This window comes from Granulicella sp. L56 (assembly GCF_009765835.1).
GTDB lineage: Bacteria > Acidobacteriota > Terriglobia > Terriglobales > Acidobacteriaceae > Edaphobacter.
The window spans coordinates 1,259,687-1,317,357 of the sequence record NZ_LMUS01000001.1 but is presented as its reverse complement, the minus strand read 5'-3'; the positions used below and the strand labels follow the sequence as shown (position 1 = coordinate 1,317,357).

47 protein-coding genes and 1 pseudogene (1 of these 48 cut by a window edge) are annotated in these 57,671 nt (G+C 60.5%); 30 read left to right on the top strand and 18 right to left on the bottom strand.

All coding sequences use genetic code 11. The annotated features are described in order from the left end of the window. From GSQ81_RS05510 to GSQ81_RS05500, 3 genes are all read right to left on the bottom strand, one after another. Positions 1–1,134 carry the 5' portion of a VWA domain-containing protein gene (locus GSQ81_RS05510; protein ID WP_158909651.1) on the bottom strand. It extends 1,047 nt beyond the left edge of the window, so only the first 1,134 of its 2,181 coding nucleotides appear in the window; its start codon is at positions 1,132–1,134; its stop codon lies off the left edge, out of view. A gap of 58 nt (positions 1,135–1,192) precedes the next feature. Beyond that, positions 1,193–4,681: a TonB-dependent receptor gene (locus GSQ81_RS05505; protein WP_254060009.1), complete on the bottom strand. Its 3,489-nt coding sequence runs from the start codon at positions 4,679–4,681 to the stop codon at positions 1,193–1,195. Between the two features lie 61 nt (positions 4,682–4,742). Continuing rightward, positions 4,743–5,519, bottom strand: coding sequence for a hypothetical protein (locus tag GSQ81_RS05500; protein WP_158909650.1), 777 nt, complete (start codon positions 5,517–5,519; stop codon positions 4,743–4,745). A gap of 142 nt (positions 5,520–5,661) precedes the next feature. On the opposite strand from GSQ81_RS05500, the gene GSQ81_RS05495 reads away from it, so the two are divergent. Both GSQ81_RS05495 and egtB read left to right on the top strand, forming a co-directional pair. Next, on the top strand, positions 5,662–6,387 hold the full coding sequence (locus GSQ81_RS05495; protein ID WP_158909649.1) for a VIT1/CCC1 transporter family protein: 726 nt from the start codon (positions 5,662–5,664) through the stop codon (positions 6,385–6,387). 92 nt (positions 6,388–6,479) lie between these two features. Continuing rightward, a complete protein-coding gene (egtB, locus tag GSQ81_RS05490; RefSeq protein ID WP_158909648.1) occupies positions 6,480–7,814 on the top strand; it encodes an ergothioneine biosynthesis protein EgtB in 1,335 nt (444 codons plus the stop codon). A gap of 88 nt (positions 7,815–7,902) precedes the next feature. Here egtB and GSQ81_RS05485 read toward each other — a convergent pair whose 3' ends face one another. Next, positions 7,903–8,589, bottom strand: a complete 687-nt coding sequence (locus GSQ81_RS05485; protein ID WP_254060008.1) for a thioredoxin domain-containing protein — start codon at positions 8,587–8,589, stop codon at positions 7,903–7,905. A gap of 278 nt (positions 8,590–8,867) precedes the next feature. Between GSQ81_RS05485 and egtD the strand changes: the two genes are divergently transcribed. Then, positions 8,868–9,884: an L-histidine N(alpha)-methyltransferase gene (egtD, locus tag GSQ81_RS05480; protein ID WP_254060007.1), complete on the top strand. Its 1,017-nt coding sequence runs from the start codon at positions 8,868–8,870 to the stop codon at positions 9,882–9,884. Positions 9,885–9,889: 5 nt separating this feature from the next. Here the strand turns inward: egtD and moaC are convergent, their stop codons facing one another. The 3 genes from moaC to GSQ81_RS05465 form a co-directional block, all read right to left on the bottom strand. After that, a complete protein-coding gene (moaC, locus tag GSQ81_RS05475; RefSeq protein WP_158909647.1) occupies positions 9,890–10,381 on the bottom strand; it encodes a cyclic pyranopterin monophosphate synthase MoaC in 492 nt (163 codons plus the stop codon). A 210-nt stretch (positions 10,382–10,591) separates the two neighbouring features. Further along, complete coding sequence (locus GSQ81_RS05470) at positions 10,592–11,080, bottom strand: GNAT family N-acetyltransferase (RefSeq protein WP_158909646.1); 489 nt, start codon at positions 11,078–11,080, stop codon at positions 10,592–10,594. Between the two features lie 125 nt (positions 11,081–11,205). Next, a complete protein-coding gene (locus tag GSQ81_RS05465) occupies positions 11,206–11,898 on the bottom strand; it encodes a hypothetical protein (protein ID WP_158909645.1) in 693 nt (230 codons plus the stop codon). A gap of 63 nt (positions 11,899–11,961) precedes the next feature. Here GSQ81_RS05465 and GSQ81_RS05460 point away from each other — a divergent pair, with 63 nt between their 5' ends. From GSQ81_RS05460 to GSQ81_RS05400, 13 genes are all read left to right on the top strand, one after another. Then, positions 11,962–13,257 (top strand): 3-deoxy-D-manno-octulosonic acid transferase, encoded by a 1,296-nt coding sequence (locus GSQ81_RS05460; RefSeq protein ID WP_158909644.1) that lies wholly within the window; start codon positions 11,962–11,964, stop codon positions 13,255–13,257. Next, the gene (gene lpxK / locus GSQ81_RS05455) at positions 13,254–14,288 is read left to right on the top strand and encodes a tetraacyldisaccharide 4'-kinase (RefSeq protein ID WP_158909643.1); all 1,035 of its coding nucleotides are present in this window, start codon (positions 13,254–13,256) and stop codon (positions 14,286–14,288) included. The genes GSQ81_RS05460 and lpxK overlap by 4 nt, the downstream gene beginning before the upstream one ends. An 81-nt stretch (positions 14,289–14,369) precedes the next feature. Further along, positions 14,370–15,410 (top strand): glycosyltransferase family 9 protein, encoded by a 1,041-nt coding sequence (locus tag GSQ81_RS05450; protein WP_254060006.1) that lies wholly within the window; start codon positions 14,370–14,372, stop codon positions 15,408–15,410. A 9-nt stretch (positions 15,411–15,419) separates the two neighbouring features. After that, positions 15,420–15,980 carry an isoprenylcysteine carboxylmethyltransferase family protein gene (locus GSQ81_RS05445; protein WP_158909642.1) on the top strand — a complete coding sequence of 187 codons (561 nt, stop codon included), beginning with the start codon at positions 15,420–15,422 and terminating at the stop codon, positions 15,978–15,980. A gap of 99 nt (positions 15,981–16,079) precedes the next feature. Further along, positions 16,080–16,802 carry a DUF3108 domain-containing protein gene (locus GSQ81_RS05440; RefSeq protein WP_254060005.1) on the top strand — a complete coding sequence of 241 codons (723 nt, stop codon included), beginning with the start codon at positions 16,080–16,082 and terminating at the stop codon, positions 16,800–16,802. A gap of 11 nt (positions 16,803–16,813) precedes the next feature. Then, complete coding sequence (locus GSQ81_RS05435; RefSeq protein ID WP_158909641.1) at positions 16,814–17,119, top strand: DUF2007 domain-containing protein; 306 nt, start codon at positions 16,814–16,816, stop codon at positions 17,117–17,119. Continuing rightward, positions 17,106–17,801 (top strand): 7-cyano-7-deazaguanine synthase QueC, encoded by a 696-nt coding sequence (gene queC, locus GSQ81_RS05430; protein WP_158909640.1) that lies wholly within the window; start codon positions 17,106–17,108, stop codon positions 17,799–17,801. The genes GSQ81_RS05435 and queC overlap by 14 nt, the downstream gene beginning before the upstream one ends. Positions 17,802–17,909: 108 nt before the next feature. Next, positions 17,910–19,088 carry a tetratricopeptide repeat protein gene (locus GSQ81_RS05425; protein ID WP_254060004.1) on the top strand — a complete coding sequence of 393 codons (1,179 nt, stop codon included), beginning with the start codon at positions 17,910–17,912 and terminating at the stop codon, positions 19,086–19,088. An 84-nt stretch (positions 19,089–19,172) separates the two neighbouring features. After that, positions 19,173–20,399: a gephyrin-like molybdotransferase Glp gene (gene glp / locus GSQ81_RS05420; protein ID WP_158909639.1), complete on the top strand. Its 1,227-nt coding sequence runs from the start codon at positions 19,173–19,175 to the stop codon at positions 20,397–20,399. 303 nt (positions 20,400–20,702) lie between these two features. Further along, positions 20,703–21,746 carry a PhoH family protein gene (locus tag GSQ81_RS05415; protein ID WP_158909638.1) on the top strand — a complete coding sequence of 348 codons (1,044 nt, stop codon included), beginning with the start codon at positions 20,703–20,705 and terminating at the stop codon, positions 21,744–21,746. Between the two features lie 73 nt (positions 21,747–21,819). Then, positions 21,820–22,743 carry a family 16 glycosylhydrolase gene (locus tag GSQ81_RS05410; RefSeq protein WP_216846382.1) on the top strand — a complete coding sequence of 308 codons (924 nt, stop codon included), beginning with the start codon at positions 21,820–21,822 and terminating at the stop codon, positions 22,741–22,743. Next, positions 22,740–23,207, top strand: coding sequence for an rRNA maturation RNase YbeY (gene ybeY, locus GSQ81_RS05405; RefSeq protein WP_158909637.1), 468 nt, complete (start codon positions 22,740–22,742; stop codon positions 23,205–23,207). Before GSQ81_RS05410 ends, ybeY begins: the two co-directional genes overlap by 4 nt. Continuing rightward, positions 23,204–24,595, top strand: a complete 1,392-nt coding sequence (locus tag GSQ81_RS05400; protein WP_158909636.1) for a hemolysin family protein — start codon at positions 23,204–23,206, stop codon at positions 24,593–24,595. The genes ybeY and GSQ81_RS05400 overlap by 4 nt, the downstream gene beginning before the upstream one ends. A gap of 118 nt (positions 24,596–24,713) precedes the next feature. Here GSQ81_RS05400 and GSQ81_RS05395 read toward each other — a convergent pair whose 3' ends face one another. Further along, positions 24,714–25,778 (bottom strand): rod shape-determining protein, encoded by a 1,065-nt coding sequence (locus GSQ81_RS05395; RefSeq protein ID WP_121471746.1) that lies wholly within the window; start codon positions 25,776–25,778, stop codon positions 24,714–24,716. A gap of 85 nt (positions 25,779–25,863) precedes the next feature. Continuing rightward, complete coding sequence (locus tag GSQ81_RS05390; protein WP_256369656.1) at positions 25,864–27,045, bottom strand: acyltransferase; 1,182 nt, start codon at positions 27,043–27,045, stop codon at positions 25,864–25,866. 105 nt (positions 27,046–27,150) lie between these two features. Here GSQ81_RS05390 and ald point away from each other — a divergent pair, with 105 nt between their 5' ends. The 5 genes from ald to GSQ81_RS05365 are packed head-to-tail and all read left to right on the top strand — an operon-like array spanning position 27,151 to position 32,732. After that, on the top strand, positions 27,151–28,266 hold the full coding sequence (gene ald / locus GSQ81_RS05385) for an alanine dehydrogenase (protein ID WP_158909634.1): 1,116 nt from the start codon (positions 27,151–27,153) through the stop codon (positions 28,264–28,266). Between the two features lie 59 nt (positions 28,267–28,325). Continuing rightward, positions 28,326–30,806, top strand: a complete 2,481-nt coding sequence (locus GSQ81_RS05380; RefSeq protein WP_158909633.1) for a PAS domain-containing sensor histidine kinase — start codon at positions 28,326–28,328, stop codon at positions 30,804–30,806. Beyond that, entirely contained in the window at positions 30,803–32,191 is a 1,389-nt protein-coding gene (locus GSQ81_RS05375) for a sigma-54 dependent transcriptional regulator (protein ID WP_158909632.1), read from the top strand. Before GSQ81_RS05380 ends, GSQ81_RS05375 begins: the two co-directional genes overlap by 4 nt. Positions 32,192–32,241: 50 nt before the next feature. Further along, positions 32,242–32,520 (top strand): hypothetical protein, encoded by a 279-nt coding sequence (locus tag GSQ81_RS05370; RefSeq protein ID WP_254060003.1) that lies wholly within the window; start codon positions 32,242–32,244, stop codon positions 32,518–32,520. Then, positions 32,517–32,732 carry a DUF2283 domain-containing protein gene (locus GSQ81_RS05365; RefSeq protein WP_158909631.1) on the top strand — a complete coding sequence of 72 codons (216 nt, stop codon included), beginning with the start codon at positions 32,517–32,519 and terminating at the stop codon, positions 32,730–32,732. Before GSQ81_RS05370 ends, GSQ81_RS05365 begins: the two co-directional genes overlap by 4 nt. A gap of 58 nt (positions 32,733–32,790) precedes the next feature. Here the strand turns inward: GSQ81_RS05365 and era are convergent, their stop codons facing one another. Beyond that, on the bottom strand, positions 32,791–33,831 hold the full coding sequence (gene era, locus GSQ81_RS05360; protein WP_158909630.1) for a GTPase Era: 1,041 nt from the start codon (positions 33,829–33,831) through the stop codon (positions 32,791–32,793). An 85-nt stretch (positions 33,832–33,916) separates the two neighbouring features. On the opposite strand from era, the gene GSQ81_RS05355 reads away from it, so the two are divergent. Beyond that, entirely contained in the window at positions 33,917–35,080 is a 1,164-nt protein-coding gene (locus GSQ81_RS05355; protein WP_158909629.1) for an esterase, read from the top strand. Between the two features lie 49 nt (positions 35,081–35,129). On the opposite strand, the gene GSQ81_RS05350 is transcribed toward GSQ81_RS05355, so the two are convergent. Further along, positions 35,130–36,149 (bottom strand): hypothetical protein, encoded by a 1,020-nt coding sequence (locus GSQ81_RS05350; RefSeq protein ID WP_158909628.1) that lies wholly within the window; start codon positions 36,147–36,149, stop codon positions 35,130–35,132. Between the two features lie 153 nt (positions 36,150–36,302). Between GSQ81_RS05350 and GSQ81_RS05345 the strand changes: the two genes are divergently transcribed. Then, complete coding sequence (locus GSQ81_RS05345) at positions 36,303–38,024, top strand: alpha/beta hydrolase-fold protein (RefSeq protein WP_158909627.1); 1,722 nt, start codon at positions 36,303–36,305, stop codon at positions 38,022–38,024. Between the two features lie 17 nt (positions 38,025–38,041). Here GSQ81_RS05345 and GSQ81_RS05340 read toward each other — a convergent pair whose 3' ends face one another. Further along, on the bottom strand, positions 38,042–38,671 hold the full coding sequence (locus GSQ81_RS05340) for a cytochrome P460 family protein (protein WP_158909626.1): 630 nt from the start codon (positions 38,669–38,671) through the stop codon (positions 38,042–38,044). Between the two features lie 145 nt (positions 38,672–38,816). Here GSQ81_RS05340 and mreC point away from each other — a divergent pair, with 145 nt between their 5' ends. The 6 genes from mreC (at position 38,817) to GSQ81_RS05310 (ending at position 50,007) form a co-directional block, all read left to right on the top strand. Then, positions 38,817–40,103, top strand: a complete 1,287-nt coding sequence (gene mreC / locus GSQ81_RS05335; protein ID WP_158909625.1) for a rod shape-determining protein MreC — start codon at positions 38,817–38,819, stop codon at positions 40,101–40,103. Positions 40,104–40,105: 2 nt separating this feature from the next. Continuing rightward, positions 40,106–40,630, top strand: a complete 525-nt coding sequence (gene mreD / locus GSQ81_RS05330; protein ID WP_158909624.1) for a rod shape-determining protein MreD — start codon at positions 40,106–40,108, stop codon at positions 40,628–40,630. A 50-nt stretch (positions 40,631–40,680) separates the two neighbouring features. Continuing rightward, positions 40,681–42,624: a penicillin-binding protein 2 gene (gene mrdA, locus GSQ81_RS05325; protein WP_158909623.1), complete on the top strand. Its 1,944-nt coding sequence runs from the start codon at positions 40,681–40,683 to the stop codon at positions 42,622–42,624. 81 nt (positions 42,625–42,705) lie between these two features. After that, positions 42,706–44,775, top strand: coding sequence for a glutaminase family protein (locus GSQ81_RS05320; protein ID WP_158909622.1), 2,070 nt, complete (start codon positions 42,706–42,708; stop codon positions 44,773–44,775). Between the two features lie 64 nt (positions 44,776–44,839). Then, entirely contained in the window at positions 44,840–45,940 is a 1,101-nt protein-coding gene (gene rodA / locus GSQ81_RS05315) for a rod shape-determining protein RodA (protein WP_158909621.1), read from the top strand. A gap of 584 nt (positions 45,941–46,524) precedes the next feature. Beyond that, a complete protein-coding gene (locus tag GSQ81_RS05310; protein WP_158909620.1) occupies positions 46,525–50,007 on the top strand; it encodes an Rne/Rng family ribonuclease in 3,483 nt (1,160 codons plus the stop codon). Between the two features lie 329 nt (positions 50,008–50,336). Here GSQ81_RS05310 and GSQ81_RS20330 read toward each other — a convergent pair. The 5 genes and pseudogenes from GSQ81_RS20330 to GSQ81_RS05285 all read right to left on the bottom strand — a co-directional run. Further along, positions 50,337–50,468 (bottom strand): annotated as a pseudogene (locus GSQ81_RS20330) (hypothetical protein); the annotation flags it as partial. Positions 50,469–51,533: 1,065 nt separating this feature from the next. Next, positions 51,534–53,159: a cellulose synthase family protein gene (locus tag GSQ81_RS05300; RefSeq protein ID WP_158909619.1), complete on the bottom strand. Its 1,626-nt coding sequence runs from the start codon at positions 53,157–53,159 to the stop codon at positions 51,534–51,536. A 108-nt stretch (positions 53,160–53,267) separates the two neighbouring features. Beyond that, positions 53,268–54,209, bottom strand: coding sequence for a radical SAM protein (locus GSQ81_RS05295; protein WP_158909618.1), 942 nt, complete (start codon positions 54,207–54,209; stop codon positions 53,268–53,270). 46 nt (positions 54,210–54,255) lie between these two features. After that, entirely contained in the window at positions 54,256–54,633 is a 378-nt protein-coding gene (locus GSQ81_RS05290) for a hypothetical protein (RefSeq protein ID WP_158909617.1), read from the bottom strand. 8 nt (positions 54,634–54,641) lie between these two features. Beyond that, the gene (locus GSQ81_RS05285) at positions 54,642–55,097 is read right to left on the bottom strand and encodes a vitamin K epoxide reductase family protein (RefSeq protein ID WP_158909616.1); all 456 of its coding nucleotides are present in this window, start codon (positions 55,095–55,097) and stop codon (positions 54,642–54,644) included. A gap of 224 nt (positions 55,098–55,321) precedes the next feature. Here GSQ81_RS05285 and GSQ81_RS05280 point away from each other — a divergent pair, with 224 nt between their 5' ends. Continuing rightward, positions 55,322–56,770 carry an alkaline phosphatase family protein gene (locus tag GSQ81_RS05280; protein ID WP_158909615.1) on the top strand — a complete coding sequence of 483 codons (1,449 nt, stop codon included), beginning with the start codon at positions 55,322–55,324 and terminating at the stop codon, positions 56,768–56,770. A 20-nt stretch (positions 56,771–56,790) separates the two neighbouring features. Here the strand turns inward: GSQ81_RS05280 and GSQ81_RS05275 are convergent, their stop codons facing one another. Then, on the bottom strand, positions 56,791–57,663 hold the full coding sequence (locus GSQ81_RS05275; RefSeq protein WP_158909614.1) for a site-specific DNA-methyltransferase: 873 nt from the start codon (positions 57,661–57,663) through the stop codon (positions 56,791–56,793). Between the last annotated feature and the right edge of the window lie 8 nt (positions 57,664–57,671).

Genomic DNA, 57,671 nt, shown 5'->3' with positions numbered 1-57,671 from the left:
ATCCCGTGCCGCATTGGTCGAATGGAACCCAACGATGTAATAGGCCTCCGTGTCATGCTGAATCTGCTGAAACGCCGGAGCAAAATCATTCGAATCAAGGAAGGCCTTCCCGCCCGTATCGCTGGACAAAGTACCCAGCGTCTCCTGCGAGCCGAAGTTCGCATCCAGATTGCTCTGCATCGCTCCGCCGCTATAAGCTGCCGTGCCGCGCAAGCTGCCCGTCGAAGCGTTTCCCACAGGCGGCAGCGCCTCCAGCCCGCGAGAATCCACGCTGTAGATGGCCATGTTCGCCTTCACCGCCTCGTTGGTAGCCGCGCGCATGCTCGCCTGATTTTCGATGCCCTGCCTCGTCACTCCACCGCTGAAGTACAGCAAGCTCTTGCGCTGGTCCACCCGCTCCAGCGACTTCGCGATGGAGCGAATCGCATACAACTCGCGGTCTGTGTTGAGCGAGTTGTACTCGCTGTCGTCCGCGGTAAAGCTCGACGCATCGTCCGCAGTCCCGCCAGACGAGCCGCCCTCATTGCCATTCGCGAATCCTGTGCCTTCCGTGCCGTTGTACTTGCCCACGCCCTTCAGTAGGGCGGCCTTGTCTGCCGTGAAATCCTGGTCCAGGTTCAACGAAGTATCCAGACTCGCCAGCGCAACCAGATCGGCAGGCTGCATCTTTTTATTGATGTAGTTCTGCGCCGCCTCCACCGCACGGTCAATGTCTTCCGGTTGCATGCTGCTCAGGTCGAAGAACATCACAATCAGCCGATGATCTTTTAAGGCAGCAGGTTCGGCAGAAAAATTACCATTCCCATTCAGCAAATCCGCAATCGAAGCCTTCCCGCTGACGGTCGTCTTCTCATGCAACACCGCTGCATCGTCGACATTCTGATAGTCGAAGCTGGCAATCTTCTGCGGCTTCCCGTTCTCCAGAATCGTGAAGTCGCTCGCCTTCAGTCCCTTCACTACTTCGCCGGTCTTCTTATCGCGCACGACGACATTCGTCAGCACGATGTCGCTCTGCACCTTCAGCGTAAAAGTTCCATCCGAACCCTGCTGTTGCGCGACCATCGGCGTTCCCGCCATCATCCCCGCCAGCACCGCAGCCAATACCCGCTCGGTCAGTACACCCTTCTTCACCATCGCAACTCTCTCCAGTTCCAAAGCGAACCAACCAGCAACGAACAACCAACAACCGCCGTTAGAACCGATACCGTGCAAATACGGTCAGTGTGCGCATCTGCGCTGCGCCCGTCACCTGTCCAAAGGTGGGTGAGTTCAGCGTGGTGTCGATGCCCGAGTACTGCACGATGTTCAACGCATTCCCTGCCGTCACCCTTGCCTCAAACGAGCGCGTATCGCCCAGTTGCACCGTACGCGACAGCGAAGCATCCACCCCCACCGTCCCCGGCCCTTCGATGGAGTTGCGCGACGCCGTGCCGAACTGCCCAGTTGCAGGAGTGGTAAAGGCCGCCGGGTTGAACCATTCGCCAATCTTTCCTTCACCACGGATCGGTACGCCGAAATCCCGGTCCGGGCGCAGCGAATTCGTGGTGCCGGTTGCCGCCTCCTGCACCGTCAACTGATAGCTCGGCGTGTAGTACGGTCCCGACGAAAACGTGAAGTCCCCCGAGAGTGAAAATCCATCCGTTATGGTGGACCACAATCCGCCCTTGGTAAAGAAGAGTCGGTTAGGCCCAAACGGCAGTTCTAGCACCCAGTTGCCGGTCAGCTTATGGCGAACGTCGAAGGAGCTGTTGCTCTCCTCCGCATTTAGATCGTTGTCGTTCTGCGCTACTGTCTGCGCTCCGCCACCGATCGACGAAGCATCGTCGATGGAGTGCCCATACTGATACGTCGCCTGCAACGAAACGCCCTTCTGCAGCCGCTTCCGCACATTGATGCGCAGCGCCTCCAACCGCGAATATCCCAGCGAGTCCTCATAGTTGAAGGCCTGCGCTCCCGGAATCAGCAGGCCCGTGGCCGTCCGGTTCGGTGCGCGCACCATGTCGAGATTGCCGCCCTTCGACCCGTCGTAGCCAATGTTCGCAACAATGCCTAACGGCAGCGTCCGCTGAATATCGAGGTCCCATATCTGCACATGTCCCAGCCGATAGTTCAGGTTGGCACTGAAGTTACTCTGCACCAGCGCATTCGAGCAGTTGAACGCGCCCGCCAGCGTAAACTGCCCCAGCGTGCCGCAGCCCTGTTGTCCCGCAATGTTGGTCTGCGTCACCGCAAAGGGCTGTTGGTTGGCCAGTTGCCGCGCAATCGTCGAATATTGGCCCGTGTTGTAGTTGATCCCATAGCCGCCGCGGATCACCGTCTCCTTCATCAGCTTCGACGGCACCCGATACGCAAATCCAAATCGTGGCGAATACATCGACCGGTCGGGATTCACCAGCGACCGCGGAAAGCTTCCGCTGTAAGTGCCTCTCTGGTCCGGCTGCACTGCTTCCACAGCAGTAAAGTTCTCATTGTGGTCCAGGTTCACCAGTCGGTTGTTCTTCTCCACGTAAGGAGAAAAATACTCATAACGCAGCCCATAGGTCAGCGTCAGATTCGCAAACGCTCGCCAGTCATCCTGCCCATACCAGTCATAGACATTCGCTCGCAGATAGGTCTTGTTCAAGCCCGCCTGTACCGAAGCCTGCTGCGGCATTCCCAGCAGGAAGTCCGCGAATCCCGATCCGCTCGCCGGGCAGGTCGTGGTCGCCGAAGCGGTGCAATCGCTGGCAGGATTCTGCGTCGCATACCCCGTAAAGCTGAATGATCCCAGCGGCGTTACCTGCGTCCCGCCAATCGAGTCGGCATGAACGCGCCGAATATCTCCGCCATAGCGCATGTTGTGTTTCCCATATCGATAGCTCACAAAGTCGCTGAACGAGATGGTCTGATTGATCGTGTCGTTCGGAGCGGTATTGGTCAGCCCGGTAAAGGCGTTCGAGCCGCCGAACGAGATCGTCGGCACGCCGTAATAGAACTGGTTCGATTGGATCGTGGAATTCCCCACCAGTACCCCCGCCTGCAGCCCGGGGTTGGTCAATCCATTAGTGAAGTAGTTCTCTGTCATAGCGTGCGAGCGGTTCCAGTTAATCGAGGCATTGTTGGTCAGCTTCCCATAACCGATGGTGTAGGCCGCCGTGAGTCCATATCCATCGGAGGCCGTTGTTCCGCCCAGCGGCAGAAAGATATTTCGGCTGTCAGTGGCGCTATGCGAATAGCTTCCGTTGAAGTTGATGTTCTGCCGCAGGGCCTTCGGAGCATTCGCAGCCTGCCGCCGCCCCATGCCGAACCCACCCTGCCCAAAGTTCCGCACATAGCGCAGCGCAGCCGACGTCGAATTCTGCCCCGCGTTGGTTACAGTCTGATAGTTGTTGCGTGGCCCCGCATTAGGAACGTTCGGCGCCGGATAGTAATTCAACAGCGCCAGCGCCTGCGGCGAGATCGGGACCGAAGCGTTCTTGAGATTGTTCCCCGGTATCGGCAATCCCGTCGTCGGGTCATACAATGTCTGCCCCAGCGCGGAAAAGTCTCCACTCCGTTCCGCCAGTGTCGGCACCGTCCCGTTGAAGATGTCCGGGTTGATGTTCCGCTGCCCGGTCACATTCAAAAACACAAACTGCTTCGAACTCGGCTTCACCAGTCCCGGTATAAACGGCGATCCCACAAAACTCACGCCAAACCGGTTCGACATCGACGACGGCTTCACCACCTGTGCTCCCGACTCGCCCAGCGCTGACGCCACCGAGAACGGCGCAGCATTCAATGCTCCATTACCGCCCTCATAGAAGATCGCCCCATGCGGCTGCGAGGGATTGAACCCGCGAAACCCGCCGCGCCCACCGCCACCGCCACCGCCACCACCGCCGCGTCCACCACGGCCTCCCCCACCACCGCCGCCGCCCGGCCCTCCCATCATGCCACCCAGCATTCCGACCACGGCATTCGCCATATCGCCCGCAACCCCACCCTGCGTCCTTGCTCGTGCAACCGCGTCCTCCACCCGCTGTCGAATCTCGTCTTCGTTATAGTTGGCGAGTCCATTCGTCTGTCCCATCTGCCCGCTCACCGCAACCGAATCCGCCGATGCCTGGTCCCCGCTCCCCAACCCGGAGAGCGTAGGCATCTGGGCTCCAGCGACGCCCGTCCCGGCGCTGGCATCGGCCAGATCGCTGTCTCCGGAGACACTCAGCGCCTGCGTCCCCCGCCCCTGTCCTACTCCTGATCTCGTCGAACTCGCCGCTCCTGCCTGCTGCGCCTCTTCGCGTGCCGCACGTGAGGCCAACTGCATCGCAAACGCCGCTACCTGCTCCGGCTTACCGCCGTCCAGCAGCACCTCTTTGGTCTCTAACGCAAAGGCCGCCAGCTCTGCCTTCACCACATACCGCCCATTGCGCGGTATCACCATCTCAAACGATCCCGTAATGTCGGTCGTCGTCGCATACTTCTTTCCCGTCAGCGTATTAGTGGCGGTCACCGCAACGCCCGGCAGCGGCACCGCCCCTGCCTTCACCGATCCCGTAATCGTTCCGCCGCTTGCAACAGGGGCCTGTGCCGGAGCAGTTTGAGCCGTCACCGTAGCCGGGGCCACAGCCTGTCCCGTTGCCGCCGTCTGTGCTCCGGCAGACAAGCCACTCCCGGCGAGTGTTACCAGGCCCAACATCGTCCATCGAGTCAATCTACGCACTCCAACCTCGCCTCAGCCCTAAAAAAGATCAATCCCAGTCAAAGGTTCAAACCCGCAATCCTTACTTAGGATTCTCTGAACCATCAATGTTCGGTGAAGAAGAGGGAGCAGCAGCCGAAGCTCCACTGCCAGCTCCACGCCTCCGTCCCTGTCCCCGGGCCGATGCATCCATGACCCTCAACTCTGTCGGTACGAAGAAGCCATTCTTCACGGCACCCCGTCCCATCACCATGTCGCCCACCTTCACGTCCGCCAGCGTGATGCTCTCCGCATTCGGTGGCGCGCCCGCCGCAGGAGCTTCCGTCACCGAAACCTGCTCCCTGCGCCCACCCCGCTTGAACGAAGTTCCTTCATCCGCCTGAATCACCTGGCTCACATGGTCCGGCCGCATCACCGTAATTTTGGCGTCGTCCATATCAATCGCGGTAATCTTCCCGGTGATGTAGACCTTGCCTAATTCTTCCCGCGCCTTCTTCACCTGCTCCGCATCGATGACAGCCACAAACACTGCATGAACCGTCTTCGTCGGGGCATCCATCACGCCCATTGCGCCGACGCCATCCCCAGCCTTGATATCTGCCACCTTCACCGGCTGCCTGTCCTTCATCACCCGCGTATTCGCCGAGATCGCCACCTGATAGACATCGCCTTCTTCCGTCTTCACCGTCAGCCGGTCGACGCCCACCGCCGTCACTGTTCCCCGGACCATCTGCCCACCGGCAAACGCACCGCGCTCAGTTCCCGGTCCCTCCTGGGCCCGAACCACTCCCGAACCTGCGAGCAATATCCCCAAAGCCAGCGAAATCTGACGCCGTCCAAATCTGCGACACCATCTCATCTCACACGTCCGATCTTCAAGTCTTCCACTACTCAGAAGCCGTGTTCATACAGACGTTGACCCCTCACGAAAGACTCGCCCCCCACACAAAAACGTCTGTCTTATCCCGAGCTAACCCACCCGTCTGCACTACACTACGGCCATGCACCAAGTCGCCCACGATTCCGACAGCGAACACATCGAAGGCCACTTCGAGTCCAGCGCCACCGTACGCGATATCGTGATCGGGCTCTCCGACGGACTCACCGTCCCCTTCGCCCTGGCCGCCGGTCTCTCCGGAGCCGTCGCGTCCTCTCGCATTGTGGTGCTCGCCGGCCTCGCCGAGATCGCTGCCGGCTCCATCGCCATGGGCCTCGGCGGCTACCTCGCCGCCCGCGGCGACGCCGAGCACTATATCTCCGAGCGTCACCGCGAAGAGCGCGAGATCGTCGAGCGCACCCAGGACGAAGAGGAAGAGATCTACGAGATCTTCGAGCAGTATGCGGTCGACCGCACCGCCGCCGCATCGGTCCTCGCCTCGCTCAAGCAGAACCCCAAACAATGGGTCAACTTCATGATGCGTTTCGAGCTTGGCCTCGAAGAGCCCGCCGCGAACCGCGCCCACCGCTCCGCCCTTACGATCGCCGGTTCTTACATCGCCGGGGGAATTATTCCGCTGCTCCCCTACATGCTGGTAAGCGACAATCTGGCAGCCCTCAAGCTCTCCATCGTCATCACCTTGATAGCTCTTGCTCTCTTTGGTGCGCTCAAAGGAAAGCTCGTAGGCACGGGATGGCTCCGCAGCGCCATCCAGACCATCACCATCGGCGGAGCCGCCGCCGCCGTAGCCTACACGTTGGCCCGCCTCCTCAACAGCTATCACCCATAGCGGCAAAACAGCCCGGGGCGTCAGAAAAAACCAACGCCGGGCCTGTCCAAAGCATCCAACCCTAGTCTGCACCTCTTCAAGCGAGAAACGCCATGCCCTCCTCTACCGCAACCCAGTCTGCCGCCACCACCCTTCTTGCGCGTTACCAGGCCATCCGCAAAGCGACCACCCGCCTCTGTACCCCGCTCTCGCCCGAAGACCTCATGGTCCAGTCCAGTCCCGAGGCCAGCCCGGTCAAATGGCATCTTGCCCACACCACCTGGTTCTTCGAGACCTTCGTCCTCCGCGAGCACGTCGCCGCCTACAAGCCCTTCCATCCCGACTTCCACTGGCTCTTCAACAGCTACTACAACTCGCTCGGCGACATGCCCGAGAAGAAGCTCCGCGCCTCCTTCTCCCGCCCCTCCGTTGACGTGATCCTCGCCTATCGCGCCCATGTCGACGCCGCCATCGAACGCTTCCTCCAGCAGCCTGTCGTCTCCGGGGCCATCCAGCGCATCACCCTCGGCCTCCATCACGAGCAGCAGCACCAGGAGCTGATCGCCACCGACATCAAGCACGCCTTCTTTACCAACCCGCTCCACCCCGCCTATCTGGCGGCTTCTGGGCAGAAGAACGAAGCCATCGCTCCTCCGCTTGAGTGGTCCCGCTTCTCCCCCGGCCTTACTGAGATCGGTTTCACCCCGAATCCCGCAGCCAACGATGTATTCGCCTTCGACAACGAGACCCCGCGCCACAGCGTCTACATCGCCCCCTTCGCTCTTGCGAACCGTCTCGTCACCTGCGCCGAATATCTCGCCTTCATCGACCAGAACGGCTACACCCGCCCCGAGTTGTGGCTCTCCGAAGGCTGGACCGCTTTGCACAGCGAAAACTGGCAGGCCCCGCTCTACTGGCAGCGCGACAGCGAGACCAAGTCCGGCTGGTGCGTCTATACCCTGCACGGCTTTCAGGCGCTCGAAGACCTCAGCGAAACCCCGGTCTGTCATCTCAGCTTCTTCGAGGCCGACGCCTACGCCCGCTGGGCAGGCTACCGTCTCCCCACCGAATACGAGTGGGAGTACGCCGCCACCCATTCCGTTCCAGCCGCTGGCACCGAGGCCAACCTGCTTGAATCCAACAACCTGCACCCTACCCCGGCCAGCCACGCCTCGGGCCTGCAACAGCTCTATGGGGATGTGTGGGAGTGGACGCAATCGGGTTATACCGGCTACCCCGGTTACAAGCCATTGCCCGGCGCGCTCGGCGAATACAACGGCAAGTTCATGTCCAGCCAGGTGGTCCTCCGTGGAGGCTCCTGCGTTACCCCGGCCACCCACATCCGTCCCACCTATCGCAACTTCTTCACGCCCGGCACCCGCTGGCAGTTCTCCGGCCTCCGGCTGGCCAAAGATACCCCCGAAAGAGCCAAAATAGTTGAACGGTAAATAGTTGAGGGAGTAAATAGTTGAGCAGCTCAACTATTTACTCCCTCAACTATTCAGAAGACTCTTCGGAGAAATCGTCGTCTCGACCCTACCTGTGCGCCACAGCATGAGCAGCCGGAGCACTCTTCGTCTGCGCGAGAGCGCCTTCCACAACCGCAGCGAGCTTGGTCGGATCGTTTGGTCCCTCAGCGGTTCCGCTCACGACCTGATAGTTATCGCGGGTCACCACCACCAAAGTCGGCGTCCACTCCGCATTGAGGCGTTTGCCCAGATCATAGTCCGCCTGTACCTTGGCGGCCAGCGCGCCACCGGGATCGACGGCGGACGGCACCTTCTGCCCATGTTGTTGCAACCAGTGCTCGGTAAACTGCTGCAGGTCGTCCTTGCTCGAGATCGACGTCTGCGCAAGGAACACGGCGCTGCGATACTCGTCCGCAAGCTTAGGGCTCACCTTGTCCTGCAGATAACGCGCATCGACCGCGGCCTGGAAGGTCCAGATGTGCTGTGCGAGCGGGAAATCGTAACGCAGCAGCGGCACATGGTACTGTTCGGCCACCTGCCTCTCGATCGGATGGGCGCGCGCGCAGGCCGGGCATCCCAGGTCCTCGAAGACGATGATGGCGACCTTGCTTCCGGCAGGGGGTCTCAGAACGGTGGTGTCGCGAAAGTTGTCGCGCGGACCCGTCCCGGCGAACTGGGCCTGCATCGCGGGTGTGGTCGAAACCAGCATCAATCCAGCGGCGGCCGCTACGATCATGTTGCGTATGGATAGCAAAGGACCTCCTGCACGCAGCGATCTTGTCGTGCCGGTGCAATTTGGAATTTATTCAGCAACTATAAAATACGTCATCTCGACCGAAGGCGGCGCACTTGCCGCCGCAGCGGAGAGACCCCTGTATTTCGTCGTTGTTTTATGATCCCCCCTCGACACGTCGCACAGGCTTCATAGTTCGAATACCGATAAAACCATCCTCGGCGAAAATCATCTGGCGTCCGAACTGCATCCAATCGACAAAGCGGCCAAGCCGCACCCCACGGAGAGGAACTCCCCAAGTGCCATCTATTGCCGCCGCTGTACCGGAAGCTGTCGATACCACGAACCATGCAGTCGCCACCGAGGTTCGGGCCGGACTGACCGCTTGTCCCAAAACTCTCTCTCCGTGGCTTTTCTACGATGAGGCAGGCTCACGGCTCTTCGAGGCGATCACCGAATTGCCCGAGTATTACCTGACCCGGACCGAGCGCGACATCTTCGCCGCCCACGCGGACGAAATTCTGCAGGAAGCTGCCAGCGGAGGCAAACAAAGGCTTACGCTGATCGAACTGGGCGCGGGAACAGCGACCAAGACCGGCATCCTGCTGGCTGCCGCGGTGCGCCAGCAGGGAAGCGTGGTCTATCAGCCGGTCGATGTTTCGGAGTCTGCGCTGGTGATGGCGAGCGAAAATATCAGCGCCAATATTCCCGGCGTCAGCGTGCGCTCGCAGGTGGCCGATTACACCACCCAGCCGCTGCCGCTCGACCGGCTGGCGGAGTTTCGGACGCTGGCCCTCTATATCGGTTCGAGCATCGGCAACTTCTCACCTGACGATGCAGTCGCTCTGCTCCGTAATGTGCGTGCGCAGCTTTTGCCGGGAGACAAACTGCTGGTCGGCACCGACCTGGGGCCGGGCAAGCATAAGAGCGCGGCTACGCTGCTGGCGGCCTATAACGATGCTGGGGGAACGACGGCGGCCTTCAACCGCAATGTGCTCGAGCGGCTGAACCGGGAGCTTGGAGCGGACTTCGACCTTGCCGGGTTTGAGCATAAAGCTATTTGGAATGAGAGCCATTCGCGGATCGAGATGCATCTGGAGTCGCGCAGGCGGCAGAAGGTCCATATCCCCGCCAACTCGGCTGGGGATGCTTTGCCGCTGGATTTTGCAGCGGGCGAGACCATCCACACGGAGAACAGCTATAAGTTCAATCCGGTCAGCGTGGAAAGGCTCCTGCGGTCGGCTGGCTTCGCCATCAGCCGGAGCTGGCAGGATGCTCAGGGCTTGTTTGCTGTGAGTTTAGCCACGGCGGTTTAGGAAAATTAAGTAGTTTTCGACGGCTCGCGGCGATAGTCGCCACTCTTTCCACCGCTCTTGCTCTGAAGCACGACCTCGCGGATGCGGATGCCCTTATCGAGCGCCTTGGTCATGTCGTAGACCGTAAGCGCGGCCACCGAGGCGGCGACCATCGCCTCCATCTCGACCCCGGTTCCGGCGACGGTGGCTGCCGTGGCCTCGATGGCGACTCCTCCTGTGACGACGGTGGCCTGCACCTCCACGAAGCTCAGTGCGAGAGGGTGGCACATGGGAATCAGCTCCGAAGTCCGCTTGGCGGCCTGGATTCCGGCAAAGCGTGCGACCTCCAGCGGATTGCCCTTGGGGTTCTGCGGCAGCGCGGCCAGCACTGCTTCCGAAAGCTCGACGAAGGCGGTGGCGACGGCCTCGCGGCGGGTCGCCGCCTTGACGCTTACGTCGACCATGTGGGCCTGCCCGGCTTCGTCGTAGTGGGAGAGCTTGTCGTTCTTTTCGTCCATGGGTCAAGCCTACCGCGAGTGGGCCCGGAGCCTGTCTAAAACCGCAGAGGCTTTCCCAAGATGGTCCATGGGGCTGCGCCCCATGCTGGTATAGACCGCGCCTTCAGCGCGGAGTAAGTATTGAGAGCTCGCACTCCTACATAGGTATTGAGAGCTCATCACTCCTGCATGAAATCAATTACTTGCCCCGAGGAATCGGTCGATACTTCCCTAAAGCTGTTTGCTTTGAGCGGCGAGCGCTGGCAGGCCTTCGTGGTTGACGCGCATGGTGCGCCACTCCTTCATCATGGTTGCGCCCATCTGCTCGTAGAAGCCGATGGCGGGGGTGTTCCACTCGAGCACGTCCCATTGCAGGCGGTGGCATCCTTCTTCTAGGGCGATGGCGGCGACGCAGGTGAGCAGCGCCTTGCCGATTCCCCTGCCGCGATGTTCGGGGAGCACGAAGAGGTCTTCGACGTGGATGCCGGAGTGACCGCGCCAGGTGGAGTAGTTGTGGAAGTAGAGGGCGAAGCCTGCCGGGGCGTTGTCCCAGTCGGCGATGAGGCAGTGGAAGCGTGGTGCGGGGCCGAAACCGTCGCGGTGCAGGTCGGCCTCGGTGGCGTGGACGGCGTCGGGGTCGCGCTCGTAGGTGGCGAGGTCGCGGATGAAGGCGAGGATCTGGGGAACGTCGGCGGGAGTGGCGGGGCGAATGTTGAGCATGGGCTTCTGTTGAGAATGAAGGACGTTGACATTCCGCGCAAACCGCAGGTCCTTCGACTACGCTACGCTTCGCTCAGGATGACAGTTTCTATTTAATCATCTTGTTATTGAATCGTCTTGATCCTTCAATTCTTCTGGCTTGTTGATTTGGCCGGTGGATTTGCGGCCAGCCACTTGTCGAAGGGGATGGTGAAGGGGAAGAGCTCGTGCTTGCGGTCGAGGGTGTAGATCATCTTGACGTAGATCTGCGCGCCTTTGAGCGGCGGATCGTCGAGACCGCGAACGTCATAGAAGAGATAGCCGCCGAGGCTGCTGTGCGCGTTGACGGTGGTGCTCTGGAAGCCGAAGTCGGCGTCGTCTTCGGTGATCTTTTTGTCGACCGCAGGGTGGTGGATGGTGATGGGGATCGGCAGCGGGAGATGCGTGCCCATGCTCTTCTTGAGGTTGAAGAGGCGGCGGTTGATCTCGTCGAGATCGGCGGCGGGGAGCTTGTCGTTGGCGGCGGAGATGAACTGGATGCGCACGTCGTTGAGCGTGAGTGCGGTGTCGCCGTCGTTGGTGATGATGACGCGGACAGGGACGAAGCCGTGCTGGACGTAGGGCAGGCGGAAGAAGCTGCACTTGTCCGGGTCGTTGCAGGGGTCGATGCCGACGGTGACGTGCTCGTTGGGATGCGTGTCGAAGGCGGCGTACTGGTTCGCCGGTTTGACCGGGGGCGCCTTGTGGCTGGCAGCCACAGCGCAGGCCGCGAGAATGCAGGTGGTGGCGATGACCCGGAGAGTCTGTGAAACTATTGGCAGAGAGCGGTGGGAGTTCATAGCCTGGGTTGATTATCATCTTCGCTGGCGTACAAGGTAAAGCGAGGGCATGAAGAAGTGGTGATGGGTGTGTATAGCGCGCTTCTGCTGGCGGCCCTGATATTGGGCGCGCCGTGGTGGCTGCTGCGCATGGCGACCAGCGGGCGGTATCGCGCCGGGCTGGCGGGGCGGCTGGGATTCGTGCCGACGCAGTTGCGTACTGCGGTTACGGGGCGCGAGACGGTTTGGGTTCATGCGGTCTCGGTCGGCGAGGTGATGGCGGCTACGCAGCTGATTCGTGAGTTGAGCGCGGAGCGGCCGGAGTGGCTGATCGCGGTCTCGACGACGACGGCGACCGGGCAGCGGTTGGCAAAGCAGCGCCTGCCGGAGCTTCCGGTGTTCTACCTGCCGCTGGATTTTGCCTTTGTCGTCCGGCGCTATCTGCGCGTCTTGCAGCCGAAGATGCTGGTGCTGATGGAGAGCGAGCTTTGGCCGAACCTGATTCTGCAATGTGCCAAGGCTGGGGTGCCGATGGCGGTGGTGAATGCGCGGGTGTCCGACCGGTCGTTCCCGCGTTATCTGCGGCTGCGGCGGCTTTGGCGGCCATTGCTTGAGAAGATCTCGCTGTTTCTGGCGCAGAGCGAAGAGACGGCGGAGCGGCTGGTGCGGATTGGCGCTCCTGCAGACCGGGTGCGAGTTACGGGGAATTTGAAGTATGACCTGCGCGAAGGGCGCGAGTCTCCGCTGGTGGCGATGCTGCGCGAGCAGTTGCCAGCACAGGCGCGGGTGGTCGTCTGCGGCTCGACGCTCGATGGCGAAGAAAAGATCTTGCTGGCAGCGTGGCCTACGGTGACCGCTGCTGAGCCGAATGCGGTGATGGTGCTGGCACCGCGACATCCGGACAGGTTTGCCGCGGTTGCCGCAATGGTTGGTGCAGGTGGATTTACTGTGATTCGCGCAAGCGAGTTCCGCGAGCAACCCCGGCCGGTTGCAGCGGGCAGCATCTTTCTGCTGGATACGATTGGCGACCTCGCCGCGATGTATTCGCTGGGAGCGCTGGCGTTCGTGGGCGGCAGCCTGGTCGCAGCGGGCGGGCATAATCCTCTGGAACCGGCGCGGTTCAGCGTTCCTGTGCTGATGGGGGAGTCGTTTCAAAACTTTCGCGAGATCGTGCACGTCCTACAGGTGCACAATGCGATTCGCATTGTTTCGACAACAGCAATTGCGGAGACGCTTGCTGCTATGCTGCATCACACAGACGAGGCAAAGGCCATGGGTCAGCGCGGGCGCAAGGTCTTCGACGCACAGGCGGGCGCGACAGGGCGAACGGTCCAGGCGTTGAGTGCGTTATCGAAAGAGAGTGTGGTGAGTGGGCGATGAGACTCCGCAGACCACTGCTGCTGCCGCTGTCTCCACTGTATGGAGCGGCGCTGGCTGTCAAGCGGCTGGCGTTTCGGACTGGCTGGCTGAAGCAGCGGCGTCTGGCGAACGTGGTCATCAGCGTGGGCAGCGTGTCGGCAGGCGGCGCGGGAAAGACGCCAGTTGTGATGACGCTGGCCGGGATGCTGCGGCGACGCGGCTATGCGGTCACGATTCTAACGCGGGGCTTTGGCCGCGCTCCTAAAACAGTCGAGCGCGTAGAGCCGTATGGCGATGCCGCGTGGTTTGGCGATGAGCCGGTGCTGCTGGCGCAACGAACCGGCGTGCCTGTGTTTGTCGGTGCCGACCGCTATAGCGCGGGAGTGCTGGCGGAGCAGACCGAGGCGGCGGGAAAGATCGCCGTGCATCTGCTCGACGACGGCTTTCAACATCGAAAGCTGGCCCGCGATATCGATATTGTGCTGCTGACACAGGAGGACGTGGACGATGCGCTGCTGCCTGCGGGCAATCTGCGGGAGCCTCTGTCGACGCTGCGCGAGGCCGACATCATCGTGGTGCGAGAAGAAGAGGCGGCGAAGCTGCAGCGCTTTCTCAGCGATCTTCCGCGAAAGAAGAAGCCAGCCGTGACATGGGTGATCAAACGGCGGCTCAGCCTCGATGGCGATGGGGAGAAGCCGTTGTCGGCGCGGCCATTGGCCTTCTGCGGCATTGCCAGGCCGAAAGGATTTACCGCCATGCTGGTGGCGGAGGGTTGCCGCCCGGTGGAGATGATTGTCTTTGCTGACCACCATGCGTATATCGATGGCGACATCAACCGGCTGCTCGAAGCAGCGCGGCAGTACGGCGCAAACGGTTTTGTGACCACGGAGAAAGACGCGGTAAAGCTCACGCCAGCGATGCGCGAGCGCCTGGAGACCGTGGGGCCGCTGGTGGTGGCGCGGTTGGGCATCGAGTTCTCGGACGAGCTGGAAGCGCTGTTGCAGTTGATCGCAATGGAAAAGCGCCTCGACCGCCGCAGCCAGAATCGTTGAGGCAGAAGCTCTTTCGCGTGAGAAAATGACCGCTTGAACAGCCAGCCCCTTATTTCGTCAGGCAGAAGCCGTCCGCCTCGTGTGTTGATTGTTCGCATCGGCGCAATGGGCGACGTGCTGCACGCCATGCCCGCCGTTGCGGCGTTGCGGCAGCGGCATCCGGACTGGTTTATCGGATGGGCGATTGATCCCTGCTGGAGAGAGTTGCTGCAATCGAGCGCTATATCGCAGCGTGGTGCGGCGATGCCGCTGGTCGATCGCTGCTATGTGGTGCCGACGCGGGAGTGGAAGCGGCAACCGATTTCGCTGGAGACGCTTTCGAGCATTCGTGCGGTGCGACGGGAGTTGCGCGGGGAGCAGTTCGATCTCTGCGTCGATATGCAGGGCTCGATACGCTCCTCGATGATCGGCTGGATGGCGGGAGCGGGGGAATTTGCCGGTCCGGCTGAACCTCGTGAGCAGCCCGCGCGATGGATGTATGGCGAGAAGATACCGATGAGCGCGGCGCATGTGATCGAGCAGGGCTGCGAATTGCTCGGAGCCGCTGTCGGTGAGCGGCTGGCTCCGGCGAAGATCGAGTTGCCGCTGGACAATGCTGCGGAGGCGTGGCGGGATGAGCTTCTCGCGCAGCTTGTGCCCGATGGCAGGAAATTTGCGCTGATTGCGCCCTCAGCCGGGTGGGGCGCGAAGCAGTGGCCTGCGGAGCGCTATGGTGCGGTCGCGGCTGCGTTGGCGCAGGCTGGCTATGTTCCTCTGGTCAATGCAGTTTTTGCTGGAGACATCCTTGCCAACGCGGTCGTTGACGCCAGCGGTGGCACGGCGGTCTTGGTTCCGTGCTCCGTGGGTCAGCTTATTGCACTGACCCGGCGCGCCAGCCTTGTGGTCGCCGGGGATACTGGCCCTTTGCATCTGGCTGCGGCGCTGGAGCGGCCTGTGGTTGCGCTGTTTGGGCCTACCGATCCGGCGCGGAACGGGCCTTACGGAACGGCTTCGCGGGTGCTGCGCCACCCTTCCAGCAAAAAGGATCACACCCGCCACGCGGCCCCCGAAGAGGGCCTGATGCAGATTACGGCGGACGAGGTCATCGCGGCGGCGTTCGACCTGTTGCGGCCGACACGATAAGGTAAAGCAGTGAGTGAACGAACCCAATGGCAGCGGATCGCCCGTCGTATCCGCGTCCCCCTCGGATTTATCTTTGCCGCGGTCTTCCTGTGGCTTGCCCGGCCGACCTGGCACACCATGCTAGCCAGCCTTCTGCTGGTGGTTCCGGGGGTGTGGCTGCGCGCCTATGCTGCCGGGTATGTGCGCAAGAATGCAGAGCTGACCCGCACCGGCCCCTACGCACATACGCGCAACCCGCTCTATCTCGGCTCCATGATGATCGCCTTTGGCTTTGCTGCGGCGGCGGGGAGCTGGATCATCCTGATCGCGTTGGCAATTCTGTTCGCGGCAATTTACCTGCCAACGATTCGCTCAGAAGAGATGTACCTGCGCGAGCACTTCGCCGGATTCGACGAGTACGCGAAAAACGTCCCGCGACTGCTGCCCCGGCTGACTGCCGCACCGACCGCAGACGTTTCCGGAAGTTTTTCGTCCAAGCTCTATCTGCACCACCGCGAGTACAATGCCAGCATGGGTGCCATCGCCATCTACGCGGCGCTGGCAGCGCGCCTGCTGTTGCTTAAGCGGTAGCAAACTCAACTATTTCAACCCAGCGAGCTGCCTCTGTCCAAACGTAGATCGAACTTCCTCCCCTTTGCCGCACTTCTGCTGGCGGTCCTGCCCTGCGGTGTGCAGGCGTTCGCGCAGTCGCAGATTCCCACGCTGCAACCGCCGCCGACCGGCTACGCCTTCCCCACGCAGGAGACGCTGAGCTACACCGTCGACTGGCGCGTCTTTACCGCCGGGACCGCAGTGTTCCACCTGACCCGCGATGGCAACGTGCAGAAGGTGAACGCCACCGCCGATTCCGTCGGCGGCGTGACTATGCTCTTCCCGGTCGTCGACCGCTTCCAGTCGGGCTTCGATACGCGCACCGGCTGCTCCACAGGGTTCAGCAAGCAGTTGCAGGAGGGCCGCCGCAAGGTCTCGAGCGACCTTAGCTTCAACTACGCACAGGGCAAGCAGAATCTGGTCGAGCGCAATCTGGTCAAGGGCACATCGAAGACGCAGACGGCATCGATCCCAGCTTGCGTCACCGACTCCCTCTCGGCCATCTTCTATGCGGCTTCGCAGCCACTCATCCTCGGCAAGACGGTCAGCTTTCCGCTGGCTGACTCCATGCGCACCGTCACCGTCACCATGAAGGTCGAAGCCCGCGAAGAGATCAAGACCCCGGCGGGGACGTTCCAGACGATCCGCGTGCAGCCCACGGCGGACGAGGGCGTGGTGAAGAACCGCGGCAAGATCTGGATCTGGTACACGGACGATCCCCGGCATATCCCGGTGCAGATTCGCGCCCAGCTCTTCTGGGGGACGATTACGTTTCACCTTCAGTCGTACGACACGAAATAGGAGGCGTTGACATGGCCGAGAAGCCGCAGGATCCCGAAGAGTATGTGACCGTCGCCGAGTTCATCGAGCCGGTCTTCGCGCAGATGGCCAAGGGTGCGCTCGAGTCGGCAGGCATTGAGTGTTTCCTCGAAGGCGAGCACGTCAACAGCCTGCTCTCCGGTGCCTTCTGGGTGCAGTTGCAGGTGCATCAAAAGGACGAAGAGGCCGCTCGCGAGATCCTCGATTCCGCTGAGGGTCCCGGTGGCGCTTCCGCGGCCGCTGAGCGTGCATTCGATAACCCAGACCTAGAAACAGACCCCCAAGATGACCCAGCCTGATCAAACCCGACCCCGTGCCGTCGTCTGCCTCTCGGGCGGCATGGACTCCTGCGTCTGCGCCTCGCTGGCCGCGCGCGACTACGACGTGTATGCCGTGCACTTCAGCTATGGCCAGCGCACCGAGGCCCGCGAGCTGCGCTCCGCAGAGGAGATCGCCCGCCTCACCGGGGTGCGTGAGCTGCTTCCGCTCAAGATGGACCTCTTCCGCAAGATCGGCGGGTCGGCCCTGACGGATGAGAACATCGCGGTCCCCACCGGAGGCGACGAGGCCAGCATCGGCCATGAGATTCCAGTCACTTACGTCCCTTTCCGCAACGCCCATTTCCTCTCGGCGGCGGTAAGCTGGGCCGAGGTGCTGGGGGCGAAGACGGTCTTCATCGGTGCGGTCGAGCAGGACAGCTCAGGCTACCCCGACTGCCGTCCGGCGTATTACAACGCGTTCAATAAACTCATTGAGATGGGGACAAAAGAGGGCGATATTCGGATCGTTACCCCGCTGATCGAGCTGCGCAAGAGCGAGATCGTGCGGCTGGGAGTTGAACTGGGTGCTCCGTTCCATGTAAGTTGGTCTTGTTATTCTGGCGAAACCGTGGCCTGCGGCGTCTGCGAGAGCTGCCTGCTGCGGCTGCGTGCCTTTCGCGAAGCCGGGGCCACAGATCCGATACCGTATGCCAGCGCCTGATGAAGGCGAAAGGCGCATCAAAGTTTGTGAAGCAACTTCGGGGTTTTGAGTAGCAACTTCGAGAACGACGATTTCCGCCTGCATGCAAGGGGCCAGGAGAAGAGAAAAGTGAAGAAGCATTTCGGATTATTCAAGATAAGCACCCTGACCATCGCGCTGCTGATGGTCGTCGCCATGGCGCACCCGTCGCGGTCGATGGCGCAGACGACGGCAAGCATTCATGGCCACGTCAACAACCCTCTCAACCAGGCGATCACCAAGGGCGACGTCAAGCTGACGACCGACCGCACCTCAGACGCGAAGAGCCGCAAGTATCAGTACACCTTCCCCATCGACGGGAACGGCGACTTCAAGGGAACGGGCATCGCGCCCGGCAATTATGTCGCGGTGGTCTTCGTCGATGACAAGAGCATCGACTACAACGACAGTGTGGCGCTGCTGGCCAACGACGATAAGGTCGTGAACTTCGACATGAGCCGTAAGGAATACCTCGACAAGATGTCTCCCGACGAGAAGAAGCAGCTCGAAGAGTTCAAGAAGAAGAACTCCGAAGCGATGGCGGCCAACTCCAAGATCGCCGACCTGAACAAGACGCTCGTCCAGGCCCGCGCCGACACCAAGGCAGGCAACTACGACGCTGCGATCACTGCCATGCAGAGCGCGACCACGGCCAAGCCCGATGAGCCCATTCTGTGGGTTGCACTCGGCGATGCGCAGCTTGGTGCAGCCAACGGCGCGGCAAAGGCAGGTACCGCAGCCACCGATCCCGGCCTGCAGAAGAAGTTCGCCGATGCAGCGGAATCCTACAAGAAAGCGATTGACCTGAACACGGCCGAGAAGAAGCCCAATCCGCAGACGGCGGCAGCGGCCTACAACCAGCTAGGACAGGCATTGAGCAAGAGCGGAAACAACGCAGACGCCACCGCGGCCTACGACAACGCGGCCAAGGCCGATCCCACCAACGCCGGGATGTACTACTTCAACGAGGCTGCCACCTTCTATAACTCAGGCAAGCTCGATGAAGCAGGCACCGCCGCCGATAAGGCCATCGCCGCTGATCCGAAGCGCGCCGATGCCTATTACATCAAGGGCCAGGCACTGATTCCGAAGGCGACCGTCGATCCCAAGACGCAGAAGATCGTCGCTCCTCCGGGATGCGTCGAGGCCTATCAGCAGTACCTTGCGCTCGCTCCGGATGGCCCTCACGCCGCCGACGTGAAGGGAATTCTCACGGGCATCGGCGCCAAGGTTGAATCGAGCTACAAGGCCTCCAGTAAGAAGAAGTAATTTTCAGCACAACACAAAGAAGCCCTGGGCAATCAGCCCGGGGCTTTTTACTTTAGGCTTGAGTGACGGAAAGGGACGGATGGCATGAACCACATCCTCGACTTCGACGAAGCGTTGAGCGTGGTGCAACGTCACGCCTCCAGCCTGCAGAGGCTGGAGAGCGAGGTGGAACCGCTGCTCGGCTGTCTCGGCCGCGTCCTGGCCGAGCCGGTCACCGCAGGCCGGGACCAGCCGCCGTTCGACCGCTCGACCCGTGATGGATTTGCTATGCGGGCAGCGGATGCTGCGGAACGGCTGCGGCTGATTGGGCAGATACGCGCAGGAGAACGCTGGTTCGGCCCGCTGCCGGAGGCTGGAGAGGCCATCGAGATCATGACCGGCGCTCCTGTGCCCGAAGGTACGGACGCCGTGGCGATGGTCGAGCACATCGAGCAGGATGGCGAGTCCCTGCGCTTGTCCGAGGGCCGCTCGCTGCGCTCCGGGGAGAACATCGTGCCGCGAGGCAGCGAGGCCCGTGTCGGCGATGTGGTGCTCGCCAGGGGAACGTCGGTTGCAGCAGCGGAGATCGCGCTCGCCGCCGCCTGTGGCCGCTCCGGGTTGTTCGTCTACCGCAAGCCGCGTGTGGCCATCGTGGCGACGGGCGACGAGTTGGTGGAGCTGGACGAGACTCCCGACGATCAGCAGATACGGAACTCGAACAGCTACGGGCTCGCCGCTCTGGTGGCAGAGGCGGGAGGAGAAGCGGTACGCCTACCCATAGCTCGCGACCGGCACGACGATCTGGAGAAGAGCATCGTCGAGGCGCGAAGCAGCGACCTGCTGCTGCTCTCGGGCGGTGTTTCGATGGGCAAGTACGATCTGGTGGAAGAGGTGCTGCACACGATGGGCGCTGAGTTCTTCTTTACCGGCGTGAAGATGCAACCGGGCAAGCCGTTGGTCTTCGGCAGGCTCCCGGCCAGCGGCGACTTTCCTGCGCAATACTTCTTCGGCTTGCCCGGTAATCCTGTTTCGACGCAGGTGACGTTCCACTGCTTCGTCGCGCCGGTACTGCGCGTTCTGGCAGGGGCCGTCGCGTCGCCGCCGCGCTTCGCCCAGGCGACGCTGGCTGAAGACGTAGCGGTCAAGCCGGGCCTGACCCGTGTGCTCCCCGCGCGTCTGACGCACGACCGCGTGCGTCCCGAGGTGCGTATCGTAGCGTGGCAGGGCTCAGGCGACCTTGCCGCCAACGCCCGCGCCAACTGCTACGCTGTCTTCCCTCCGGACAAAGAACGCTTTGCCGCAGGAGACGTGATTACGATCCTGCTGAGATAGCGGCAGTGATGGTTGTCCTTGCCGATTGGCCACGCCGCTGGACGAAGAGGCAGTTGCTGGACAGTTCCCTTGACCCACATTCGCTTTGCAGGTTGATCAATTCATCATTTGCCACTTGACGCGGACCGTGTTGCGGTTCTAGTCTGTGCCCATCTTCGGCATACGATTGGCAACTTCAGCCATCCCGGTCGCAGTACCCAGAACATCCTCCCTCCGTGCCGCGTGCCTTTTTCGCCCCCACAACCAATTCAAACCCAGAGCATCCAATAACCAAGCATTTCCTGACGGAGGTCAGCGCCCTCATTGATGAAAAAATCCCTGGAAATCACTCCTGGCATTGAGCCCCTCTATGGGACCCACGACGAAAACCTCAAGCTGCTCGAAGATGGTCTTCATGTCACGATTGACCTTCGTTCCGACGCCATCCAGGTAACCGGGGACGCCGCCAGTATCGACCGGGTCGAACGTATTTTTACGGATTTTGATTCTCTCCGCAAATCAGGCGTCAATCTCTCCAACGGCGAGCTCAACGGCATGTTGAAGCTCGTCGTCGCCGATCCCTCGGTTACGCTGCGTTCGCTGGTCGATTCCGGCAAGCAGCGCTCCGCCGGGGTGAAGCGCATGGTGCAGCCGCGTTCGCCCAACCAGCGAAAGTACGTCGAGGCCATCGAGCAGAGCGATATGGTCTTTGGCGTGGGGCCTGCGGGTACGGGCAAGACGTATCTTGCCGTCGCTATGGCGGCTTCGGCGCTGATGTCGAAGAAAGTTAGCCGCATCATTCTTGTGCGTCCTGCGGTCGAGGCTGGCGAGCGGTTGGGTTTTCTACCCGGATCGTTGCAGGAGAAGGTCGATCCTTACCTGCGGCCGCTCTATGACGCGCTCTACGATCTGCTCGATCCCATGAAGGTCGATAAGATGCTGGAGACGAACGTCATCGAGGTGGCTCCGCTGGCGTTTATGCGCGGCCGCACGCTTAACGACGCCTTCATCATCATGGACGAGGCGCAGAACACCACCATGGAACAGATGAAGATGTTCCTCACGCGCATGGGAAATAATTCGAAGGCCGTTATTACCGGCGACCTGACGCAGACGGACTTGCCCAATCCGAAGAAGTCGGGGCTGCTGGAGGCGCTGAACGTTCTCGATGGCGTGGAAGGCATTCGTTTCTGCCACTTCGAGGACGTGGATGTGGTGCGGCACCAGCTTGTGCAGCGCATCGTTCGCGCCTACGACAGCTATGGCCGCGCGCAGCAGCAACTGCCGCTGCCTATCGGCGACACCACCTTACCCGATGCCAACCTGACGGCCATCGCGCCCGCGAAGACGGTTGCCAAGCCTCAGTAGACGCTGCCGAAAGGCGAATGCGATACCATCATCAGCAGGGGCTGTCACCGCCCCTGCTGATTTTCCTTCTACGATGATCGACATCGAACCCCCAAGTACACTCTCCATCCCCGCCACCGCGCTCTCGAAGTGGAAGCCCGGTCTGATGCGGTTTCTCAGCTATGCCTGCTTCGGCTGCGCGGTTTTGCTGGTCGGCGGTTTTGCCGTGGCGCAATCGCTCGCTCCGGTTTCGCCCTCGTCCCAATGGAAACTCTCATGGAGCGACGAGTTCAATGGCGCGAAGGGATCTGCTCCCGATCGTGCGAAGTGGTCGTTCGATATAGGCGGAAACAACCCCAATAACGAACTGGAGAGTTACACCAGCCGTCTGGCAAACGTGCAGCAGAAGAATGGCGATCTGATTATTACGGCGCGGAAAGAGAACTTTACTGGGACTGATGGCGTTGCCCGTCAATATACCTCGGCCCGTCTTCGGACGAAGGGCCTGTTCTCGCAGACATACGGGCGTTTCGAGGCCAGCATCAAGCTGCCTTTGGGCAAAGGCATCTGGCCCGCTTTCTGGATGCTGGGCGATGACATCGATTCGTCAGGCTGGCCGAAGTGCGGTGAGATCGACATCTTCGAGAACATCGGCGAGCCTTCCATCAGCTACAGCACTCTCCATGGGCCCGGCTACAGCGGAGCGCATGGCATCTCGGCGAAGTTTCCTTTGCCTGCCGGAGAGGCCGTCAATATCGGCTTTCACCTCTATGCAGTGGAGTGGGCGCCGAATGACATCAAGTTCTTTCTCGACGACAAGCTCGTCGCTGAACGCACGCCAGCCGATCTCCCCGCAGGGACGACGTGGGTCTACGACCATCCGTTCTTCATCATTCTGAACGTCGCCGTGGGCGGTGCATGGCCGGGAGATCCGGACGCAACCACGAAGTTTCCGCAGAAGATGCTGGTCAACTACGTCCGCGTCTACACCCGCTCCGGGGAAAGCCAGGCCCGATGATCAACATCGACCATTCCGATGCTGCGGAGCTTTCGAAGTCCGGCCTGACGCGTTTTTTCAACCGCGCTCGCGAAGCAGTTGGATTGCACGGCGAAGTCGAAGTTCTGTTGGCCGACGATGCCACGCTGCGCAGCCTGAACAAGACCTTTCGCCATAAGAACAAGGCCACCGATGTGCTCAGTTTTCCGGCAGCCGAAAATCCCTATGGCCATGCTGGCGATCTGGCAATTTCGCTCGATACCGCTGCTCGTCAGGCCGCGGCCTTTGGCCACACGTTGCGCGATGAGGTTCGCATCCTGCTGCTGCATGGGTTGCTGCACCTCTCCGGGATGGACCACGAGACGGACAAGGGCGAGATGGCCGCCCGCGAGGCCGAGCTTCGGCACGAGCTGCGTCTGCCCGTCACACTGATCGAGCGTGTGTCTTCAATAAAGAAGCGAGTGAACCACGGGAGGAGAGCATGACTCCTCTTTACTTCCTCATCTTCGCCGTGCTGCTGGTGATCCTGACGCTGGCCGCGTATGTGGACCGCGTCTACTCGGAGATGGGCAAGTTTCTCGCCCGCGAATATCAGGACAACATCGATGTGTGGGAAGAGTTCGTCGAGCCGAAGCTGCGGCTGGGGCGCGAGTCGGTCGCGCTGTCCGCCTCCGTCCTGCGCCAGCTCAGCGTGGCTGCCATTGCGCTGGTGATGGGGCTGCGGCTCTATACCACTACGCCTCTGCGGCCAACGCTTGCGCGCAGCCCCAGCGGGTCGGAGATTGCGCTGGCGATCTTCGAGATCATCCTGCTGATCCTCATCTTCGACCGGTTGTTGCCGCAAATCCTCTTTACCCGCACCCGCGGCCTGTGGATCGCTCGCATTCGTTATCTCTTGCAGGCGCTGTTTTATCTCATTCTTCCGGTCACGCTGCTGCTGGGGCTGCTGCTCTCGATTGCCGCGCTGGCCGAGCCGGAGGACGCGCAGGAAGAAGAACATCCATCCGAGGCGATGGAGGCGCTGCTCGAAGCCGGAGAGGAAGAGGGCATCCTCGAAGAATCGGACCGCGAACTGGTGCGCTCGGTCGTCGAGTTCGGTGACAAGGTGGTGCACGAGGTGATGACGCCGCGCCCGGAGATCTTCGCCGTCCCCGGCAGCATGAGCCTTGAGCGCTTTACCGACGAGATTGCCAAGCACGTCTTCTCGCGGGTGCCGGTGTACTCCAACTCGCTCGATAACATTACCGGCATCATCTTCGCGCACGACCTGCTGCAGATTCCAGACAGCGAGGCCGGTGCTCGCAGAGTGGCCCAGTTGCAGCGCCCTGCGGCCTTTGTGCCGGAGACAAAGAGGGTCGCCGAGCTGCTGCGTGAGATGCAGCGCGAGAAGCAGCACATGAGCATCGTTATCGACGAATACGGTGGGGTGGCAGGGTTGGTCACGATCGAAGACCTGATCGAAGCCATCGTGGGCGAGATCGCCGACGAGCACGATGAGCCCGAGGAGGACGACACGCCCATCCGCGAATCGGACGGCTCCTACATTGTCTCGGGCAGCTTCGAGATATCGCGGCTGCGCGACCTCTTTGCCGACCAGTTCGAGCCGTCGACGCGGCCTGCCGAGGGCATCGAGTCCACAGATTCCGAGGAGTTTACCTCGCGCGACACCAAAGATGATCCAACCGCTCTACGCTTGCCGGAGCACTATGAGTCCACGACACTCGGCGGCCTGGTCTCGGAGATGGCGGGGCATATTCCGCTACCGGGCGAAGTCGTCGAAGAAGATGGTTTGCGATTGGAAGTCTTGGCCAGCACCGACCGGCGCATCGACCGCATTCGCGTCAGCCTGACTCATCCACCTGCGGCGAATTAGTTGTTCGGACTACAAAAAGCTGAAGCTCGAATTACTGGTTTCGGGGAAGAAACCCATGTCCGCAAAAGCCGGACATGGGGCACCCGCTGACGTGCCCCACTTTGATTTTAAGAACGAATTAGTCGATGGAAATCTTCCGCAGCAGCTTGAAGTCGGAGAGCATCTTTCCTGTCCCAAGGACGACGGAGCACAACGGGTCGTCGGCGATGGATACAGGAAGGCCGGTCTCCTCGCGGATGCGTTTGTCGAGGTTTTTGATGAGCGCGCCTCCGCCGGTGAGGACGATGCCGCGGTCGGAGATATCTGCCGACAACTCGGGCGGAGTCCGTTCCAGGGCCACGCGAATCGCGTTGATGATGGTCGAGATGGATTCGCTGAGCGCTTCGCGAATCTCGGAATCTTCGATGGTGATGGTCTTGGGAACTCCCTCGATGAGGTTACGGCCTTTGACCTCCATCTCAATCGGCTTGTCCAGAGGGAATGCCGAACCCAGCGAAATTTTGATCTGCTCGGCAGTACGCTCGCCGATCAGCAGGTTGTACTTTCGCTTGAGATAGGTCATCACGGCTTCGTCCATCTGGTTGCCGGCCATGCGCACAGAGCGCGAATAGACGATGCCCGCCAGTGAGATGACCGCAATGTCTGTAGTCCCGCCGCCGATATCGACGACCATATTTCCGCCCGGTTCCGTAATGGGAAGACCGGCGCCGATGGCGGCGACCATGGCCTGTTCCACCAAGTGAACTTCGCTGGCCTTGGCGCGGTAGGCCGAGTCCATGACGGCGCGCTTTTCCACCTGCGTAATCTCGCTGGGGACGCCGATGACGATGCGCGGATGCACCATCATCTTGCGGTTATGCGCCTTCTGGATGAAGTAGTTCAGCATCTTCTCGGTATGCCGGAAGTCGGCGATGACGCCGTCCTTCATCGGTTTGATGGCGACGATGTTGCCTGGCGTGCGGCCCAGCATCTCCTTGGCCTCTTTGCCGACGGCCTCGACCTCGTTGGTGATCTTGTTCACCGCGATGATCGATGGCTCGTTGACGATAATGCCTTTGCCATGCGCGTACACCAGCGTATTTGCCGTGCCGAGATCGATGGCCAGGTCGCTCGAAAAGAGGCTGAAGAGGGACCGCATATTGTGTATGCGCGAATATCGCATCTGAAAGCTGTTTGAAGACATAGATTTTCGGAGTTCGTTTCCTGAAAAGAGACTATCAGTAGTGTAATCCACTGTGTTAAAGCAATCGGCCAGGAGGCTGTGAGCTTTAGGCTCTTATGTGCTGTTTGTTCCGAATTGGTTTTTTTACCAGTCCCAATTTGATCTCGATCCAGCGGCGAACGCTGTCGGTCTGGAATTCCGTGACAGAGGCAACCAGATACGCATAGAGCATCGTGATCGCAAGAATTCCGAGACCTTTTAAAATATGTGGCGCGTTCGGGACCCAACGACGGTCGCCTAAGAATAAGGCCGTCAAAAGAATGACAAAGGGAACATGCACAACATAAAGCGTGTAAGAGGAGCGTGCCAACGATCGGGAGACACGAGCAAAGACAGCTTTTTCCTCCGTGCGGCCCGTTGCCGACAGCATCACCCAGAGAAAGGCAAATGTAGCGATTCCGAAGAGGTAGTCCGAAAAAAGGCCGGGGATTCCATGTGCTTTGGCCAAGATAAATGCAAGCGGAGAGTACAAAATCGCAACCCAAATACGGGCGCGATTGCCCAGGCGTGGCGGCGGTAGAAGTGCCAATACGGTTCCGAACAGCCATACCGGAAAAAGCAACAGAATGCCGTGACGCACAAACCAGGCAATCCCTAAGAAGAGGACTGCGGAGATAATCCGCTGTGGCAACGCAAACTGCCGACGCAGAGCCACAAGTCCCAGCGGGAAGAGCAGGTAGTACCAGAACTCATTGGCAAGAGACCAGAGAGCGCTGTCCGAGCCAAAGATTGGAACAAGCAGGGACTGAAGGAAGAAGAGATTCCCGAAAAATACGTGGACAGATAAAGTGTGGTGAACGTCTCCGGTAAGGTGATTCGCTACCCGTCCGCTGTAGAGTAACGGAGCCAGATGGGAATGAAGGCCAACGTGGTCCCAGAGGGTGCAGAGCAACAGGCCTGGAATCAATACGACCCACAGGCGCACGATACGGTGGGTTAGATAGGCTTTCCAGCTCCACTGCCCACGCGCGAGCATACGGAAGACGCTGCCACTGATCAAATACCCGCTTAGTACAAAAAAGATGACGACCGCCTGGTGACCTGCAGAGCTTAGAGCATAGGGCAGAATGAGCATCAACTTATGTGCGGTCAATTGCGGATAATCGATGAATAACAGGTTTCTCCAGTGTTCGAGCAGCACAAGCAGCGCGGCGAGACCACGAAGCAGATCAAGAAGAACGGATGCGGTGGTGTCCTTGAATGCGGGTTTTTCGATAGTCACGGCCATGGGGAGTTGGTAATGCTGCCTTCCGGCTAGTGTACGAGAAACCCGGCTGGCGGGTTACTCGTATGTGATGTAGATACAATCAAAAGCAGAGCGTGGAGGCGAAAGATGATCATTGGCGTCCCCAAAGAGGTAAAGGACCACGAGAGCCGTGTCGGTGTAACGCCCGCAGGCGTCAAAGCCCTGGTCGAGGCCGGCCATAAACTCCTGGTGGAGCATGATGCTGGCGCTCTTTCCGCGATGCCCGACGACGAATATCAGGCTGCCGGAGCCGAGATCGTGGGCTCCGCGCACGACGTCTGGCGGCTCGCCGAGATGGTCGTCAAGGTCAAGGAGCCGGTTGAAAAGGAATATCGGCACTTCCGCGAAGATCTCGTCCTCTTCACCTATCTCCATCTCGCACCGCTCATCGGGCTTACCGACGCCCTGCTCGCCAGCCGGGTCACGGGCATCGCTTATGAGACCGTTCGCGACCGCAGTGGCGGCCTGCCGCTGTTGACGCCCATGAGCGAAGTAGCCGGTCGCATGTCCGTCCAGGTCGGCGCTGCCTATCTCGAAAAAGAGCGTGGCGGACGCGGTGTTCTGCTGGGCGGAGTTCCCGGCGTCCCTCCCGGCAACGTCTGCATCATCGGCGGCGGCATCGTTGGAACCAACGCCGCGAAGATCGCCCTCGGCATGGGGGCAAAGGTCACGCTGATCGATCTGAACCTGAACCGCTTGCGCGAGTTGGATGACATCTTCAATGGCCGCGTCTTCACCGTGGCCTCCAACAGCTACAACATCGAGCGTGCCGTCTGCAAGGCCGACCTGGTCATCGGCGGGGTCCTCATTCCCGGTGCGGCAGCGCCCAAGATCGTCACCCGCGCCATGGTCGAAAAGATGAAGAAGGGCGCGGTCATTGTCGATGTAGCCATCGACCAGGGCGGATGCATCGAGACCGCTCATCCCACCACGCACAGCGATCCGTCCTACGAGGTCAATGGCGTCGTCCATTACTGCGTCACCAACATGCCTGCCGCGGTGCCGAATACCTCTACCCTTGCCCTCACCAACGCGACCTTTCCCTACGTGCTGAAACTGGCCCGCCTGGGGGCCAGGGCCGCCATCGGCGAAGACAAGGGAATTGCGGAGGGGGTCAACACCTATAACGGCATTCTGACCTACGCCGCCGTGGCGACCGCCCAGAAGCGGGATTGGCAGCCCGTCTCGACGTTGGTGAACTAGACATAGACAGAAAGCAAGAACGTTCGCTGCCTATAATCAGGTCAGTGAGGAGCACGGCCATGCCCACCAACCCAAATCGGCGAAAGCTTCTGATCATCGCTCTTGGTGCGTGCTTCTTTGTGCTGCTGGTAGCGCTCATCACGCTCAACGCTTTTAATTCGCCGCGGCTTCCGCACCCTGTCAACCTCGAGCAAATCTTCATGTTCACGGGACTGTCGATCGTAGCGTTCCTGCTCTTCGTCGTCATCCTTGTGCTGCTGGTCCGCAACATGCTCAAGCTCTATGCGGACCAGCGCAGCCGTGTCATGGGATCACGCCTGCGCACGCGGATGCTCTGGGGCGCGGTGCTGGTGAGCTTCCTGCCCATCGCCTTCATGTTCGCCTTCAGCTATCTGCTGATGAACCGTGCCGTCGATCGCTGGTTTTCGCAGCCGGTGACGCAGATGCGCGACGATAGCAACCACATGGCGCTCGCGCTTGCCCAGTACACCACGGCCAACGCCCGCGTTGAGGCGGACTCCATTGCATCGAGCATTCCTGCTGCCGCTATCGAGTCAAGGCCAACCACGCAACCTGCTCGCCGTCAGGTGCGGCATCCACGCCGGGGAACGGCACGTCCCGCTCCGCATCAGGCGACAGCCACCCCAGCGAAGCCAACGTCGCGGCAAGACCATGAGACCATCGACAACATTCTGCGCCAGCATGAGGGCACGCTGCAGAACGGATTCGCCATCGTCTACCGCGATGGCCGCGCCGTGGCCAGCTTCCAAATGCCCCAGCGAGACGGCGCGACCGCCGAGGTAAAGCCGTGGCTGCCGGAGTCGTCCGCGGATGAAAATGGGTCTGCTCTCGCCGCACATGCTCCGCGCACTATCCCCACCGACGCCGCGATTCTCGCTGCGGCCCAGCGCAGTGACGCCCCTATTTTTTCGCTTGGCCAGACCGATTACGCGCTTGCAGCTACGACAGTCCAGCGGGGCAATACCGTCGTCGTCGGTTTGCCCATGCCCTTCGGCATGGCGGCGACGATGGCCAATCTTCGCAGAGAGGCCGATGCCTACTGGGTGCTCTTCCGGGAGCGCCGCCAGATTCGAAATCTCTACATGAGTCTTCTGCTCATGATGACGATCCTCGCCCTCTTCGCCTCCAGTTGGCTGGCGCTTCACATCTCCAAGCAGGTCACGCGGCCCGTAGAAGCACTGGGCGATGCGATGGAGGCCATCGCCGCCGGAGACTATGCCCATCGCGTCGACGAAGGAGCCACCGAAGAACTGGGTGAACTCGTTCGCAGCTTCAACCACATGGCCGCTGATCTTGAAGGCAGCCGCCGCGCCGTCGAGCACTCCACGGTGCAGCTCAGTGCAGCCAACGCCGCGCTCGAGGGCCGCCGCAGCGAGCTTGAGACGATGCTCGAGACCATCCCCAATGGCGTCGCTACGCTCGACGCCGACCGCCGCATCGTCCTCACCAACCGCGCCCTCAGCGAGATGATGGACCCCGGTGGCCAGCGTCCCTTCCTTGGCCGCGTCATCGAAGAGGTCTTCCCACCCGAGGTCGCCGATGTCATCGACCACCTCATCAAGCGCAGCCACCGCATGGGCTCTGCCTCAAGCGAGATGGAGATCGCGGGCATCGGCAACGACAGGTTCGGTGGAAGCCTCAACCTGCTCGCCACCGTCGCTCTGCTCGAAACCCCCGGCACGCACGACCGCATGAGCCGCGAACATCGCGGCTACGTTGTTGTGCTCGAAAATGCGACCGAACTCCTTCGCGCCCAGAAGCAGTCCGCGTGGAAGGAGGTCGCCCGCCGCGTCGCCCATGAGATTAAAAATCCTCTCACTCCCATCAGCCTGAGCGCCGAGCAGATTCACCGCCACATCGACCGACTCGCCACGACGCTCGCTGACCACAACATCGAGTCGCCATCGCCCGCCGTCATCCGTCGCTGCAGCGAGGTCATCAGCTCCTCGGTCGAAAGCATGAGGTCGCTGGTTGATCAGTTCGCGGCGCTGGCAGAATTCCCCACAGCGCGCCCTCGTCCCGCCGACCTCAACACCATCGTCGAAAATGCGCTGGCCCTCTTCGCCGGGCGGATGCAGAACATCACCATCGTAAAAAAGATGCCCTCCGGCCTGCCGCTCGTGATGGCCGATCCCGAAGCGCTCAAGCGCGCCCTCGGCAACCTCATCGACAACGCCGCCGAGGCTATGCAGCAGAGCCTGCTCCGCGAACTCCGCATCTGCACCGGGCAGCTTGAAAACGGCATGGTCGAGCTCTCCATCGCCGACACCGGCACCGGCCTCACCGACGACATGCGCGAGCGCCTCTTCCTCCCTTACTTCTCCACCAAGCAGCGCGGCACCGGCCTCGGCCTCGCCATCGCCGCCAAGATCATTCAGGAGCACCAGGGAACCATTCGCGCCGAAAAGAATTTTCCCGCCGGGGCGAAATTCACCATCGAACTGAGAGCAGCAGTCAGCGCCGACAGCGAATTAGAACTCCCCAGCACCACCGCCAACGGCCACGGAGGCCCTGCTTGAACCACGTCCTTATCGTCGATGACGAAGCCGAGATCCGCGAATCGCTTCAGAGCATCCTGCGCGAAGAGGGCTACCTGGTCACCACCAGCGCCACCGCGGGCGAGGCGCTCGAACTGCTACGCGACGCGGCTTACGATGTCGTTCTGCTCGACATCTGGCTGCCTGATCGCGACGGTCTCGAAACCCTCGCCGAGATTCGCACGCTCGATCGCGCCAACGTTCCCGAGGTCGTCATCATCAGCGGCCACGGGACGATTGAGGCGGCTGTGCGCGCCACAAAACTCGGCGCCTACGACTTCCTCGAAAAGCCGCTCTCGCTCGACCGCACCCTCATCGTCCTGAAGAACGCGATGAAGGCGCGCCAGATGCGCGAGGACAACGAAGAGTTCTCGCGCCAACTCGCGGTGAAGGGAACTGTCACCGGCCAGAGCGTTCCCATGAAGGCGCTGCGCCAGCAGATCAAGCTGATGGCTCCCACCAACGGCCGCGTTCTCATCTTCGGCGAATCCGGCACCGGCAAAGAGCTCATCGGCCGCGCCATGCACGCCGAAAGCCTACGCAAAGAGCGTCCCTTCGTCGAGCTCAACTGCGCCGCCATCCCCGAGGACTACATCGAAAGCGAGCTCTTCGGCTACCGTCACGGAGCCGTACCCGCCGGAACCAGCGGCCCACAGGAAAAGAAGGGCACCTTCGAGCGCGCCGACGGAGGAACTCTCTTCCTCGACGAAGTAGGCGACATGAGCCTCAAGACGCAGGCCAAGGTGCTCCGCGCTCTCGACGAGCAGCGGTTCCTCCCCGTCGGAGCCTCACATCCTATCCACGTCGATGTCCGCGTCATCGCCGCAACCAACAAAGATCTCGAAGAAGAGATAGCCCGCGGCAACTTCCGCGAAGACCTCTTCTACCGCCTCAACGTCATTCCGTTCTTCGTGCCGCCGCTGCGCGATCGCAAAGAAGACATTCCCTTGCTCGTCAAAGAATTTCTACAGGAGTTCGGCCAGCAATATGGCCGACCTCACGTCGAGATGACCGAAGACGCCCTCACCGCGCTTCGCCAATACCACTGGCCCGGCAACGTGCGCGAACTGCGCAATCTCGTCGAACGCGTCCTCATCCTCAACCCCAAAACGCAACGCATCGAGCGCAAGCATCTGCCCATGCTCGTCTATCGAGGCCCCGGCAAGCTAACAGAATCAGGCCGCCTCAACCGTGGCGAAGAGTTCTCCTCGCTGCTCGAAGCACGCGAGGCCTACGAGCGCGACTACATCCTGAAGAAGCTCGATGAAAACCACGGCAACGTAAGCCGCACCGCAGAATCGCTCGGCCTCGAGCGCAGCCACCTCTACCGCAAGATGAAGACCCTCGGTGTCAGCGTCAAGGAGTGAGGGCGACATTGTCCGCTAAGTAAGTCAATCTGCGAATAGAACGAGCTATCATGTCCTCAGAGGGTAACCATGCTGGCAACGACCAGATGAAGACAACAGCATATTTCCGCGAACAAGTGCTCCGCAAGCGGGTTTATCTGAAATCGGATTGGTGCATTGCGGTACTCGCCGACTACGTTGCACGCGAGACACAACAGGATGGGCGCATTCGCTTCTGGGGATACATTGAAGAGTTGAACGGCAAGGCGCTTCGAGTTGTTACTCTCGAAGATGGCGAAACAGTTCACAATGCGTTTCCCGATAGCGGTTTTGCACGGAGGAAAAGATGAAGCTTCATTACTACGAAGACACTGACTCGCTGTACATCGATCTGGCTGCATCAGTAAGTGCTGATTCACAGGAGATCGCCGATGGACTCGTCATCGATTACGATGACGCCGGTCAGGTCGTCGGAATCGATATTCAACATGCGTCGCAGCGATTGGACCTGACGAAGATAGAGACGGATCACCTGCCCATTCCTGCTAGGAAAATCGCGTAGAGAAAAGAATCAGAAGGAATCTTCCCGGCTCATCCGCCGCTCTGTGTAAAGAGATTCCTTACGCTTTCTCCTCGCCCATCTGCTTTTCGGCAATCTCTTCCAACTGCCGCCGCCAGTCGAGGTCTTCCACAAAACCACGCGAGCTGCGCCACTCCTCCTGCACCTTCACGAACAGCTCCAGAAATACCCGCGTTCCGAGCAGCCCTTCGATATCCTTGCGCGCCGTTGTGCCGATCCGCTTGAGCATCTCGCCTTGCTTGCCGATCAGGATGGCCTTCTGCCCCGTCCGCTCGCAGAAAATTGCCGCGGCGATCTTCGTCACCGGCAGCTTGCCGTCCTTCATCTTCTTCAGCGAGGCCGGTTCCTCATACCGCTCAATCACCACGGCGGTCGCATAGGGAACTTCCTCTCCCGTCAGCATCAGAATCTTCTCGCGAATCAGCTCTGCAACTAGAAATCTCTCCGGCTGATCGGTCAACTGGTGCTTCGGGAAGTACCGCTGCCCCTCCTTCAACTGCCCGACAATCTTCTCCAGCAGCAGCTCCAGCCCTTCCTTCTTCCTTGCTGAAATCAGCACCACTTCGGCGAAGTCATGCAGAGAGCTCCAGTGCGCGATCAGCGGCAGCAGCTCTTCCTTCTTCACCGCATCGATCTTGTTCAGCACAAGGATCACCGGGCACTCCAGCTTCTTCACCAGCGACAGCGCAAAGTCATCCTCGGCGGCGCTCATCGCCATCCGCCCGGTCGTCTTCCCCGAAGCAGTCTTCGCCAGCCGGTGCGTCACGTCCACAATGAAAAGCACGGCATCGCGCGACTCCAGCGCATCATGCACCTCCTGCATCATGCGTTTATCGAGCTGCGTCTCCGGCTTATGCACCCCCGGCGTATCCACCAGCACCACCTGCGCCGCCGGATGCCCCGGCTCACCCTTGGCCTTCTTCTTCAGCGGAACCTCGAGCACGCCATGAATCCGCGTCCGCGTCGTCTGCGGCTTATGGGTCACAATGGCGAGCTTCTGACCAAGCAGGGCATTCAGTAAAGTGGATTTGCCGGCATTAGGCCGGCCAATGATGGAGACGAAACCAGAACGGAAGGGCATGACTCAATTATGCGCTGTCCGCCGCAATCCGCCCGTCTGCAAATCGATCCTTGTCAAAACATCAATCTCAGCTACACTGACGCGCATGACGAATTATTCTCTGGCACGCGCATTGAAAGCCACTCAAGCCTTTGCTCTCCTGATCACCCTGTCTGCGACCGCCCTCCTTGCCGCTCAGGTTCCCGCCTTTACACCTGCCACTGAGATCCAGCCCGATCACACCGTCACCTTCCGTTACAAGGACGACGGAGCCACCACTGTTCTGCTAGGTCTCGAAGGCGCCGCCAAGCCCACGCCCATGACCAAGGACGGCAAGGGAATCTGGACGCTCACGACCAAGCCTTTGGCACCGGAGATCTACGGCTACCACTTCGAGGTGGACGGCCAGCCTCGCCTCGACCTCTCCAACGTCACCATCACGCCCAACCTGGTGAATCTTTCGAATCTGCTTACCGTTCCCGGCGATGCTCCCGAACCATGGGACGACACTGCGGTCCCTCACGGCACGCTGCACCACCACGTCTACACCACATCTACCGTAGTCGGCCTTCCCGGCAACCAGAGCGATTATTACGTCTACACCCCGCCCGGCTATGATGCGAAGGCCAAGACCCCGTACCCCGTGCTTTATCTCCTCCACGGCTGGTCCGATGGCGCGGTTGGCTGGTCGGCTGTAGGCAAGGCGAACTACATCTTCGACAACCTCCTTGCCCAAGGCAAGATCAAGCCCATGATTGTCGTCATGCCGTTCGGCTACGGCGATACCTCCTTCGTCTATAGCGGCTTCGGTGTCTGGCAGGACCCTGCGGTGGTCGCGCATAACACCGCTCTTTTCACCCAGACGCTGCTCACCGAGGTCCTTCCCCGCGTCGAATCCGAATACAACGTCTCGAACAAGCGTGAGGACCGCGCCATCACCGGCCTCTCCATGGGCGGCCTCGAATCTCTCAGCATCGGCCTCAGCCATCCCGACATGTTTGCATGGGTGGGCGGCTTCAGCGCCGCAGACCACAACCTCGATTACCAGACGCAGCTTGCCTCGCTCAACCCAAAGACAGCGGACCTGCGCCTGCTGTGGATTGCCTGTGGGACGGAAGACTCGCTCATCAAGGCCAATCGCAGATTTAGCGCGTGGCTCAAGACTAAAGACATGCCGGTCACCGAGATCGAGACGCCGGGCCTGCACACCTGGCTGGTCTGGCGCGACAACCTTACCCACTTCGCCCCGCTCCTCTTCCAACCGAAATAGTCGAGTCACACAAATTCGGATTACGAGAGAAGTAGTTTACACAGCACGATTACTTGTTGTACGGGTACTCCTGAACCCAATGGAATCCTTTTGTTGTGAGAGAAGAAGCAGGCGATGGAGTGTCCCTCAGAAGATACCGTCCAACTGCCGAGTAGATCGTCTGACTCAAAAAGATCGCGATAACCATGATCTTCAAAATCAAGGCCACACGTCGAACTCGATCACTCCTGAAGAACGGTTCGCGGAGGTCTGAAGGAGGAGCAGGAAGGTTCAAAAGAAAGATGCCAAGTAGCCTTCGAGTTTCAGGCAATATCAGGAATACAGAGAGTAGAAGCAGATTGAGTGAGTAGAGTTTTACCGGGACGTCGTAGCAGAAATTCAACGCGACGACATTAAGCAGAACAGCAAACGCTATCAGCGACCCCAGCAATGCCGTCCGCCGAAAAAGGAGCAAGACGGCGGGCAGAAGCTCCGCGCAGCCACTGAAGACCGTATAGGGCGTTGAGAACGCCATAAAATTCCAGAGCAGCGCCATAGGTGACGATTGTCCGTAAGTTTCGGCCAGTTGATGGCTCCCTAGATATCCGAATTGCGTGGGAATAATCTTTGCGAAGGCATAGCCGAAGAGCACGAAAGCAAGTGCGTAACGTGCCAACACCCGCAGCCAGCCATGAAGCCGAATGTAGTGCAGCCTGTGTCGATCGAATCCCGCCCAAACCGCGCTTGCTATCAACGCAAGAATGGCGATCAGCGCCTGATGAATGTACGCGAGCGCCGTATCGCCGCTGCCCGTAGGGTGGGGAAGGGATTGCAGTGCATTAAGGTTGAAGACAGAAATACCGATTATTCCGTCAATTAGATTCCAGAGACTTCGATACCAATTTAGCGGCAGTCTTGTCCCGGGTATCATTTCAAGCACAAGCGGTGTGTAGTAGAGAACGATATAGCAGAACGCAAGACGGAAAAGGATTCGTTCGGAACGACGCCATGACAAATCCTCCGGCTTTCCTGACGATGGACCCAACCCGGTCATAGCTTCCCTTCGTAGTTCGTAGGTATTTCGATTCATGCCTTAGCTAATCCCCATCACCATCGGCCATTTGCATCAGTTTATGCAACTCGGAAATCATAGTGCGAAAAGTGAGGTTTTAAGACAGTTAGCACTGTCGCGGAACCTACCTGCTATCCTGAGCCCTCGAAATCATCCGCCCGAGGCACAACCATGCGCTCCGTCCTGACCCTCGCCGCCGCTCTCCTCTTCGCTTCTCCCGCCTTCGCGCAGCGCATCGAAGTCACCATCCCCGCCACTGCACCTCTCACTGGCCATCTCATCCTGGTCATTACAAAGAAGGCTGGCAAAGACGAACCCGAGCCGCGCATGCAGCTCGAGGAGACCTACACCTCCGCACAGGGCTTCGGCGTTGATGTAACGGGCCTCGCTCCCAACAAGCCCATCACCATCGATGACAAGACGATCGGCTATCCGCGAAGATCGCTCACCGATCTCGACCCCGGCGACTACACCGTTCAGGCCGTCTTCAATGTCTACGAGCAGTTCCACCTCGCCTCCGGTAAGACTCTCTGGCTGCCGCCCGACAAGGGCGAAGGGCAGCACTGGAACCTCAAGCCCGGCAATCCCTACAACACTCCGGTTAAGCTACATATCGACCCGAAGTCGAACGCCACCCTCAAGCTCACCCTCGATAAAGTCATCCTGCCCATCGCAGGCACGGACAAAGATCCCGAAGTCATCGCTGCCAAAGAGCCCGGCGCAAAGTGGCTCAAGTACGTTCATTTCCGCAGCGAAAAGCTAGGCAAGTTTTGGGGCCGCGACATGTACCTCGGCGCATGGGTGCTTTTACCCGACGGATTCGACTCCCACCCCGACGCCCACTACCCCCTCATCGTCTATCAGGACCACTTCCACGCTGGCTTTGCCGCTCCCGTCCCCTTCGTCACTACCTCTCCAGCGGCCACCGCAGGACATGCTAATTTTCGCAATGCGGCTGGCTACAGGTTCTTTCAGGACTGGACCGCTGGACGTCTCCCCCGCGTCATCCTTATCTACGTCCAAAGCGCCAACCCTTACTACGACGACTCCTACAATGTAGACTCCGCCAACGTAGGCCCTTACGGCTCCGCGATCAACGAAGAGTTAATCCCCGCCATCGAGCAAAAATATCGCGGAATCGGCCAGGGCTGGGCCCGCGCTACCTTCGGCGGCAGCACCGGAGGGTGGGAGTCGCTTGCTACCCAGGTCTTCTACCCCGACATGTACAACGGCACCTACACCGCCTGCCCCGATCCGGTTAACTTCCACGCCTATCAGAATGTAGATCTCTATAACGACAGCAACGCCTTTGTCCGCCGCGGCGACTTCGGCGAGATGCCCATTGCCTCCGACCGCAAGCCTGACGGCTCCATCATTGCCGACACCGGAGGCAGTTACCGCTACGAGTACGTCCTCGGCACTCACGGCCGCTCCACCGACCAGTGGGGCATCTGGCAGGCCGTCTTCTCGCCCGCAGGCTCCGATGGCTACCCCAAAGACGTCATCGACCCCCTCACCGGCACCATCGACAAGTCCACCGTGGCCTACTGGCACGATCACTACGACCTCACCGCCATCATGCAGCGCGACTGGCCAACGCTGGGCCCCAAGCTCGAAGGCAAGCTCCACCTCGCCGTAGGTGATGGCGACACGTACTTCCTCAACAACGCCGTTCACCTGTTGCAGTCCACGCTCGACGACACCCGCAACCCCCACTCCGACGCGACCTTTCAATATGGCCCAGGCATGCCTCACTGCTACACCGGAGGCCCCACGGAGTACACCATGGAGGAGAATCGCGACACCTGGGCGCAGCGCGTCATCCCGCAGATGGTCGAGCACATGTTAAAGACCGCCCCGCCCGGAGCCGACACCAAAAGCTGGCGTTATTGACACCAGCATAAGACGATTTACTTGCCGCCGGCGGCTCCCGGCACGACGATCTCCCGCAAATAAGCCGGACTCAGCGTTCCTTTTGCCTTTGCGACTCCTAGAAGCGTCGGATAGAACTGCACAAAGGACGTATCCACCGCTCCGTGCCCTTCGTGGCATTGATAGCAATCTGCGGGTCGCTTAATCAGCTTTGCACTGCCGGAGCCGGTGAAATCGTAGAAGCCCCACCCGCCCTCCAGACGTGCATCCTTCACATGCAGCTCCATCCCCACAATCTCGGGTGATTGCGTATGTCCGTTTTTGTTGATCGAACTTGCCCCCGTGGCCGCGCGCCTCTCCAGCACCAGCGTCGTCCTGTCCGGCCACGTCCCAGTCTTCTGAAATGCACGGTAGGACGCCGGGTTTACAAAGACATTGTCGAAGATCGAGTGGCCTGCCATTGCAGCACCGGGACTATAGCTCATGTCCACCCCGGAGGAAAGGAAAATCCACTCGCGGTACCTCTCAGGCATCTTCAATTGTCCGTCCGCCGTATAGGTTGGCCCCTCATCGGCAGCGGAGCCATTTGTAGCTGCACGCGGCGACTGAGCCACCCCCGATTGAGCTACGGCGATCAGCAAAAACAACATAAAAATTGGACGAAGCATAGCTCTCCTCAAGAAATTTCTGTTCAGGGTTCCCCACGATACGCGATCCAGTCCCAATCTGTTCCAAAACTGCAGCTCTTACCCAAAGGAGTTACCCCGTAACTCTCCCTAACCCCGTCCATCTCGCACATAATAGTTGCAGCGCATGGAATCTTTCTTCACACGTTTCAAGAACGTCCTTGTCCTGGTGGCGGTCCTGCTCGCGCAGACCATCGGCCTTGCCATCCAGGTGCGCCGTCCCGTCGAATCGGGCGCGCCCGACAGTCACGACGTCACCCTGATGCGCTACTGGGTCGTCGCCGGCGTCACCCCGTTTGAGCGGTTCTTCCACTTCATCGGCTTCGACACCCGGAGCGCCTGGTCGAACTACATTAATCTCCGCCACGTCCGCCAGCAGAATCAGGACCTCCAGCAGCAGATCGCCCGGCTTCGCCTCCATCAGGCCGCCTTCGCCGAAGACGCCATCCAGGGCCACCGCCTGCAGGCGCTGCTCTCCTTCCAGCAGCACTACATCGCCTCGACCGTCGCCGCCCAGGTGATCGGCACCAGCGGGACCGACCTCTCCCATCTCCTCTACATCGACAAGGGAGCGGACTTCCACCTTCGCACTGACATGGCCGTCATCACCCCCGACGGCATCGTCGGCAAGATCCGCGACGTCTTCCCCCATACCGCGCAGGTGCTTCTCATCAGCGACCCCACCTCCGGCGCGGGAGTACTGCTCAGCAGTACCCGCATCCTCGCCATCCTCCACGGCAGCCCTAACGGCCAGGTCCAGATCAACAATCTCACCGCCGACTCCCGGATCAAACCCGGCGAGACCGTCCTGACCTCTGGCGGCGACCAGATCTTTCCCCGTGGTCTCCCCGTCGGCACCATCGAGTCCATCGCGCCCGATCCCGATCACCAGCCCTACACCGCCATCCACATCAAGCCCGCAGCCAACCTCTCGCAATTGGAAGAGGTGCTTGTCATCACCGGGACTCAGACCACGCTGCCTGCCGCCGCTCAAAAAGATCTTGCCATCGGAGCCTCCACCGCCGAAGCCCAGGCTGCTGCTGCCGCTGCCATTAAGGCCAAAGCCACTGCCGACGCCGAGGCCGCCGCTGAAGCCTCAGCCCGCTCTGCCGCGGAGGTCATGGCCGACCGCCTGCCCAGCCTTCCCGCGCCTCCTCCCACCGCTCCCGGCACGACAGCCCCGGCAGCCACCGCTACCCCACCCATCCCGCATCCCCTTCCTACGCTTCATCCAGACCGCTACACCCCCGGCGACACTCCTCCGGCCGCCGATCTGACCCCCGGGGCGAGGAGCACCTACCAAAATACGGCTGTACCAACGCCAGCTTCACCAGACAATGCGCCGCATGACGGACAGCAAAAGCCGCGCAAGACTCCCCCAACCAGCACACAGGCCACACCACAAGACCAGTAAAAATGCTCAACCGCAGCTACACATCCCGTCAGGAACTCGAGCAGCACACCTTCTCCCCGCTGGTCACGCTGCTGGTGCCGTTGCTGGCAATTCTTCTGCAGGCCTTCGTCCCTAAGCTGATTCCTCGCTTCGCCCTGATCGACCTGCCGCTGATCGTCGTCCTCTTCTTCGCCGTCAGCCGCCGCAGTCCTATTGCCGGAACCCTTACCGGAGCGGTCATCGGCCTGCTCCAAGATGCGCTTACCAACCAACCCATCGGCGTCAACGGAATGGCCAAATCCGCCATCGGCTATGTCGCCGCAAGCATCGGGCTGCAGGTCGATGTGGAAAGCCCGCTCACTCGCATCGTCATCACCTTCACCTTTTCCATCATCAACAGCGTCCTGCTCTTTCTCATCGACCACCGTCTTCTCGGCCTGCCCGACTACCATCTCCTTTGGAGGCACGAGCTTATCCGCGCCTGTGCCAACACGGTCATCGCCATCCCCATTTTTTTCCTGCTCGACTACACCAAACGCACTGAATAAGCCATCTTCACCGTCTAAACTGCAAGCCGTACACTGAAAGCCGAACCGCCATGGAACCAGCCCAAAATCCCGAACACTCGACGCTGGGTCTCCACGGCAAAGCCGAAAAGCTTCCCGCAGGCAAGCTCCACTCGGCGCAATATATCGTCGCGCTCATCCTCGCCGTCCTCATCACCGGGCTGTGGCGGCTTCAGGTCCTCGGCGCAGATAATTTCCGCGCCCTCGCGGATGCCAACCGTATTCGCAAGGTCCCTATTCTCGCGCCCCGGGGCCGCATCTTCGACCGCGAAGGGCGCCTCCTCGTCGATAACTACCCCTCCGTCTCCTGCTATCTCCTGCGCGAGCAGGTCAAGGACATCAACCTCGATCTCCCGCTCATCTCCCGCGGCCTCGATATTCCCATCGAGCAGATCCAGGCCATCCTGCGCCACTATCAGGCTGCCCCGAAGTACCAGCCCATCCCGCTCAAGCAAGACATCACGCCTGACGAGCAGGCCTTTATCGAGGCCCACCGCAACGAGTTGCCCGAGCTGGAGACGCTCGACGTGCAACGCCGCCTCTATCCCCGCGACGGCTTCGCCGCCCATCTGATCGGCTACGTCGGCGAGGTCTCCGAGGAGATGCTCGACAATCCCCGCTATGCCTTCTACGATCCCGGCGATGTCGTCGGCCGCTCCGGCGTAGAGGAGACCTACGACTCCGTCCTGCGCGGCACCGACGGCTATAAAGACGTCATCGTGAACAGCCACGGCAAGGAGCTGGGCCATCTCGGCGAAACCCTCGCCATCCCCGGCAAAGATATCCGCCTTACCATCGACCTCGATGTGCAGATGGCTGCCGAAAAGGCCCTCGAAGGAAAAATAGGGGCGATCGTCGCACTCGATCCACACACCGGCGAGGTGCTCGCGCTGGCCTCGCGTCCTACCTTCGACCCAAACCAGTTCTCCGCCCGTCTCACCAAGAGCTACTGGGACCAGATTCTCAATAATCCCGACCATCCGCTGCTCGACAAGGCCATCCAGGCCCAGCTCGCCCCGGGCAGCACCTTCAAGATCATCATGTCGCTGGCCGGACTTCAGGAAGGCGTCGCCCAAAACATGCACGTCGATTGCGAGGGCGGAGGGACTTTCTATGGTCACTTCTATGGATGCGATAAGCACCACGGCTCAGTCAATATCTATAACGCCATTCCTTACTCCTGCGACACCTTCTTCTACACGCTGGCCGCCCGCCTCGGCATCGACACTATCGCGAAGTACGCTACCTCCGTTGGCCTGAGCCAGCGCACCGGCATCGACCTGCCCGATGAGGCTGCGGGAACCATGCCTTCGACCCAATGGAAGCTCCACACCCTGCATCAGCCCTGGTATGCGGGCGAGGTGATCTCGGTCGGCATCGGCCAGGGAGCCGTTACCGTCACCCCGGTCCAGCTCGCCCGCGCCCTTGGCGGCATCGCCTCCGGTGGAGTCTTCCATCGCCCCCACGTCGTCTTTCCCGACGAAGTCTCCTCGCAGGACCTTGAGGCTGTTCACGAGACCTTCCCCGGCTCTGGCGAGACGACGATTCCTCTCTCTACGGAAAACTGGCAGATCATCACCGATGCCATGGCGAATGTCACTGGCAGTCCGATCGGGACCGCCTACGCCGCGCATCTTGACGGCATCGACTTCGCCGGCAAGACCGGCACCGCGCAGGTCATGAGCCACGATGCGCTTGCACGCTCCGGCGGAGGGCACAAGACCGAGCCCAACGCCTGGTTCGTCGGCATGGCCCCCCGGCGCAATCCCGACATCGTCGTCGCCGTCTTGTGGGAGCACGGAAACTGGGGCAACAACTCCGCCAAGCTCGCCGCGCAGGTGATCGACGCCTTCGTCGACAAGCAGCGCAAGCGCGCTGGAAATGTTCGCGAGGTTGCAACGGTGCCCGCAGCAATAAAGCCCGAAACGGCGACTCCTCCGGCTTCTGCCGCGGCTCTTCCTCCAGCGGCCGAGTAGTTCGCTTGAACCATTTCCAATCTTCACTACGGAAATGTATGGTGGTTAGTGCGTGTAATGGCTTACATTTTTGAGGTTCCAATGAAATTGAAGTTGTCCCTTGCTCTCGCCCTTCTGCCTTCCTTCGTCTTCGCCCAGCAGCGTGCCCCTGCTACACCGCTCATCACCCACAATCCCTACTTCAGCATCTGGTCGAACACCGACAACCTCACCGATTCGAACACCACGCACTGGACCGGCGCGCAGCAGCCCATCAGCGGCCTCGCGCGCATCGACGGCAAGGCCTACCGCTTCATGGGCCGCGATCCTCGCGACGTTCCCGCGATGGAGCAGGTTGCGCGCTCCATCATGCCGACCCACACCTTTTACGAGTTCAAGAGCGCGGGCGTTGATCTGCACCTCGCCTTCTTTACGCCTACCATCCTCAGCGACCTCGATATTCTCTCCCGCCCGGTTACCTATCTCACCTGGACGGCGCAATCGACCGACGGTGCATCGCACGATGTTGCTGTTCTTCTCGATGTAGATCCCATCATCGCGGTCAACGATCCCTCCGAGCAGGTCGTCTACACCCGCAACCAGACGGCCACCGGCAACGTCCTCTCTGTGGGCTCACGCGACCAGAACGTTCTTAACCGCTCCGGCGACGATCTCCGCATCGACTGGGGGTACTTCCATCTGGTCGTTCCGAAGGACGAGCAGGCCACAACCGCCATCGCCGCGCGTGCCCGCCAAGACTTCGCCACCACCGGACAGCTCCCCGCAGCCGATGACATGGACATCCCGATGCGCGCCGACCGCAAAGCCGCCCATCTCGACGCTGTTCTTTCCTTCGGCAAGGTCGCAGCAGAGCCGGTCAGCCGCCACCTCCTTGTCTCCTACACGCAGAACTACGAGATCCAGTACCTCCAGCGCAATCTTCGTCCCTACTGGCAGCGCAACAACGAGCCGGTCTCGCAGATGCTCGACGAGGCCGAACAGCAGTACGCCTCGCTCGAAGCTCGCGGCACCGCGCTCGACAAAGAGCTGACCGCCGATCTCACCAAAGCCGGAGGCGAACACTACACTGCCATCGCCATCCTGGCCTATCGTCAGGCGATGGCTGCGCACGGCTTGGTTGCCGACGCTGACGGCTCGCCCTACCTCTTCGCCAAAGAAAACTTCTCCAACGGAGATGTTGGCACCGTCGATGTTCTCTATCCCTCCTCTCCGTTCTTCCTTTTCTTCAATCCAAAACTCCTCGAAGCCCAGATCACGCCCGTCCTGAAATACGCGGCGCTGTCCAACCGCTGGAAGTTCCCCTTCGCCCCGCACGACCTTGGCCAGTATCCGCTGGCCAATGGACAGGAATATGGCGGCGGAGAGAAGACCGAAGAAGATCAGATGCCGGTGGAAGAGAGCGGCAACCTGCTTATCCTCGTCGACGCAGTCACTCGCGCCGAAGGCAACACTGCGCTGGCGGAGCAATATTGGCCTCAGCTCACGAAGTGGGCGGAGTACCTCAAGGCAAACGGGCTCGATCCTGAAAATCAGCTCACCACCGACGACTTCGCCGGCCACGTAGCCCACAACGCGAACCTCTCCATCAAAGCCATCGACGGTCTCGCCGCCTACGCGGACCTCGCGCACCTGCTCAAGAAGGAGTCTGTAGCTCACGAGTATCAAGCTACCGCCAAGGACTACGCAGGCAAGTGGATCACGATGGCCAAGGAAGGCGACCACTACAAGCTGGCCTTCAACAGCCCCAACACCTGGAGCCAGAAGTACAACCTCGTATGGGACGACCTGCTCGGCTACAACCTCTTTCCCAAATCGGTACGTGACACCGAGATCGCTTACTACCAGACCAAGATCAATCTCTACGGTCTGCCTCTCGACGTTCGCGCCGACTACACCAAGCTCGATTGGGAGCTATGGACGGCGACCCTCGCCGACACTCCTGCCGCATTCAACGCCATCGTCGATCCCATCTACAAGTGGACCAACGAAACTCCATCCCGCGTCCCGCTCACCGACTGGTACGACACCAAGACCGGCAAAAAGCAGCCTGGTTTCCAGGCCCGCAGCGTCGTAGGCGGCGTCTTCATCAAGGCGCTGGCCGACAAATCGCTCACCGAGAAGTGGCGCGCCAAGGCAGCGGCGCACCAGTAACCTTATTCAGCATCAATGCAAAATTACGGCGGCGCATTTGTACGGCTAAGATAGTAGCCAGCACATGCGCCGCCTCTCTTCTTTCCGCGATTTCGACTGGGTCCTGCTCGGCTTTGTCCTTGTACTCTCGGTCATCTCCGTACTCGAAATTCATTCCGCGACGCTGCACACGAAGTTTCACGGCTTCGAACACAAGCAGATCGGCTTCCTCGCGACCGGCCTTGTGCTCATGTTCCTGATCTCGCTGATCGACTACCACCGCCTTATCGACATCGTTCACTGGGCTTACGGCGTCAGCATCGTGGCGCTGATCGCCGTGCTCGCCTTCGGCACCAAGGTGCTCGGCGGACGCCGCTGGATCAAATTCCCCGGCGGCATCCACTTCCAGCCGTCCGAGTGGGTCAAGCTGGTCCTGATCGTCGCCATCGCCCGCTACTTCTGGGGCCTCGCGGGCAGGGAATTGACCTGGACCGACATCGCCAAAGCCTTCGCCATGGTCTGCGTTCCCATGCTCATGGTGCTCAAGCAGCCCGACCTCGGCACGTCGCTCACCTACCTGCCGATCCTGATCTGCGGGCTCTTCCTCGGCGGGATGCGCTTCAAGCAGGCAGCCATCATCCTGCTCGTCGTTACCCTGCTGGGTGTAGGCGCGTGGAAGAGCGGCAAGCACCTCAAGCCATATCAGCAGGCCCGCATCAACGCCTTCCTCAACCCCGACACCGACCCGCGCGGCTCCGGCTACCAGATTCGCCAGTCGCTGATCGCCGTCGGCTCGGGCGGCATCTGGGGCAAGGGAGCCAACAAGGGAACGCAGACCCAGGGCGACTTTCTGCCGATTCCTTACACCGACTTCATCTTCGCCGCCTTCTGCGAGGAGCATGGCTTCATCGGCGCGCTCGGCGTGCTGCTGCTATACTTTCTTATATTGATGCGTTTGATTCAGAACGCTCAAACAGCTTCAGACCTGCCCGGCACCTTCATCGTCATGGGGGTTGTCGCCGTCATCATCTTTCAGATTGCGGTCAATATAGGCATGGTCGTCGGTCTGATGCCGGTCACGGGAATTCCCCTTCCGCTGATGAGTTATGGCGGATCGTCGATTCTGTTCACCTTCCTCGCGCTTGGCATTGTCATGAACATTCGCATGCGCCGGTTCGTGAACTAGTTCGGGAATCGGTTACAATTTCCCGGACTCAAAGAAGCACCCATCTCCGCACTTGCAGCAGATTTGGTGCAATACTATTGGCAGTACCTGTCCGGCCAGATGCCGGGCAGAAAAACAACCCGCTCCCTTTGGCGCAAGGCGCCGGCAGCGGAAACAGGATTTTTAGAAGTTTTTTAGAGAATTTTAGAAGAAAAGGCCGGCCAGGCGAGAGAACGATCGATTCCGTTGGCCGGACAGGTTTCAGGGAAATGATTGCATCCGGATGGCAAACGGCCCCGCCTCAGGCTTCAGGCTTCGAGGTTGTTTTGGTCACAAACTCCGCATGTTCGCTTTTGTTCGAAGCATCCCCTCGTGTCATCGATCTCCATCGTGCCGCCCCACCCGCGTCGTTTGAAAGCGCGGTTACGGCAGAGTTGTTTACGCATCTCGCACCCGCATTTGATCGTCGTTCACGCGCTTCTGCATCCCGCATCCTGTCCGCACCCACGGTGAGCCGCCCCTAAGATTTAGGTGCACTCCCGATCTCGCTCTCTGTCTCGTCTGCCGCTCGCGCCTCAACCAGGGCGGGCAGAAAGAGTAAGAGCATGTCGAAAGAAATTTATATATCCAGCACGCCGCACGAGACGCGGCTCGCCATCGTCGAAAACGACGACCTCACCGAAATCTATTACGAGCGCGAGAACGAGTACACCCTCGCCGGTTCCATCTACAACGGACGCGTCACCCGCGTCCTGCCGGGCATGCAGTCCAGCTTTGTGGACATCGGCCTCGAGCGCGACGCCTTCCTTTACATCACCGACTTCATGGAAGAAGCAGGCGACTCCGCCGACTTCGACACCAGCGGCGACCACTCCCGCAGCGACAACCGCCGCGGCGGCAACCGCGAGACGCCCGTCATTCTTGAGGGCACCCCTGCCGCTCCCGCCGCTTCCTCTGAGGAGTCCGGCAACCGCTCCGAGCGTGGAGGCCGCGACCGTGGCCGTGGCCGCAACGATCGCCGCCGAGGCAATCGCGACCGCCAGCCCAGCCCGGAAAATACTTCGCCCGCAGAAAACGCAGAGGCCCCCATGGACCTCGACCAGGAGAGCGACTTCGGCCCGCATCCGGACACCCTGTCTGCTGAACCTCGCGACGACGGTGAGATCGGCGAAGGCGCTCCCGGTGCCGATGGAAGCCGCCGCTGGCGTGGCCGTCGTGGCCGCCGCCGTGGCCGCCCCGGTCAGCGTGACGCCGCCGCACAGCCCGTCAACGCGGATGCACAACCAGAGTTCGCCGCTCCCAATTCAGAGGAGCAGGGCGAGAGCGAGTACGACTCCAACCTCGACCTCGAAGGCGCAGCCGAACAGGCCGCTCCCCGCAACTCCGCCCCAATTCCTGCCGCTTATCCCGAGCCAGAATCCACACAGGAGAACACCGACCGCGGCGACCGCAATAGCCGCAACGAGCGGGGAGATCGTGGAGCCCGTGGCGGTCGTAACGACCGCGGAGGCCGCAATGACCGTGGCGGACGTGACCGTGGCCAGGGCCGTGCCCCTCGCGGCTTCGCTCCCCGCACCTCTCTCTACGGTGTAGACGACACTCACAACGAGTCAGCAGCAGCCGCGGATGGCTCCGCACCCGAGCCAATCGTGCTCCCCGGTGAATCGCTTTCGAAGTACCGTAAAGACGGCGAGCAGCCTGAGACAGCCAAGGCCGCCGAACCGACCATTATCCTTGCATCCTCTCCTGGCTACGAGGTTCCTACCGGCTGGGATGGCGGAGCGACGCTCCCCGGCGAGACACTCTCCCGTCACCGCCGCTCAGAATCGCGTGAATCGCGCCAGGAGCCGCGCGCTGAACATCGCGTCGACTCTCAGGCCAGCCTTCGCAACGATCACATTGAACCCCACGTCGAGCCGCAAGCCGTAGCGCCCGCAGCCGCAGAGGCCGAGCCTGTCGAGCAGTCCGCAGCCGCACCGGCCCATGCAGCCGTTCCAACCGAGTACGAGCCCACCGAGGCCTCCGCCTCCTATCGCGTCGATCCGGTCGCTCCCAGCGAGTTCCGCCAGAGCGCGCCGGTCATTGAAGAGCCTGTAAAAGAGACCACCGAACAGATCGCCGAGCCCGCGGAAGAACCCGCAGCCCATGAGATCACCGCCATCCACGCCACCGGCGAGATGGAGACCGAAGCTCCGGTCGCGGCCTTCACGCCCGAGCAGGCTATCGAACCGGCCTCTCCGCTACAGCATGAAACTGTCATCGCCAATCATGTCGAGAACGTCGTCGAAGACGGCATTGAGCCGGCTCATCATCACTTCGCTCCCGGCGCAGGCGAACTCGAAGAAGAGGTCATCGAAGACGAGGACTACGCAACCACCCTTCAGGCCAGCTCGTTCGAAGAGATCGATGACTTCGGCGAAGAGGAGACCCTGGAAGGCGCGGCCGACCTCGGCACCATGATCCGCGAGATGTCCATCGACGAGATCACCAACTCCGGCAACAGCGTTGACGAGGTTGACGAGGAAGACGACCTCGAAGAAGAGGACTCCTTCGACGACGGCACCCACGAATACGAAGAGGACCTCGAAGACTCCGATTCTGATTCTGAAGATGAGTCGGAAGACGAAGACCTTCACCAAGAGGCCAACGAAGACGGCGAGCCCTCCGCGAATGGTTCTGAACACTCGCAGGCGGCGACCCCGGGCTCCGAGCGTCCCCGCGACGGCGAGCGCAAGAGCAGCCGCCGCGATGGTGGCCGCCGCGACGGCCGCCGTGGTGAACGCGGCCGTGGCGACCGTCCCCGCTATACCGGCGGCGCAGGTGACCGTGAACGCAGCGGAGGAGGCCGCGACCGGCGCGGAGGGCGCAACTCCATGCAGACGACCAACCTTCCCGCCATCAGCGAACTGCTGAAGCCGGGCCAGGAAGTCCTCGTCCAGATCGCCAAGGAGCCCATCGCCAAGAAGGGCGCGCGCATTACCTCGCACATCGCCCTCCCCGGCCGCTTCCTGGTCTTCATGCCGACCGTCAACCACACCGGCGTCTCGCGCAAGATCGAGTCCGACGGCGAGCGTCGCCGCCTGAAAGAAATTCTCCTCAGTGAAAAGGGCGAGGCCTCTGGCGGCTTCATTGTTCGCACCGCCGCATCGGGTGCCAGCGAAGAAGAGCTCCGCAGCGACCTTCGCTTCCTGCTTAATCTCTGGGCCGACATCAAGCAGCGCTCCGAGTCGTCGAAGTCCCCAGCCCTCATCTACCACGATCTGAATCTCGTCGAGCGCATCCTTCGCGACCAGGTCACCGACAACTTCTCCGCCATCTGGGTCGACACCGAGACCGAGTACGAGCGCGTCCTGCGCTTCCTGCAGCGCTTCCAACCGTCGCTCATCCGGCGCGTCAAGCTCTACACCAAGGAGACCCCACTCTTCGAGCAGTTCGGCATCACCGAAGAGATCAACAAGGCCCTTCGCTCGAAGGTCTGGCTCAAGTCTGGCGGCTCGATCGTCATCAACCAGACCGAAGCCCTGGTCGCGATCGACATCAACACCGGCAAGTTCGTCGGCAAGACCGCTCGCCTCGAAGACACCATCGTCAAGACCAACCTCGACGCCATTCCCGAGATCGTCCGCCAGATTCGTCTGCGCGACCTTGGCGGCATCATCATCATCGACTTCATCGACATGGACGAACGCAAGAACCGCAACAAGGTCATGGCCGCCCTCGAAGAAGAGCTCAAGAGCGACCGCGCCCCGTCGAAGGTGCTTCAATTCAACGACTTCGGCCTGGTCGCCATCACCCGCAAGCGGGTCAAGCAGTCGCTCGAACGCACGCTTTCGACCACCTGCAACGTCTGCGTGGGCACCGGCATGGTCAAATCGCCGGTCACTGTCTGCAACGACATCTACGTCGAGATGCGCAAGATGCAGAAGCACCTCGACCGCGGCGACATCATGCTCCGCGTCCACCCCGATGTCGTCAAGCAGCTTAAATCTTCAACGAAATGGTTGCAGGAGATGGAAGAGATGGCCGGCAAGACCATCCTCGTCAAATCCGACCCCAGCCTTCACCCCGAGCAGTTCGATATCCACTAAAGCGCTTGGCCGGACCTAAATCTACGGGCATCCTGTACTAACGGGATGCCCGTATCCATCTTTTTTCATCCAAAACCAATTTTTAAGCGTCCTACACAACAAGCGCACATCAGCCGGGTTGAAGTATTTACAAAGAACTCGCAGAACCATCAGCATTCGCAGAACTAAGGGAGCCTTAAAGATGCAGACGACGATCAGCAGGAGCAGTAAAAATCACCTTTCCACCCTCCTTCTTCGCACCGCGGCCCTCGGCGTCTTCACCGCCGCAGCTACGCTCGGCCTCCAGGCCCAGCAGCCGGCCATCGCAGCCGCACCGGCACAGCCTGCACTCAATCTTCAGGCCAGCCTAATAGCGCCGCTCGATCTCGCCTCGTCGAGTTCCAGTTCCAGCTCGTCGGATTCCGACACGGCTGCGCCGATTGAAAGCTTCGACATGAGCACCGCCGCTGCCCTCCAGCCTCCGCCGCGTCGCCGCTATCGCCGCCCCAACTACACCGATAGCCACACCAATCCCGACGGCTCCAACAAGTACACCTTCATGGTCGGCGGCGGCTTTATTCTGCCCAGCGGCGGCACGCACAACTACGCCTCTCCCGGCTGGAAGTTCCAGGTCGGCGGCGGCCGTAATTTCAACAAGACCCTTGGCGTTCTGCTCCAGTTTGACTACGACAAGCTGGGCATCCAGACCCACACTCTCAACAGCCAGCTCGCCCTCTACAACGATCTCGGCGCGCAGGATCCCACCACTGGCGGATCTCTTACTCAGCTCAACGGCTACATTCACGACTGGTCGTTTTCGCTCGATCCCATCGTCAACTACTACACCTCTGATACCTGGGGAGCCTACGTCACTGGCGGCATCGGCTTCTACCATAAAGCGACAGTCTTCACGACTCCGGCCATCGGCGAATATTGCGATCCTTACTATGGCTGCTATACCTACCAGGCGAACCAGCCCATCGACACGTATAACAGCAATGCCTTTGGCGTGAACGGCGGCTTCGGATTTACCTATAAGCTCTCCCGCTGGTCCGGCACACGCCTCTACGGCGAGGCACGCTATGTCTGGACCGACAATAAACCACGTCCTTACGACGTCAGCGGACAAACCAGCTACTTCAACGCCTTCCCCCAAGCCAGCGCGCGGACGACTTATATCCCTGTCACCTTCGGTATTCGTTTCTAACTGGCGGATGGACCGAATGTAGAAAGGCCCGGCAATTCGCCGGGCCTTTCTGTATCTCCGTACAAGATTTAGGGAAGGTCTGATTAAGGTACGAAGCATTCCCTCAGCGGTTAAAGCCGGGTTGATTTGATTGCATTTACGGCAGCACTAAAGTCCCGCCCCTTCAAAACACAGACTTAATCAGAGGTCCCTTAAAACAGGTTACAGATGTGATTGAGAACGGTTCAGAGATGCGATCAAGGGCATTGTCATTCTGAGCGTAGCGAAGCCCCGAAGCCCCCCGTAATTTTCCGTTGCTGTTGCCTGTCCTCTGAGGCTCGACCGCGGCTCCAAAGCATCCTCAAATCCCAATCGGATAGGGCTTCTCGTGCAGTTCCTGCCCGGCATTGCCGCTGCGTTCAAACCGGCCCTGCAGCAGGCTCAGCAACCCGGTATACCAGTACCCGAACACGAACAGCAGCAGAAACGGCACGGTGAAGAAGTTCTCGGTAGACACCGCATACCAGACCGTCCAGGCAAAGTAGGCTCCCAGCGCCAGCTCGATCCACGGCACAATTCCCAGCCGCTTCCTGTAGACCTTGGCCTGCGACTTCTCGCCCTTTTTGAGCACCTTATACTTTGGCGTGCGGGCAAAAGCGCTCTTCACCCCGAACAGCGCCTCCATCACGGCCTTGGTGTTGGTAATCGTCAGCCCGATGCCGCCCAGCGCCAGCAGAAACGGCACATAGAAGACCCTCTTGTACCAGATCTTGGGAAACAGCTCCTTCTGGCTCACCAGATAGAACGTCGAGACCGACATAGTGCTTGCCATGAACAGCGGAAAGTCGATCAGCAGCATCTGCAGATAGCCCTGCCAGCTTCGAATAATCATCGCCGGCATTAGCAAGACGCTTAGCACAATCATCAGCGGATAGCTGATGTTCGCCGTCAGGTGATACCACGCCTCGAGCTTCGTGTGCCACGGCGCATCGCTCTTCATCACCTGCGGCAAAATCTTCTTCGCCGTCTGAATCAGACCCTTCGCCCAGCGCGCCTGCTGCGTCTTGAAGGCGGTCATCTCAATCGGCAGCTCGGCAGGACACTCCACATCCTGCAAATACTTGAACTTCCATCCGACGAGCTGCGCCCGGTAGCTCAGGTCGGTGTCTTCGGTCAGCGTGTCGTGCTGCCATCCGCCTGCCTCGCCGATCGTCTGCCGCCGCCACATGCCTGCCGTGCCGTTGAAGTTGAAGAACACCCCGGCGCGGCTGCGCCCGCCATGCTCCAGCACAAAGTGCCCGTCCAGCAAAATGGCCTCGACCTGCGTCAGAAAGCTGTAGTTCCGGTTCAGGTGCGTCCAGCGCGTCTGCACCATGCCGATCCCCGGCTCAGAAAAATGATGCACCACCTGCCTGATCCACTGCGGCGGAGGCACAAAGTCCGCGTCGAAGATCGCAATCAGCTCGCCTCTGGCAACATCCAGTCCCTTATCCAGCGCCCCGGCCTTATATCCATGCCGGTTCGTCCGGTGCAGATACACAATCGGCTGCGGCGGCATCCCCATCGCGCCGGACGCATACCGCTCCACCATCTCACGTGCTACGGCCTGGGTCTCGTCGGTGGAGTCGTCCAGCACCTGAATTTCAAACCGGTCGCGCGGATAGTCGAGCTGGCACACCGCCTCGAACAGCCGGTCGATCACGAACTGTTCATTGAAGATCGGCAACTGCACCGTGATAAACGGCAGCTCGCTTTCGTCAAACCACCGCGGCGGCTCATCCCATTTCGCAGCGTTCTTCTTGTTCTTGTAATAGAGCCAGACCAACTGATATCGGTGAATGCCGTAGAACGCCAGGATCACCATCACGATGAAGTAGGGAATCAACATGCACGTATCGAACGTGTTCCACCGGTACAGGTGTTCGAACGTCTTGTCGGCGTAGTGCGTCTTCCAATAGTGCCCAAAGCCATGCGGAGCCACCAGCATGGCGAGCGTAGACGGAATCGATTGAACGAAAGAAGACAGGAGGCTGCTCCAGCAAGGGGTTACTGTATTGAACCGATTCTACGCGAATCCAGGCCGCGACAGACCTGGTTAGCCCAGGAACATCGTCCGGTACAACGTATCCCGCTGCACCGGCTTGAACCCTGCGCCGCGAATCACCCGGCGCAGATCTTCCTCGGTCGTATCGTCGGACCCATTCAGCGGTACCGAACCCACGTCGTTCCCGCCGAATCGCAGCGCCATCTGCAAGACCTTCAGCCCCTGCGTCTCCAGGTCGGCCTGCACATTCTCCACATTGTCCAGAACGATCCGCGATACCGCCAGCGTCTTCATATACTCCACAGCGGTAGCTTCTTCAAAGCCGCTCACGCCTGCCTTGCGCGGCTGAAAGCTCACCGGAGCAAACGCGGTAAACCCGCCCGTCTCCTCCTGTAGTTGTCGCACAACTTCCAGATGGTTCAGCCGTTGCTCAAAACTCTCGCCCGCGCCAAACGTCATCGCGGCAGTCGTCCGCATCCCCAGCTCATGCGCTGTGCGATGCACTGAGACCCACTCTGCCACCGTCGCCTTGCCGCGAGCGCCGCCCTGCTGCACCGCGTCATCGAGAATCCCCGCATCGTCTCCCGGAATCGATCCCAGCCCTGCCTCTTGTAGCCGCAGGATCGCGTCCCGCACGGTCAACCCCGAGGCATTCGCAATTGCCAGAATCTCGCTCGCCGAAAGGCAGTGCAGCCAAACAGCGGGGAACTGCTCGCGTATTCCAGCGAACAGCCGCTCGTACCAATCGATCTTTTGTTCTGTGCCGAGGTCTCCGCGCAGAGTAACGCCCGTCCCGCCCCTCTCGACGGTCTCCCGAATCTGTTCGCAGATCGTCTCAAACGGCGCAGTCGCACCATCGATCCTGCGGTCGATGGCATAGCTCACCACGCCTTCCGGATGCAGCTCTCGCCGCATCGCATCGGCTTCCATCCCAATCCCAATCAAATCGTCGCTGTTGAAGCAATCCAGAGCTTGTTCCCGGCTAATCCCCATACTCAGATTCTATCCGGTTGACACACAATAAAGTTGGGTGCCCACTCTACCGGCGCACCAGCAAAACAATCACCGCCACCAGCAGAGCCACAATCAGCGAAACCCCAACCTTCACCCACCACCCCAGAGCCACCACCTGCAACTCCAGCGCCGTCACCCGTTCCAGCGCCGCACCCATGCGCTTCACCTCAGCGGAGACCTCCGCGATCTGTCCACTCTGCTCCTGCAACTGCTGATAAAGCCCGGCATGGGCTTTGGTCACCTGACCCAGATCGCCGCGCACGCCCTCGGCCATCGCCACCATGGCGGCCTCGGTGGCCTTCTCTGAGGACGTCCGAGACGAAAAATATTTATCCGCCATCGGCACCAGCCGCGTGATGTGCGGAAGCAGCTCGAACAACTGTGCAAACAATTTAGGCCACATAGATTCCCCTATTGATTCCAGGCCACTCTTCCGCCTCGCCGCCGATACACCAGCCACCCAATCGTCAACACCAGAATTGCGGTCATAATGCCCCACGACCACACGCAGTAGATGCACCACTTCTCCATCACAAACGCTTCGAGGTAGCTCAAAAACGAGGCGCACATGAATCCAAGTTGCGCCGCTTCAAACACCAGCCACCAGCGGTCCATCAGCGCCAGCAGGGCGATCAGGGCATAGCCTACAATCCCCACCGTCGCCACGGGAATATGGATCTTCCCTGGAGCCTCGTCGAACGTCTTGGCCGGAAACACCGCAAACCGGCTATGGTTCACCGAGCCGCAGTCCCAGTGCTCGCTGATGGCACAAGGAGGTGCCTTCGCCGGGTCCATGTTGTGGATCCGAAGTCCCATTACGCTTACCGCCAACCCTGCCAACGCCAGCAACGCCACCAGATATTTCATCGTCTGATTCTACGATGCTTCCTGCCGTAAGCCGCAAAAAGGGAAGAGGCTCCAAGGGAGTGCCCATCATTCTGTAATACTGCTCCGGTATGGTGAATCCCATCGGAGCGGCGGAAAATTACTGCGCTTGCGAACAAATGTGGTCCGGTGCAATAAAGAAGTCAGCATCACCAATGCCTGGTACGGTCGGCATCATCTCGAAATGAAGGGAAGATCGCAGATTCATGAGTGATACGAGGGATCAGTTTCCACCTGTTGTGACGCCTGCCAGATTCAACCGCCGCCAATTGTTGAAGAGCGCCTCGAAGGTCGCGGCTGCCGCTGCCGCTTCGACCCTGATGCCTCCAAATCTGCAACGCGCATTGGCTTTGTGGCGGCCCCGGCACAGCTCGTTGCGCGACATCAAGCACGTCGTCGTGCTGATGCAGGAGAACCGGTCGTTCGATCATTACTTCGGCACGCTGCCCGGCGTCCGAGGCTTCAGCGATCCTCATGCGTTGCAACTCTCCACCGGCAAATCCGTGTTTTATCAGCCGGACATCGTCAACCCCGATGGATATACGCTGCCGTTTCATCTCGACACCCGCTCGACCAGCGCGCAGAAGATCCCCTCCACCAGCCACGCCTGGGCGGTGCAGCACGAGGCCTGGAACAACGGCCGCATGGACCAGTGGTTGCAGGCGCATCGCAAGGCCGACGGACTCCACGGCCCCTACTGCATGGGCTACTACACGCGCGAAGACATCCCCTTCCAGTTCGCGCTGGCGGAGACCTTCACCATCTGTGACGCCTATCACTGCTCACTGCTGGGACCGACCTGGCCCAACCGGATGTATTGGATGACCGGTACCATCGATCCCGAGGGACGGCATGGCGGCCCGATCGTCCACAACGTGACGCCGGAGGGTGGATACGCCTGGACGACCTATCCCGAGCGGCTGGAGAAGGCCGGCATCAGTTGGAAGGTCTACCAGCAGCAGGACAACTACGGCTGCAACCTTCTGGAGACGTTCAAGGTCTTTCAGGACGCGCCCCTCGGCTCGCCGCTCTATCAAAAAGCCATGGTGCGCGGCGCGGAAGGGCAGTTCGAATATGACGCCATCAACGACAGGCTGCCCGCAGTCTCATGGATCATTCCCACCAGCTTTCAATCGGAACACCCGGACCACATGCCCGCCGACGGCGCAGCTTTTGTGGCTAGCAAGATCGATGCGATTGCCGCCAATCCGGACGTGTGGGCCAAGACTGCCTTCATCCTCAACTACGACGAAAACGATGGCATCTTCGACCACGTCGCGCCGCCCACTCCCCCTGAGGGCACGCCGCTTGAGTTTATCGACGGTCTCCCTATCGGCGCGGGATTCCGTGTGCCCTGCATCGTCATCTCGCCCTGGACGACTGGCGGTCACGTATGCAGCCAGCAGTTCGACCATACCTCTGTCCTGCAATTTTTGGAGGAGTTTACCGGCGTCCGCGAGCCCAACATCAGCCCCTGGCGTAGACGCACCTTCCGCAATCTCAGCGAGACGTTTCGCTTCAACGAAGCGAGTCGAAGGTCGCCCGAGTTGCCCGATACCGCAACCCAGCTCAACCTGGCGAAGTACGGAGCCTCCTCGCTGCCCAAGCCCATACTGCCGGGTGCTGGTCAGCGATTCCCGAAACAGGAGAAATAACCTCGACTAGCAGAGGCGGCTCAATCGGTTTTCAATCGCTTTTTGCGCGGAGCCGCCTTCTTTCTCTTGGGGGCGTACTTTTTCAGTCGCTTCTCCATCACCGCTACTGCGTCCGCACTCTCGTCGACCATGACGAAGCTGCGCCCATGCTTCGCCGCCGCCTCTCCCATGGTCCCGCTTCCGGCAAAAAAATCCAGCACCAGCTCTCCCGGATTCGAGTGGACTTTCACAATCCGCTCCAGTACTCCCAGCGGCTTCTGCGTCGCATAGCCGGTCTTCTCCTTGCCGGTTGGCGAAACGATGGTGTGCCACCAGACGTCCGTCGGCGTCTTTCCCCTGGCCGCCTTCTCCGCTCCCACCAGGCCGGGGGCCATGTAGGGAATCCGGTCGCACTCCTCCAGATTGAAGGTGTACCGCTCCGGGTCCTTGGTGTACCAGAGGATATTGTCGTGCTTGGCGGGCCAGCGCTTCTTGGCGCGCGCGCCGTAGTCGTAGGCCCAGATGATCTCGTTCTGAAAGCTCGTACGCCCAAAGATCTCGTCGAGCATCACCTTGCAGTAGTGCACCTCGCGATAGTCGATGTGGAAGAACAGCGATCCCGTTGCCGACAGCACACGGTAGGCCTCCTCCAGCCGGGGTCGCAGGAAACCGAGAAAGTCGTCGAACTGGTCGCCGTACCCCGAGCCGCCTGCCTGCACCTTCAACACCTCGGTCCGGTAGCGCCGCCCGCCAAAGCCGACGCGGTCGCCGGTCGCATCCTGCACGGTCTTCATCTGCGTCCGGGCCTGCCGTTTGCCTGTATTAAATGGCGGGTCGATATAGATCAACTCCACCGATTCCGCCTTTATCCCCCGCAAAATTTCGAGGTTGTCCCCCTGCACAATCCGGTTCATCCGTCGCT

Excerpts from the sequence above, each read along its gene's own strand:
- GSQ81_RS05500 (WP_158909650.1), bottom strand. The coding sequence starts at position 5,519 with ATGAGATGGTGTCGCAGATTTGGACGGCGTCAGATTTCGCTGGCTTTG.
- GSQ81_RS05495 (WP_158909649.1), top strand. The coding sequence starts at position 5,662 with ATGCACCAAGTCGCCCACGATTCCGACAGCGAACACATCGAAGGCCAC.
- egtB (WP_158909648.1), top strand. The coding sequence starts at position 6,480 with ATGCCCTCCTCTACCGCAACCCAGTCTGCCGCCACCACCCTTCTTGCG.
- moaC (WP_158909647.1), bottom strand. The coding sequence starts at position 10,381 with ATGGACGAAAAGAACGACAAGCTCTCCCACTACGACGAAGCCGGGCAG.
- GSQ81_RS05470 (WP_158909646.1), bottom strand. The coding sequence starts at position 11,080 with ATGCTCAACATTCGCCCCGCCACTCCCGCCGACGTTCCCCAGATCCTC.
- GSQ81_RS05465 (WP_158909645.1), bottom strand. The coding sequence starts at position 11,898 with ATGAACTCCCACCGCTCTCTGCCAATAGTTTCACAGACTCTCCGGGTC.
- GSQ81_RS05460 (WP_158909644.1), top strand. The coding sequence starts at position 11,962 with ATGGGTGTGTATAGCGCGCTTCTGCTGGCGGCCCTGATATTGGGCGCG.
- lpxK (WP_158909643.1), top strand. The coding sequence starts at position 13,254 with ATGAGACTCCGCAGACCACTGCTGCTGCCGCTGTCTCCACTGTATGGA.
- GSQ81_RS05435 (WP_158909641.1), top strand. The coding sequence starts at position 16,814 with ATGGCCGAGAAGCCGCAGGATCCCGAAGAGTATGTGACCGTCGCCGAG.
- queC (WP_158909640.1), top strand. The coding sequence starts at position 17,106 with ATGACCCAGCCTGATCAAACCCGACCCCGTGCCGTCGTCTGCCTCTCG.
- glp (WP_158909639.1), top strand. The coding sequence starts at position 19,173 with ATGAACCACATCCTCGACTTCGACGAAGCGTTGAGCGTGGTGCAACGT.
- GSQ81_RS05410 (WP_216846382.1), top strand. The coding sequence starts at position 21,820 with ATGATCGACATCGAACCCCCAAGTACACTCTCCATCCCCGCCACCGCG.
- ybeY (WP_158909637.1), top strand. The coding sequence starts at position 22,740 with ATGATCAACATCGACCATTCCGATGCTGCGGAGCTTTCGAAGTCCGGC.
- GSQ81_RS05400 (WP_158909636.1), top strand. The coding sequence starts at position 23,204 with ATGACTCCTCTTTACTTCCTCATCTTCGCCGTGCTGCTGGTGATCCTG.
- GSQ81_RS05395 (WP_121471746.1), bottom strand. The coding sequence starts at position 25,778 with ATGTCTTCAAACAGCTTTCAGATGCGATATTCGCGCATACACAATATG.
- GSQ81_RS05390 (WP_256369656.1), bottom strand. The coding sequence starts at position 27,045 with ATGGCCGTGACTATCGAAAAACCCGCATTCAAGGACACCACCGCATCC.
- ald (WP_158909634.1), top strand. The coding sequence starts at position 27,151 with ATGATCATTGGCGTCCCCAAAGAGGTAAAGGACCACGAGAGCCGTGTC.
- GSQ81_RS05380 (WP_158909633.1), top strand. The coding sequence starts at position 28,326 with ATGCCCACCAACCCAAATCGGCGAAAGCTTCTGATCATCGCTCTTGGT.
- GSQ81_RS05370 (WP_254060003.1), top strand. The coding sequence starts at position 32,242 with ATGTCCTCAGAGGGTAACCATGCTGGCAACGACCAGATGAAGACAACA.
- GSQ81_RS05365 (WP_158909631.1), top strand. The coding sequence starts at position 32,517 with ATGAAGCTTCATTACTACGAAGACACTGACTCGCTGTACATCGATCTG.
- era (WP_158909630.1), bottom strand. The coding sequence starts at position 33,831 with ATGCCCTTCCGTTCTGGTTTCGTCTCCATCATTGGCCGGCCTAATGCC.
- GSQ81_RS05355 (WP_158909629.1), top strand. The coding sequence starts at position 33,917 with ATGACGAATTATTCTCTGGCACGCGCATTGAAAGCCACTCAAGCCTTT.
- GSQ81_RS05350 (WP_158909628.1), bottom strand. The coding sequence starts at position 36,149 with ATGAATCGAAATACCTACGAACTACGAAGGGAAGCTATGACCGGGTTG.
- GSQ81_RS05345 (WP_158909627.1), top strand. The coding sequence starts at position 36,303 with ATGCGCTCCGTCCTGACCCTCGCCGCCGCTCTCCTCTTCGCTTCTCCC.
- GSQ81_RS05340 (WP_158909626.1), bottom strand. The coding sequence starts at position 38,671 with ATGCTTCGTCCAATTTTTATGTTGTTTTTGCTGATCGCCGTAGCTCAA.
- mreC (WP_158909625.1), top strand. The coding sequence starts at position 38,817 with ATGGAATCTTTCTTCACACGTTTCAAGAACGTCCTTGTCCTGGTGGCG.
- mreD (WP_158909624.1), top strand. The coding sequence starts at position 40,106 with ATGCTCAACCGCAGCTACACATCCCGTCAGGAACTCGAGCAGCACACC.
- mrdA (WP_158909623.1), top strand. The coding sequence starts at position 40,681 with ATGGAACCAGCCCAAAATCCCGAACACTCGACGCTGGGTCTCCACGGC.
- GSQ81_RS05320 (WP_158909622.1), top strand. The coding sequence starts at position 42,706 with ATGAAATTGAAGTTGTCCCTTGCTCTCGCCCTTCTGCCTTCCTTCGTC.
- rodA (WP_158909621.1), top strand. The coding sequence starts at position 44,840 with ATGCGCCGCCTCTCTTCTTTCCGCGATTTCGACTGGGTCCTGCTCGGC.
- GSQ81_RS05310 (WP_158909620.1), top strand. The coding sequence starts at position 46,525 with ATGTCGAAAGAAATTTATATATCCAGCACGCCGCACGAGACGCGGCTC.
- GSQ81_RS05300 (WP_158909619.1), bottom strand. The coding sequence starts at position 53,159 with ATGCTGGTGGCTCCGCATGGCTTTGGGCACTATTGGAAGACGCACTAC.
- GSQ81_RS05295 (WP_158909618.1), bottom strand. The coding sequence starts at position 54,209 with ATGGGGATTAGCCGGGAACAAGCTCTGGATTGCTTCAACAGCGACGAT.
- GSQ81_RS05290 (WP_158909617.1), bottom strand. The coding sequence starts at position 54,633 with ATGTGGCCTAAATTGTTTGCACAGTTGTTCGAGCTGCTTCCGCACATC.
- GSQ81_RS05285 (WP_158909616.1), bottom strand. The coding sequence starts at position 55,097 with ATGAAATATCTGGTGGCGTTGCTGGCGTTGGCAGGGTTGGCGGTAAGC.
- GSQ81_RS05280 (WP_158909615.1), top strand. The coding sequence starts at position 55,322 with ATGAGTGATACGAGGGATCAGTTTCCACCTGTTGTGACGCCTGCCAGA.
- GSQ81_RS05275 (WP_158909614.1), bottom strand. The coding sequence starts at position 57,663 with ATGAACCGGATTGTGCAGGGGGACAACCTCGAAATTTTGCGGGGGATA.